At 62.4% G+C, this 43,318-nt stretch carries 33 protein-coding genes and 1 pseudogene; 14 read left to right on the top strand and 20 right to left on the bottom strand.

Annotated features, from left to right (window positions below; translation table 11 throughout):
• The first annotated feature begins 18 nt into the window (after positions 1-18).
• A complete protein-coding gene (locus tag OXG98_01375) occupies positions 19-195 on the top strand; it encodes a hypothetical protein (GenBank protein ID MCY3770664.1) in 177 nt (58 codons plus the stop codon).
• Positions 196-215: 20 nt separating this feature from the next.
• Complete coding sequence (locus OXG98_01370) at positions 216-818, top strand: class I SAM-dependent methyltransferase (GenBank protein MCY3770663.1); 603 nt, start codon at positions 216-218, stop codon at positions 816-818.
• 13 nt (positions 819-831) lie between these two features.
• On the opposite strand, the gene OXG98_01365 is transcribed toward OXG98_01370, so the two are convergent.
• Positions 832-1,755: a phytanoyl-CoA dioxygenase family protein gene (locus OXG98_01365; protein ID MCY3770662.1), complete on the bottom strand. Its 924-nt coding sequence runs from the start codon at positions 1,753-1,755 to the stop codon at positions 832-834.
• 327 nt (positions 1,756-2,082) lie between these two features.
• Here OXG98_01365 and OXG98_01360 point away from each other — a divergent pair, with 327 nt between their 5' ends.
• The gene (locus OXG98_01360) at positions 2,083-4,014 is read left to right on the top strand and encodes a hypothetical protein (GenBank protein MCY3770661.1); all 1,932 of its coding nucleotides are present in this window, start codon (positions 2,083-2,085) and stop codon (positions 4,012-4,014) included.
• A gap of 43 nt (positions 4,015-4,057) precedes the next feature.
• On the opposite strand, the gene OXG98_01355 is transcribed toward OXG98_01360, so the two are convergent.
• From OXG98_01355 to OXG98_01315, 9 genes are all read right to left on the bottom strand, one after another.
• Positions 4,058-5,173 (bottom strand): hypothetical protein, encoded by a 1,116-nt coding sequence (locus OXG98_01355; protein ID MCY3770660.1) that lies wholly within the window; start codon positions 5,171-5,173, stop codon positions 4,058-4,060.
• Between the two features lies 1 nt (position 5,174).
• The gene (locus tag OXG98_01350) at positions 5,175-5,777 is read right to left on the bottom strand and encodes an RNA 2'-phosphotransferase (protein MCY3770659.1); all 603 of its coding nucleotides are present in this window, start codon (positions 5,775-5,777) and stop codon (positions 5,175-5,177) included.
• 219 nt (positions 5,778-5,996) lie between these two features.
• Positions 5,997-6,788, bottom strand: a complete 792-nt coding sequence (locus tag OXG98_01345; protein ID MCY3770658.1) for a glucose 1-dehydrogenase — start codon at positions 6,786-6,788, stop codon at positions 5,997-5,999.
• A 42-nt stretch (positions 6,789-6,830) separates the two neighbouring features.
• A complete protein-coding gene (locus OXG98_01340) occupies positions 6,831-7,814 on the bottom strand; it encodes a Gfo/Idh/MocA family oxidoreductase (GenBank protein ID MCY3770657.1) in 984 nt (327 codons plus the stop codon).
• Between the two features lie 60 nt (positions 7,815-7,874).
• Complete coding sequence (locus tag OXG98_01335) at positions 7,875-8,264, bottom strand: hypothetical protein (GenBank protein ID MCY3770656.1); 390 nt, start codon at positions 8,262-8,264, stop codon at positions 7,875-7,877.
• A 14-nt stretch (positions 8,265-8,278) separates the two neighbouring features.
• Positions 8,279-8,797 (bottom strand): metal-dependent hydrolase, encoded by a 519-nt coding sequence (locus OXG98_01330; GenBank protein ID MCY3770655.1) that lies wholly within the window; start codon positions 8,795-8,797, stop codon positions 8,279-8,281.
• 3 nt (positions 8,798-8,800) lie between these two features.
• Positions 8,801-9,394 carry a Maf family protein gene (locus tag OXG98_01325; protein MCY3770654.1) on the bottom strand — a complete coding sequence of 198 codons (594 nt, stop codon included), beginning with the start codon at positions 9,392-9,394 and terminating at the stop codon, positions 8,801-8,803.
• On the bottom strand, positions 9,391-9,834 hold the full coding sequence (gene dtd, locus OXG98_01320) for a D-aminoacyl-tRNA deacylase (GenBank protein ID MCY3770653.1): 444 nt from the start codon (positions 9,832-9,834) through the stop codon (positions 9,391-9,393). Before dtd ends, OXG98_01325 begins: the two co-directional genes overlap by 4 nt.
• Before the next feature lie 125 nt (positions 9,835-9,959).
• Positions 9,960-11,303 (bottom strand): MATE family efflux transporter, encoded by a 1,344-nt coding sequence (locus tag OXG98_01315; GenBank protein ID MCY3770652.1) that lies wholly within the window; start codon positions 11,301-11,303, stop codon positions 9,960-9,962.
• 332 nt (positions 11,304-11,635) lie between these two features.
• Here OXG98_01315 and OXG98_01310 point away from each other — a divergent pair, with 332 nt between their 5' ends.
• The 7 genes from OXG98_01310 to OXG98_01280 all read left to right on the top strand — a co-directional run bounded on the left by OXG98_01310 (position 11,636) and on the right by OXG98_01280 (position 26,142).
• Positions 11,636-12,883, top strand: a complete 1,248-nt coding sequence (locus tag OXG98_01310; GenBank protein ID MCY3770651.1) for an adenosylhomocysteinase — start codon at positions 11,636-11,638, stop codon at positions 12,881-12,883.
• Positions 12,884-12,998: 115 nt separating this feature from the next.
• A complete protein-coding gene (locus OXG98_01305) occupies positions 12,999-14,465 on the top strand; it encodes an aminotransferase class V-fold PLP-dependent enzyme (protein MCY3770650.1) in 1,467 nt (488 codons plus the stop codon).
• A gap of 74 nt (positions 14,466-14,539) precedes the next feature.
• On the top strand, positions 14,540-15,424 hold the full coding sequence (locus OXG98_01300) for a cache domain-containing protein (protein MCY3770649.1): 885 nt from the start codon (positions 14,540-14,542) through the stop codon (positions 15,422-15,424).
• A gap of 24 nt (positions 15,425-15,448) precedes the next feature.
• Complete coding sequence (locus OXG98_01295) at positions 15,449-16,270, top strand: phytanoyl-CoA dioxygenase family protein (protein MCY3770648.1); 822 nt, start codon at positions 15,449-15,451, stop codon at positions 16,268-16,270.
• A 119-nt stretch (positions 16,271-16,389) separates the two neighbouring features.
• Positions 16,390-20,736 (top strand): cache domain-containing protein, encoded by a 4,347-nt coding sequence (locus OXG98_01290; GenBank protein ID MCY3770647.1) that lies wholly within the window; start codon positions 16,390-16,392, stop codon positions 20,734-20,736.
• Positions 20,737-20,834: 98 nt separating this feature from the next.
• Positions 20,835-23,525, top strand: a complete 2,691-nt coding sequence (locus OXG98_01285) for an Ig-like domain-containing protein (GenBank protein ID MCY3770646.1) — start codon at positions 20,835-20,837, stop codon at positions 23,523-23,525.
• A 79-nt stretch (positions 23,526-23,604) separates the two neighbouring features.
• A complete protein-coding gene (locus OXG98_01280) occupies positions 23,605-26,142 on the top strand; it encodes a CehA/McbA family metallohydrolase (GenBank protein MCY3770645.1) in 2,538 nt (845 codons plus the stop codon).
• A gap of 82 nt (positions 26,143-26,224) precedes the next feature.
• On the opposite strand, the gene OXG98_01275 is transcribed toward OXG98_01280, so the two are convergent.
• Both OXG98_01275 and OXG98_01270 read right to left on the bottom strand, forming a co-directional pair.
• The gene (locus OXG98_01275) at positions 26,225-27,127 is read right to left on the bottom strand and encodes a P1 family peptidase (protein MCY3770644.1); all 903 of its coding nucleotides are present in this window, start codon (positions 27,125-27,127) and stop codon (positions 26,225-26,227) included.
• A 162-nt stretch (positions 27,128-27,289) separates the two neighbouring features.
• Positions 27,290-27,496, bottom strand: a complete 207-nt coding sequence (locus OXG98_01270; protein ID MCY3770643.1) for a cold shock domain-containing protein — start codon at positions 27,494-27,496, stop codon at positions 27,290-27,292.
• A gap of 351 nt (positions 27,497-27,847) precedes the next feature.
• Between OXG98_01270 and OXG98_01265 the strand changes: the two genes are divergently transcribed.
• Entirely contained in the window at positions 27,848-29,269 is a 1,422-nt protein-coding gene (locus tag OXG98_01265) for an aminotransferase class V-fold PLP-dependent enzyme (protein ID MCY3770642.1), read from the top strand.
• A 9-nt stretch (positions 29,270-29,278) separates the two neighbouring features.
• On the opposite strand, the gene OXG98_01260 is transcribed toward OXG98_01265, so the two are convergent.
• From OXG98_01260 to OXG98_01235, 6 genes are all read right to left on the bottom strand, one after another.
• Positions 29,279-30,106: an SDR family oxidoreductase gene (locus tag OXG98_01260; protein ID MCY3770641.1), complete on the bottom strand. Its 828-nt coding sequence runs from the start codon at positions 30,104-30,106 to the stop codon at positions 29,279-29,281.
• Positions 30,107-30,112: 6 nt separating this feature from the next.
• Positions 30,113-31,219, bottom strand: a complete 1,107-nt coding sequence (locus tag OXG98_01255; GenBank protein ID MCY3770640.1) for a Gfo/Idh/MocA family oxidoreductase — start codon at positions 31,217-31,219, stop codon at positions 30,113-30,115.
• Positions 31,220-31,291: 72 nt separating this feature from the next.
• On the bottom strand, positions 31,292-31,636 hold the full coding sequence (locus tag OXG98_01250) for a DUF971 domain-containing protein (protein ID MCY3770639.1): 345 nt from the start codon (positions 31,634-31,636) through the stop codon (positions 31,292-31,294).
• 10 nt (positions 31,637-31,646) lie between these two features.
• On the bottom strand, positions 31,647-32,585 hold the full coding sequence (locus OXG98_01245) for a hypothetical protein (protein MCY3770638.1): 939 nt from the start codon (positions 32,583-32,585) through the stop codon (positions 31,647-31,649).
• Entirely contained in the window at positions 32,585-33,625 is a 1,041-nt protein-coding gene (locus tag OXG98_01240; GenBank protein MCY3770637.1) for a Gfo/Idh/MocA family oxidoreductase, read from the bottom strand. The genes OXG98_01245 and OXG98_01240 overlap by 1 nt, the downstream gene beginning before the upstream one ends.
• A gap of 134 nt (positions 33,626-33,759) precedes the next feature.
• Positions 33,760-34,485 carry a class I SAM-dependent methyltransferase gene (locus tag OXG98_01235; GenBank protein ID MCY3770636.1) on the bottom strand — a complete coding sequence of 242 codons (726 nt, stop codon included), beginning with the start codon at positions 34,483-34,485 and terminating at the stop codon, positions 33,760-33,762.
• A 492-nt stretch (positions 34,486-34,977) separates the two neighbouring features.
• Between OXG98_01235 and OXG98_01230 the strand changes: the two genes are divergently transcribed.
• On the top strand, positions 34,978-35,172 hold the full coding sequence (locus OXG98_01230) for a hypothetical protein (GenBank protein MCY3770635.1): 195 nt from the start codon (positions 34,978-34,980) through the stop codon (positions 35,170-35,172).
• A 62-nt stretch (positions 35,173-35,234) separates the two neighbouring features.
• Positions 35,235-35,648: pseudogene (locus OXG98_01225) on the top strand (transposase).
• Between the two features lie 10 nt (positions 35,649-35,658).
• Here the strand turns inward: OXG98_01225 and OXG98_01220 are convergent.
• On the bottom strand, positions 35,659-36,036 hold the full coding sequence (locus OXG98_01220; protein MCY3770634.1) for a DUF2335 domain-containing protein: 378 nt from the start codon (positions 36,034-36,036) through the stop codon (positions 35,659-35,661).
• A 560-nt stretch (positions 36,037-36,596) separates the two neighbouring features.
• On the bottom strand, positions 36,597-37,220 hold the full coding sequence (locus tag OXG98_01215) for a hypothetical protein (GenBank protein ID MCY3770633.1): 624 nt from the start codon (positions 37,218-37,220) through the stop codon (positions 36,597-36,599).
• Between the two features lie 353 nt (positions 37,221-37,573).
• On the opposite strand from OXG98_01215, the gene uvrA reads away from it, so the two are divergent.
• The coding region (uvrA, locus tag OXG98_01210) for an excinuclease ABC subunit UvrA (protein MCY3770632.1) at positions 37,574-43,318 on the top strand (5,745 nt) is incomplete at its 3' end.

Here is a 43,318-nt window from a genome sequence, read left to right as displayed (position 1 = left end):
CACCACTAAGATGCCCCAATGACGCAACCAGCCGAATCCGAATACGATGCCATCGCCGGGGCCTACAAAGACTCCAAGCAACTGTCGTTTCGTAGTTACATCGAAGAATACACGCTTTTTGAAACGCTCGGGGACATCGGCGGGATGAAGGCGCTCGACTGGCCTGCGGCGAGGGATTCTACACGCGCAAGCTGAAGCTCGCCGGCGCCGGGGAGGTGCTCGGTGTCGACGTCTCGGCCGAAATGATCCGGCTGGCAGAGGCCGAGGAACGCACGCGCCCCACGGGTTGCCGGTATCTGAACCGGGACGCGGCGGCCCTGGTCCTGGACGAGCCCGTCGATCTCGTCGTGGCCATGTACCTGCTGAACTACGCCCGCGACGCGAACGAACTCCTTCGCTTCGTCCGGGCGGCCTACGGCGCGCTGAAACCGGGCGGGCGGTTCGTGGGGTTCAACGACAACGTCCTGAGCGCGCCCGGCGGAACGGTCTCATACGCCCGATACGGATTCGAAAAGGCGTACATCAGGAGGGCCGAGACGCCGACCGAAGGCACGCTAACCGAGAGTACGCAGTCCGGGGCAGCGCCGTCCGAAGGCGACCCTATCGTCTACCGGTTCACGAACGACGACGGCTCGCGGTTCGAGTTCAACAACTACTACCTCTCGCCGGAAACCTATCGCCGCGCCTTCGAAGAAGCCGGCTTTGCCGGTTTTCACTGGGTCGACCCGCAGTTGGATCCGTCCGAGCGGAACAACGGGTTCTGGGACGAATTCATGGCGGCGCCACCCATCATCGGATTCGCGGCGGTCAGGGAGTGAACGCCGCGAGCCCCTAGTGCGCCTCTTCCCTCATCTCATCCGCCGCCTTGCAGTTGCGGATCCAGATCTTGTCCTGCGTGGGTTCGTAGCCCTTCCAGGCGTAGGGGTCGGTGCCGGAAACCGGAACGATCGTGCGCCGGTCGGCCGTGGCGGGACGCTCGCCCTCCTCTATGCCCCACGGCAGGAGGCTCCACGCGTTGCAGTAGTGGTTGACCAGCACGCGGCGAGTCTGTTCGCTCCGGTTCTTGTAGGACCGATGCAGGAGATAGCCGTTGAAGAATACCAGGGCCCCGGCACGCACTTCGACCGGCACTTCCACCGACTCGTCGAAGCCGTGACTCTCGGGGGCGAAATCGAACTCGTCGGGGTTCTCGTGCGCGCGCTGGGGATAGAGGTAGCCATTGCGATGGGAACCGGGTATGACGTACAGGCATCCGTTTTCTATCGTGGCGTCGTCCACGGCGATCCACGCGCCGATCAGCGACCGGTCGCGCGTGGGGATGAAGATCTCGTCCTGGTGCCAGGCCTGGCCCTGGAACCGGGGCGGCTTGATGAAGTACATGGACTGCATGCACTTGACGCTCCCGTCCCAATAGGGCAGGTGGGCCGCGGTGATCTGGCTCAGCACGCCGCAGATCTTCGGATGGCGCACGTATTTCTCGATCACCTGGCTGACGAAGTGCGGCTGGTGTATGCACAGGATGCGCTGCAGCACGTCATCGTCGGTGTCGTCCGGACCAGGTGGATCGAGTCCCCTGCAGGGATACTTGCCCCGCGCCACGTCCACCAGGTCGTCCTTCAATTCCTGGAGCTCCCCGGCGGTCATCAGGTCGGGGACGACGAGATAGCCGTTGTCCACGTAGAACTGGATCTGTTCATCGTCCACGATCCGGGGGACTTCGATCGCGGGTTCGGTCTGCTGGGAAAGGTCGGTCATCGATGGCCTCGGCTACGCAGGGTTCGGGGTGGTGAATTCGAGGAGGGATGGAGTTGTTCCTGGAGTTATTCTAATTGAAAAGCGGGGGTTTTGTCAACCGCCATTGTCCCGCCGGGATTATTGCTGTTTTCGCGCGTGCATTCCTGTATATTATACGGGACCGTACCATGGTGTTCGCGCTTTCGATTGTGGATTGTGCCTGTAGATTGCGCCGAACATGCGCACGCGGTCCCGTTCCAACGGACCGCAGGGCTAATCCGGCGCCCCGTCTGATTCCAAAACGATTACACTGGTAACAATTGCCCGTAAAACAGCGAGGGGGAGATCGTGCTGAAGCCAGCGAACGGCACGCCGGGAGACGTGACCGATTTTTGCTATACGCGGATCGAATACGACGTCTCAGGTGGCCGCGAAGTCCGTAACGAAGAACTGAAGGTTCGGGACGACATGGACTTTCTGGGGGGAATAGGCCGGTCGTTCAAGATACTCGCCGAATACGAGGTGAGCGATCCCTTCGCCCCGGATGCCCCCCTGGTCATCAATTCAGGCTGCTTCACCGGTACGCAGTTCATGACCGGACTGCGGGCGTATTTCTCGGGATATTCCCCGTTGAAGCGCACCCGTGCGGGCATGCCCATGCCCGTGTGGTCGGCCATGAGCGGCAGTTTCGGACGCAAGTTCTCCTACACCGGCATCGGCGACCTGATTCTTACCGGGCGCGCCGCCGTTCCGAGCATACTCGAGATCAAACAGACCGAAAACGGTCCCCGCATATCCCTTATCGACGCTCCCGCACACCTGGTCGGCGCGCGGGTCCGGGACAAGATGGTCTACCTGAACGATCGCTACAACGACGACGCCAACAAGCAGTTCCCGGCCCATTTCGCCGTCCTCGGTCCGGCCGGGGAGCACTGGGAGACGGTCTGGTACGCCGCCGTGGTGGGCACGACGCAGGAACAGTTGATGAGCGGCGAGGACAAGTGGCGTTTCGCCGGGCGGCTCGGCATGGGATCGGTCCTGGGCTCCAAGAACATCATCGGCATCGTCGCCGAGGCGCCAAAGGATTACTACCGGAAGGGCGACGCCCGGCTGAAGGCCATCAACAACGAGATCGGCCGGGGCGAACAGAGCCGGGGGTACCGCCATCCGCACAACCGCGAAGGTCTGGGCGGCACGGGCAAGAACAGCAAGATCCTCGACGGATTCGGCGTACTGCCCTTCAGGAACTTCACGCCGCCGGGCGAAAACGTGGCCGTACCCGTGCACCTGGAGACCATGCGGGAGTCGGAGGATTTCATCGTCATCGACAAACAGTGCTTCGGCTGCCAGATCTCCTGCCACCAGGATTTCTACGACGTGCCGGAAGGCGGCAAGGACCCCGACTGGCGCCAGGCCCGGAAGAACCACGGGGACTATCTGGGCCGGTTCGAGTTCGAACCCATGGAGCTTTCCGGCGCCAATCTCGGCATCCTGGACCCCCACGCCAACCTGGAACTGGCCCGGCTCGACGACGACCTGGGGTTCGATACCATTTCGGTCAACGTGGTGCTGTCCTTCCTGATGGATTACAATGCCCGGGGCAACGGCACCGTCGCGGGCGGCGTCACCTTCGGGGACGCGGAGGGCGCGCGCCGTCTCAAGGAAGAGATCGCCTACGGCCGCGAGCCCCTCTTCGGGAAAGGCGTCCGGATGATCGCCGACGAGATCGGCGGCGAGGCCTTCGCCATGCATGCCAAGGGGGTCGAGTTCTCCGCTTACCTGGGACAGACCAATCCGGGCTACCCCTTCGCCGTCGCGGGCGGCCACATGTCCATGCGCACCTTCCTGCTGTACGTGATGGATCCGGACTGCAAGCCCGAGTCGGCGGACTACTGGGTCCATAACATCACCGAGGAAGGCTGGAAGATGGTGAACAAGGACCTGCACGGGGGATGCCTGTTCACCATGGCCCCACCGGACCAGGTCAGCGAAGGCATAGAGTCCGTTTTCGGGGTTGCCTTCTCGGCCGAGCGGGTGCTGGCCGCCACCTACCGGGCCCACATCCTGGGTTTCGCCCTCGAGCAGAAACAGGGAATCACCCCGGACGAATACGATATGCCGTCCGACGTCTTCGTCGGTCAGCCCAAGGGCGACCTGCCCGGCGTGCATTTCCTGACCCGGGAGATGTTCGAAGAGGTGCGGTCCAGGGTGCTGGAACGCCTGCACCGGGACGTGGAAATCCTCGGCTACGGTGGTCACGCGGCGCCCGTGTCCGGTTAGCAGGTCCGGCGGCGTCCCGACGCTCCAGCGCGGCGCGTCTGGCTTACAACCCCTGCCGCAGGGATCGCAGAAAGCGTTCCATGCCGTTAACGGCGTAATCCAGGACGTTCGCATTGTCGGGAAGACTGTGGTACCAATCGCGGACGACCCCTTCCGCGGGCTTGCCCGCGAAATTGTAACCCCGGTCCTCCCTTCCCCGTTTGTCCGGTTCCCATATCCACAGATACAGGCCCGCGAACCGGTCTTCGCCTTCCCAGGCCAGTCGCAAGGCCTCGTAGCACCTCCGCTGCGCCTCCAGGTCCAGGGGCTCCGTCGACACGTAGTTCCAGGGATGACCCGCGACGCCATCCTGGCTCATGTAGCCGATTTCCGTGAACAGCAGGGGTTTGTTCCACCGGGCCTGCCAGCGCAGCAACCCTGCCTTGACCGGCCTCCAGGCGGAGACCAGTTCTTCCACGGCGGGATCCTCCGAGTCCGATAGCTCATAGTAAGCCGAGATGCCCATGTAGTCGAGATCATCCCAGAAAGCGACCTGATCATACCGGTCCCAGTTCGCCGAATAGGTGAGTTGCCCGGGGTAGATTCCCCGCACTTCGGCGATGATCTCGCGCCAATGCCCGGTAAACCCTTCGGACGATACGAGCTCGGTGCCCACGCTCAGGTACTCCACGTCCATTTCCGCGGCCAGCCGGGCGTAACGCCGGACGAATCCGCGGTAACTATCGAACCACGCGTCCCAGTCGAGGGGGGCTATGACCCCGCGCCATTCCTTCTTCCGGGGGCGGTCTATGTTGACGATGGGCGTCAGCATGACTTTCAGTCCCAGCCGGTGCCCGTAGTCGATGACCTCCCGCACCACGCGATCGTGCTGTTCAGGCGTGGCGCCGTCCGACGGCCGGGAGAAATGGGTGACGGAATGTACGGAATCCTGCAGGAAGAAGACGGGAACGGAGAGGTGGGATGCGCCCAGGGCGGCGATTTCGTCCAAGGAGGACTTGTAGTAGGACATCCCCTCCGAGGCCTTGAAAATCCCCACGGCGACCCCTTTCTGCATCACGGGGCGGATAGCCGTGCGTCCCGACCAGAGTATGGTCAGGTCGAACAACAGCAGGCTGATGGCGAGCAGCAGACCCAGGAAGGGCAGGACGAGGCGGCGCATGCTATCTGCGCGGCGGGGCCTTCCGCTTCCGTCGGCCAAAGGCGGCGGGCGGAGGCGGGGCCTCCTTCAGTACGTCGATAAACTCGGAGGGAACACCCGTCGTCAGCATGACCGGCGAGCGATCGTAGAAGCTCACGCCGACCTCGGTGGCCTCCCAGGCCTTGATGCGAAAGACGACGGGCGTCTCCGTCTGGTTCCTGGCCACCTGCTCGGCGGTCTCTTCGGAGAGGGACAGGTGGACGTACTGCCGGTCGCTTGGCTGCAGGCCGCCGTTGGCAATGACCGAAGCGCGCGCGGGCACCGTCGCGTAGTAGAGAAACTCCGGGGGATCCGCGGGAGAAAGGCCAAGGTCGACGGGAAAACTGTGTCCGTAGCGGGCGCGGATGCGTTCCTCGTCCACCTCAAACCTTCGCTTCTCGGCGCCGTCGGCGATCTCCAGGATTTCATCCCGTGTCAGATCGTCGAACTTCTCCTGGACGGCCTCGACGATTTCGTCGATCAGCGCGTATCCCCGTTCATCGAGGACGATGGAGAATCTTTCGGGCTTGTGTCGGAGTATCAGGGAGAGGAGCTTGGACAGTCTTTCGTGTCGTCTTGGATCCATTGCGGGGTATCTTTCCTATGCTTTCCGTGAGGAGTATGCTTGTTCGAACTGTGGATTTGGAATCTATCGAGTATATGCCGGGCTTTCCGTCCTGTCAAGATCAATCCCGGCCGGCCGCGCCACGCGGAATTCGAGTTCGCCCCGGCCGGCGGGGTCGCGCAGTATTCGGGTTCGCCCCGCTGACCGCGCTTCGCCGAAACCAGGTTCGCCCCGGCCCGTTCAGTTCATTTCCATGCCGCCGTCGACGTTGATCGCCTGGCCGGTGATCAACGTGTTTTCATCGGAGGCGATGAAGACCGCCGCGGCGGCGATCTCTTCGGGCTCGGAGACCCGCTTGAGGGGTATTTTCTCTACGAGCCGGGCCCGTGCCGTTCCCCGCTCGTAGCCGAACAGGCGGGCACGGTCCTCGTCGATATGGTTCCACATGGGCGTGGCCACGACCCCCGGACACAGCGCGTTGACCAGGATCCCGTGGTCGGCGAGCGCAAGCGCCGCGGATTGCGTGATGCTGATGATGGCCATCTTGCTGGCGGCGTAGGCGCTGGAGTCTGCCCTTCCGTGACGGCCCGAGATGGAGGACATGTTGATGATGCGGCCGCCGCCGCCCTGGTGGATCATCTGGCGCGCGCCCGCCTGCATGCAGAAATAGGTCCCCTTCAGATTGAGATCCATGGTCTGGTCCCATTCCGTTTCGGTGAGATCGAGAAAGGGCTTGATCTCCACCCGGCCCGCGTTGTTGACCAGGATGTCCAGCCTTCCGAGGAACGATACGGCCTCATCGATCATGGGTTCTATCAGGTCGATGCGGACCAGGTCGACCGTCAACGCCGCGGCGGTGCCGCCGTTGTCGCGGATCAGGCCTGCCGTGGCTTCGGCGCTTTCCAGGTCGATGTCCACGGCGGCGACATGGGCGCCCTCCCGGGCCAGTCTCACCGCGATGGCCTGGCCGATCCCGCGGCCCGCACCGGTAACGATCGCTCTTTTGTCCGCCAGACGCCCTGTCCCACTCATGTTCGGTCTCCTGGTTCTCCTGATCCGGAGCGAGCCGGAGGACTACCCGGCAACCTTAACCGGTTTTCCTGCTTCGACCGACTGGTAGGCCGCCTCGCTGACCTGGGATACGGCGAGGGCGAAATGCGGGGGATCGTACCCCTTCCCCCCGTTCCGAATCAGGCGAAAGAACGCGGCGTCCGGCGTGTCCTCCCGGATCCTTCCCGGGATCTTCAGCGGTTCGTCGTTCAACAGGACCGATTTGACCTGCCACTGGTGCAAATGGAACACCAGGCTGCCCTCGCTGCCGTGGATCGCGATACGTTCGTCATGACGGGAAGCGTTTCCGAAAGTGTTCAGCGTGCCGTACGCGCCGCCGGCGAACCGCACGGCCACCACCATGTTGATATCCACCGCCTTGTCCAAGTTGTCCAGAAAGGCGCTCACCTCGAGGGGCTTCAGATCCGTAATCCACAGCGTGGAGGCCACGAGATGACTGCCCGTGTCCAGGAACATGCCGCCGCCGGAGAGCGCCGGGTCGAGCCTCCACCCGTGCGCGCCGCCCCAGTTCTGCGTGACGTAGGCCACCACGCCGCGGACTTCGCCGATGGCACCCTTTCGAATCAGCTCCCGGGCGTAGACATGCGGAGCCATGAAATTCCGCTGGTAGCTGACCATGAGAACCCGGTTTCGCGCTGCCGCCTTGTCGATCAGCGCGCGCGTATGGCCGGATGATATGGTGAGGGGCTTCTCGACGAGTACGTGCAGGTCGCGATCGAGCACGTAGTCCACCTGCTCGTAGTGCAGGGCGTGGGGCGAACTGACCATCACCGCGTCCAGCTTATGATGTCGAATCATGTCCCGGTAATCGGCATGGAAGGGCACCTGCCCACCCCAGCGTTCCATCAACGCCGTAGCCGCATCCTCTGAAGTATCCGCGACCGCGGCGAGATCCACGGCCCCGTCGGCCTTGATGCGCGGCACATGGGCCCCGCGCATGTTGCCGCCGCAGCCGATCAGTGCGATGCGCAACCGCTTCTTAGCCATGACGAGAACTCCAATCCGGGCTCGGCGTCTGACGGGGGAATGGTCGGAAGCTGTCTCACGTTATGGCGCCTGGTCCCGGACCGCCTGTACTTTCGCTCTCTTCTCCTCTTCCAGCCGTTCCCGTTCCTGAACCAGTTGCTCCCGCAGGGCGTGTACCTGCTGCTGGAACTCGGGACCCTCCGCCCGGGCCGCGAGCGCTTTGATCTTCGATTCGGTCATGATCTCCTGTTCCGCGATCTTGGCCTGGTATTCCTTTTCCAGGTCGCCGATCGCCCCTCGCTGCTCGTCTGTCAAACCGCCGCCCTCCTGCGCGCCGGCGGTCTTTTCCATGGCGATTTCCAGTGCGCTTTTCATGATACCTCCGATTTGATCGTTCCAGCCGTTCAGGCCGTTCAGGCCATTCAGGCCGTTCAGGCCGTTCAGGCCGTTCAAGCCGTTCAGGCCGTTCAAGCCGTTCAGGCCGCCTACTTCACGCCGAGGAGCCGGCGGAAGCGCCTGGTGGTTTCCTCGATGTAGCCGTCCAGTATCAGGTGACTTGCGTAGGCCGATACCGAAACGACGTAGCAGACGATCGGAAAGGACTCGACGGTCTGTTTCAGATACATGGGGACGAGCAGGAAGAGCGCCGGCACCAGCAGCATGGCGAGCCAGGTGTGGGTCCACCCCCTGTGCTTGCCGAGCAGCGGAAGCATCGCGCCAAGGCCCAGCAAAGCCGCGGTCCTGTAATCCCCGATCAAGATAAACCATATGTCGAGCAGAATCAACAGGCGGTAGAACAGACGCTGGGATTTGCTCTCGGTATCCACGTCCGGGAAACAGGCGGACAGCATCCCGATGGCGAGCAGCAACAGGACCCTGGGCCAGACGTCGAGCGTCCTGTAGGGATCGAGATTTTCGGTCCACCACAGGCCGACAACGCAGAGTACGCCTGCAAACAGCGTGGCGGCGAAACCGCCCCATAGATGTCCGCGGAAATCGGCCATGAGTCAGTTTCGGACCACCGCGTCGGCTTCAAAGGTCCTGAGCGATTCCAGCAGCCGGGCGAGGGGAAGGCCGATCACGTTGTAGAAGCAACCCTCGACACGGGTGATCAGGCCGGCTCCCAGGGCATGGGCGCCATAGGACCCCGCCTTGTCAAGGGGCTCGCCCGTGTCCACGTACGCCCGGATTTCATCGGCGCTGAAACTGCGCATGTAGACCGTCGTCCATTCGTGGACCGTCACCGCCCGATTCGTTCCGGCCTCCAGCAGGGCGAAGGCCGTAAGCACCCGATGAGTGCGACCGGTCAGCCTTCTCAGCATGGCGCAGGCGTCATCCGCGTCTCGTGGTTTTCCGAGTATCTGGCCTTCGAAGAGGACCACCGTGTCGGCTCCCAAAACCAGGCTGCCCGGGGCATCGATCCTTCCTGCCGCACTGCGCGCCTTGTCCAGGGCCAGCCGTTCGGCCGTACCGGCCGGATCGGCTTCAAACGAATACCGGGACTCATCGACATCGGGAGCTACGACTTCGAAGGGTATTCCAATCTGACCAAGCAGGGCCGACCGGCGCGGCGAAGTGGAGGCCAGGACGATACGCTTCATCGGCGGGACTCTACGGTAAGCGTCACGGGACCGTCGTTGACCAGGGATACTTCCATGAAGGCGCCGAACCGGCCGGTGGCGACCCGTATTCCCTTTTCTCTGAGGCGCTCGACCGCCAGCTCGTACAGGGGTTCGGCGAGGTCCGGCGGAGCCGCGCCTTCGAAACTGGGCCTGCGGCCCTTGCGGGTATCGCCGAAAAGCGTGAACTGGGATATCATCAACACCTCACCCCCCACATCCATCAGGGACCGGTTCATCTTTCCGTTCTCGTCGCCGAAGATCCGCAGGCCCGCGCACTTGTCGACGACATATTCCACGTCCCGCCGCGTATCTTCCTTCGCAATCCCGAGGAGCAGGACGAGACCCGGACCGATTTCACCGGTTGCCGCGCCGTCAATCGCGACCGAAGCGCTCGAGACGCGCTGCAGCACTACCCGCATTGATTCATACTCCTGGATTGATTAACGCTGAAACTCGCAACCTTACGATGACATGCAATCAGGATTGTACATGGTAGTCGCCGACTTACCCGCTGTCAAACCGGATAAGGCGGAAATCCCGCATCCTAGATCGCGATCCGTTTCCAGCGTCCCCTCCGGAACAGGAAGTACGCGATCACCAGGCGGATGCCCCAGTCCAGCGCCGTGCCGTACCATACGCCCGGCAATCCCCACCCCAGCTCGATCACCAGCACGTACATCATGCCGATCCGCAGGAAGATCGCGCCGAAGATGCTGATCAGCATGGGACTCAGCGTATCTCCGGCTCCCCGCATGGCGCCGGTGTAGATCATCAGCAGGGCCGACGTCGGCAGTTCGAGGGCGGCGATCCGCACGCAGAGCACGGCCAGACTGTATACCTCGGGCGACGGGCTGTATATGCCGACGAGCAGGCCGGGTACCGCGACGAATACGAGGCCCAGCGCGGTCATGGCGAGCAGCCCGATTCGCACGGCTTTCTTGACGGCCAGCTCGGCGATTTCGGGACGTTCCGCGCCGAGACTCTGACCGACGACGGTGGCCACGGCCATGGAAAGTCCGAATACGGGCATGAAGGATACCATTTCCACCCGGATAGTCATGAAATGCGCGGTGAGGGCGGTCGTGCCCAGGCTGGTCACGATCCACATGAACGAGAAATAGGCGCTCTGCATGACCGTCTGTTCTCCGAGATTCGGCACGGCGATCCGTATGATGGTCCGCAGGTGACCCGATCTGATATTCCCCAGGTCGCTGCCGCACAGCCTGAATTTCGCGTGGCGGCGAAACAGTCTGTGCACAAGAAGGGATGCGCCCAGGACATAGGCCGTTCCGGTAGCGAGGGCCGCCCCCGTTATGCCCAGTTCCGGGAAGGGTCCGATTCCGAAGATCAGCACCCAGTCGGCGAAGATGTTGTAGACGTTCATGATGCCCGTGATCCACATGGGCGTCTTGGTGTCGCCGGCCGCGCGCAGAATCCCGCTGCTGGTGTAGATGAAAAGACGCAGCACGCTGAATGCGAATACGATGGGCATGTACTCCTGGGCCCGTGCGACGACATCCGGCTCCGTCCCCAGGAATACCATGAGATCCTCGCCGAACATCAGGCCCAGCGCGGCCACCATCAGACCGATGGACGTTCCGAGTATGATCCCCTGGCCGGCGGCCTCGCAGGCAGTCTTCTGGTCGCCCCGGCCCAGGTTCCTCGCCACGACGGCGCCGGTCGCCACCCCGATGCCATAGAACACGAACACCACGGTAAAGAGGATCATGGAGCTCTGGCCAACGGCGGCGAAGGCCAGCGTACCCAGGGATCCGATGAAGATGCTGTCGACGATATAGACCGACGTGTGCATCAGGTTTTCGAGGATGGCAGGCCAGGCAAGACCGAGGATGGTGCGGTTGAGATGTTTTCGGGAGAGGTCGAGCATGGAGCGTCCGAACGATCGGAGGATTCGAAGAGCGGTCAGTGTAAGACCCGAAAAACCGGTCACTTACCGGGAATAGAAATCTCACCATGTTAGTTGTTGAAGTCCCTGGATGTCAAGGGCATATGGGGTCTCCGCGGAAGCGTGCACGTCTTTGTCTTTCAACGTAACTGAGGCAGTTGTACGACTTGTGCATTACCCTTGACGCGTTACACATCGAAAGCCATAATGACAGTTAGCCATCCCGCAACGGCTGCATCGTGTGGACGGGATCCGTCATGGTGTTCAGCCGGAGATTGCCGAAGCAACTCGTCGCCGACCTACATAGTCAAGCCATGGAATCTGACATCCGGGATCCCGATCTCGCCGAATCCGGCGCGGCACGCATGGCATGGGATGCCCGCCAGATGCCGGTATTGCGTTCGATAAAAGACCGGTTCGCTCGAGAACAGCCCTTTCGCAACCTGCGTGTCGGCGTGTGTCTGCACATTTCGACCAAGACGGCCAACCTGGTTGCGGCGATCAAATCGGGCGGGGCGGCGCCCATCGTCTGCGCTTCCAATCCCCTCAGCACGCAGGACGACGTGGCCGCCAGCCTGGTCGTGCATCACGGGATTCCCGTGTTCGCGAAAAGAGGGGAAGACTCCGGCACCTTCAGCCGGCACCTGCACGCCGTGCTGAATGCGCAGCCGGATATCCTGCTGGACGACGGGGCCGACCTGGTTACCACCGCGCATCGCGATCACCGAGAGCAACTGGATCGAATCATCGGCGGAACGGAAGAGACGACCACGGGAGTAAACCGGCTCAGAAGCATGGTCCGACACGGCGACCTGACCTTTCCGGTCATCGCGGTCAACGATTCGAAGACCAAGCACCTCTTCGACAACCGGTTCGGCACGGGGCAAAGCGCGCTCGACGGCATCCTCCGGGCTACCAACACGCTGATAGCTGGCAAAACCGTGGTGGTGTGCGGCTACGGCTGGTGTGGCCGAGGCGTGGCGTCCCGGGCGAGGGGCCTGGGCGGTCAGGTCATCGTAACGGAAGTGGACCCCGTCGCGGCCCTGGAAGCCGCCATGGAAGGATTCCGGGTACTGCCCATGGCCGAGGCGACCGCGCTCGGAGACCTTTTCATCACAGTGACCGGAAACCGCGGGGTCATACGCCGCGATCATCTGGAAAGCATGAAAGACGGCGCCATGCTGGCCAACGCCGGCCACTTCGACGTGGAAATCGACATGCGTGCCCTGGACGCCCTCGCGGTCGAGAGAAGATCCCTGCGGCCCTGCGTGGAGGAGTATGCCCTGGCGCCCGGCCGCAGGCTGTATCTCATCGGTGAGGGCCGGCTGGTCAACCTGGTCGCCGGCGAGGGGCATCCCGCCGCGGTCATGGACCTTTCCTTCGCCAACCAGGCCCTGGCCGTGGAGCACCTGGCAGCCAGCCACGAGGGAATGAAACCCGGAGTACACACGCTGCCGGACGAAATCGACCGGGAGATCGCCGGCCTCAAGCTCGAAAGCATGGGCATGACCATTGACGAGTTGTCGCCGGAGCAGAGGGATTACCTGGATTCGTGGCACTGAGCCGTAGCGGGATCGAGTGATCGCACTCCCGGAGCTACGCGGCCGGCTTCAGCCGTCGCGAAGCGAAAACGAAAAACGTCCGTAAGACTGACGTGAAAATAAGGAGAGACTAAGAGTGTCGCGGGAGAAACGGGAAAAGCAGAACGACAGATCGGATGCGGAGGCGCTCAACGGCCTTCAGATGCCCCCGGACGTCATGCTCGAGCTCGCGAACAGGACGGCGGAACTCATCGTAGAACGTATCAGGAATCTTCCGGAGCAACACGCTTGGGACGGCGAGTTCAAGAAGGAACTGGAAGATCAGCTCATGGAGGATCCGCCCGAACGCGGCAGTCCCGCGCTGGAGGTCCTGGCAAGGGCGGCGAAGGACATACTCCCCCTGGGAGCCCGCCTTGATCACCCCCGATCCTTCGCGTTCATCCCTTCGGCGCCGACGTGGCCCGGAGTATTGGCTGACTTCATGGTCTCCGCATACCAGGTCAACCAGTGTACCTGGCTCACATCCAGTGGGGCAAGCCAGATGGAACTGGTCGTCATGGACTGGATCCGACGCTGGCTGGGGTATCCGGATACCGCCGGAGGCCTGATGACTTCCGGAGGCTCCGCGGCCAGCCTGGAAGCCCTGGTCGCGGCACGGGAGTCTGCAGGCACTCCCGAACGCGCCACGGTCTATACGAGCGACCAGAGCCATAGCGCACTGGTCCGGGCAGCCCGGATCATGGGCATACGATCCGAAAACGTGCGTTTGATACCTACCGACGCGCTCTTCCGGATGGATCCGGAGGCGTTGAGGCGTACGGTGGCGAAGGACCGGGCCGTGGGATTCAATCCGGTGGCGATCTGCGCCAACGCCGGGGCGGCCAGTACGGGCGCGATCGATCCGCTCGAAACGATGGCGGATTTCTGCGAGGCGGAGGGCATCTGGCTTCACGTCGATGCCGCCTATGGCGGTTTTACGGTAATCACCGGACAGGGAAAGGACCTCCTGCGCGGCATAGAACGCGCGGACTCCATCGGTCTGGACGCGCACAAGTTGTTCTTTCAACCCTACGAAGCCGGCTGCCTGATGGTGAAGGACTTAGGCCACCTCGAGCGCGCATTCGCCGTAAGACACGATATCCTCCAGGACACGGTATGGGGCGCGAATCATCCCAACTTCTCGGACCGGGGACTGCAACTGAGCCGGTCGGTACGGGCCCTGAAAATCTGGGTGTCCGTGAAGACCTTTGGAATGGCTGCATTCCGAAACGCCGTATCCAAAGGCATGGAACTGGCCGGGCGGGCTGAGGAGCATATCCGGAACAGCGGGACCATGGAACTGTTGTTGCCGTCTTCGCTAGGTATTGTATGCTTCCGCGTGAATCCCGACAATGGAGACCTCGATGAGGAAGCGCTCGAGAAGATCAACCGGAAAGTGCTCGTCCGCGTCTTCTGGGAGGACCGCGCCCTCATGTCATCGACCCTGTTGGCGGGCAAGTTTACACTCAGGCTCTGTATTGTCAACCATACCACGACCTGGGACGATGTGCGCGAAACCCTGGAAGCCATCGAACGTTTCGGAAACGAGGCGTTATCCGAGTAATCCACCGGGGAGACGCAAATCATGACTTCCTCTACTGTTTCCAGATCGATGGCCTCTATGCTGGTTTGGGGGTAATGACAGGACTCTTTGGTTTACTTCTAGAGGGTTTACTGCTCGAGGCGAAGCCCGTTCGTGCCCAGGGCGCGCCAATTACGGCGAACGAAGTGGTGGATCGGGAAACGCTCAAGACCTTCGTGGAAAGCGCGAAAGCCCATATCGAAATGATATTCGCGGAAGATAGCGCGCTGGCGCCGTTTCTGGACAGCACCAGGATGGAGGGAGACTGGAAGCACGAGAACGTGTTTCTCATGCTCCTGAGCCTGGACGGCACTGTGTTGTTTCACGCGGACGACGAGTCCGCGGCAGGCAAGAACCTGTTCAATCTCCGGGACGGTCGCGGAGACGAAGTGGTCAGGGCGCTCATCGAGGCGGGGTTGATGGACGGCGGACACGTCGAATACCATTGGGACGATCCCGATGACGACGAGGACGATCCCGTAAAGGTGGCTTATGCCACGAGTTTTTTCGGCAAGACCTACAACAACAGGGTCGTGCTGGCCGGCGGGTTCTATCAGGACGTATCCTGTGTCGTGCCTCCCATGGTCGATGCGTCGCTCATAGCGGAGCCCGAGGTGACCGCGGCCGACGTGATGGACCGCGAATCCCTCAAGGCCTTTGTCATCGGCGCAGCCAGAGGCTACGCTGCCGCACTGCGAGAACATGGGACCCCTCGCTACAACGATATCCTGGACGTCTTCAGGATCGCGGACGGTCCCTGGCGCCACGGAGCCATCTACCTGTTCATCCTGAACGACGATGGATACGTGATCTTTCACGGCGCCGACCGGACACTGGAAGCGCGGAACCAGTCGCACCTGGAGCTTTCCGGCATGCGGATCGACCGGCATGGCACCGCGTCCGTCCATCGAATCTGCCTGCTGGGCCGCATGCGTTTCTGACCCCTGTAAGAAAGGCGTAGAAAGATGGTACTCACCGACAAAGAAGTCACTCATTTCAGAAACCACGGTTACGTGGCAAAACCCGGATTCTTCTCGGACCGCGAGACCCGGGCCTTCCAGTCCGAGATCGACCGTCTCATGAAAGACGGCGCGTTGCGGAACGTCGCCACGGCAGGCGACGGGAAGACGGCGTCCTCCACGCAGCGGAACCTGCAACTCTGCCCGATGTACCGGCAAAGCGACCTGTTCAGGGCCCTCCCGTTCCAGCCCGACGTGGTCGCCGCCATCTCCCTGTTGATCGGGGATCCCTTTATCCTCCACCTGGATCAGGTCTTTCTCAAGCCGGGCGGCGACGGCATGGGCACCCACTGGCATCAGGACAACGCCTATTTCAAGATCCGCGATCCGCTCAAGGGAACGGCCGTCTGGATCGCCGTGCACGACGCCACGGTCGAAAACGGCACCATGCAGGTGATTCCCGGCAGCTACAGAACGCCCTACGAACACAGCCGGGACCCCTACAGCGACCACCACATCCGCTGCTATCCCCCGGAGGAGCAGGCGGATACCATCGAACTGAAGGCGGGCGGCGCCCTGTTCTTCTGCTACGGCACCGCGCACTGCACCGGCCACAACCGAACGAAAAACTCCCGCGCCGGCATCGCCTTCCACTTTCTCCGCGCGGACTTCGCGCCCGATCGGCTCATCGAGGACGACCGGGATTACCGGCCCTATGTCACCGGACCGCGGGCGACGGGTGGGGTGGCGGAGTACGGCGTTCGCGTGGACGGCACGTGGGAATCCGAAGTGGAGAAGGCGCTGGAACGCAGCCACGCCGCGGCATAGCATCCGCCTCGCCGTATCCGGGCCTCGCCGTATCCGGGTCTCTGTTTTGCGAAAGGGTTGCTTCCGTCTGTACGGGCTGATATCGCGAAATGCATATTAAACCAGACAGGAGAGATTCGATGTCTTCCATAGCTGCTCACGTTTCGAGGCGATCAGTCCTGGTCTTCGGGCTGCTTGTCGGTCTGGCCGGCCTGTTCGTTCACGCTAAGCCAGCCCTGGCCCAGGGCGCGACGATTACGGCCAGCCAGGTAACGGACCGCGAGACGTTGAAGGCCTTCGTCGTCTCGGTGGCGGATTCCCTGGAACGAATCGACGACCTCAACGACGTGCCCGGAATGCAAAGATCCCTGCGGAACGAAGGCGACTGGAAACAGGGCGACCTGTACCTGGTGATTCTCAGTCTCGAGGGCGTGGTGATCGAGCATGGGGGGGATCCCTATATCGTCGAAACCGATATCAGTGGGCTGGAAGACGACACCGGCAAGAAAGTCGTGCAGGAAATCATTGCGGTGGACGCCGACGGCTCGTTCATAGAATACACCTGGGATGATCTCAGGGATCCGGACGACGCACCCGACCGCGTGGCCTTCGCGATCCGGTATACCTCCGGGTTCGGCGTGGGCGATTACATCCTGGCGGGCGGTTTCCACATGAGTATCAACGATCCGGAAGAGCGCACGCTTCCCGATCCGCCCGCGGTGCGCGCCGCGGACGTGGTGGACCGGGAAACGCTCAAGGCTTTCGTGAAAGGCTCGATCCAGTGGTACCTCGACGCCGTTGAGGAGCACGATGCGGACGCCGGGGCGATCACGATCGCCTTGAGAGAAGAGGGCGGACCGTTCAGAGAAGGCGCGATCTACCTCTTCATCGTCACCACGGAAGGATACGTGTTCTTCCACGGCGCGGACAAGACGCAGGAAGGCGAGATCCGGATTGATCTCGAAGACCTCAACGGCGTCCGATTCATCGAGGAACTCATCGAGACCGCGGCGACGGGCGGCGGTTTCGTCGAGTACCACTTCGACGACCCGTCGATCACGGGCGATGAAGAACTCGGTTCGCTCAAGGTGAGCTACGCCGAATTGATGGAAGTCGCGCGGTACCCGGGGCAGCATTTCGTCGTAGGCGCCGGTTTCTACCGCAGGCCCGTGGATAACGTGCCGGAGATCACCCTGGCGGTGAATCGCGCGGCCATATCCGAAGGCGGCGACGTCCAGGAGGTGGTGGTAACGGCCGCGCTGCGCGAGGATCCGGTACCGGTGGCGACAATCATCGACCTTTCCCTGGCGGGTACGGCCACGTCCGATGATTACGATCTGGAAGGAACGCTTGAGATCATCATTCCCCGGCACGCCGACTCGGCTTCCACGACACTGACTTTCAAGGCATTCGACGACGGAACGGCGGAAGGCGTCGAGACCATCGTGATCCGAGCCGGTTATGAAGGCAACGACCTGACGTCCGCCACCATCGCGTTGACAGACACGAAAAACGTCGTAACGGCGGCCGACGTGGTGGATCGTGAGACGCTTCGATCCTTCGTAGCTGGTTTCAGGGATTACCTAGATACCATAGACACCGCGGAGGAAGCCGTCAGACTCGGGACGGATATCCGGTCGGCGGGAATCTGGAGAATGCCCGGCAAGATGTATTTCGTCTTGTTCCAACCCGACGGCACGGTGTTCCTGCACGCGGACGACCCGACCCGGGACGGTATCGACGCGAGCAACCTGGAAGACGACAACGGGGTATTGGTCGTCCGGATGATCCTGGAAACGGCGGCGGCCGGCGGCGGTTACGTCGATTATACGTGGGACGACCCAGAAGTGGAAGGCGTCGATCCGTTCCAGATCGCCTCGACGTCTCCTCCAGCCCGGGTGGCCTACGCGATCCCCTATACGCTTGCGCAGACCGGCCAGACCTGGGTGGTGGCGGCCGGTTTCAATCAGCACGTAACGAACGACGAAGAATTGGAATTGCCGGACCCGCCCGGGGTATGGGCGCGGGACGTGACGAACCGGGAAACGCTGAAGGCTTTCGTGCAGGGCGCGGCAAACTGGTCGAAGGAGGCTTTTGCGCGGGCGGGCTCCGGTCCGGAAGCGCTGCCGGCGCAGATAGATCGGGCGCTCAGAGAAGAAGGCGGCCCCTGGAAGCAGGGGGCTGTTTACCTGTTTGTCTTTCGGGACGACGGCGTGTTGGTGTTTCACGGCGCCAATCCATCGCTGGAAACCATGAACCTCTATGATCACCAGGACCTCAACGGGGTCTTTTACACCCGTGAAATCATCGAGGCCGCGCAGGCCGGAGGCGGTTTCGTCGAGTATCACTTCGACAATCCGGACGTGGACGGAGACGAAGAATCCGGCTCGCCGAAGGTGAGTTACGCGGAAATCATGACCTACGACGGGACGGCATTCATCATCGGATCGGGGTTGTATGTCGACTTGGACGAACACGCGCCCGACATCACGCTTACCGTGAGTCCGGCTGCCGTGTCGGAGGACGCCGGCGCGCAGTCCGTGACCGTGACGGCGACGCGGACCGGCATGGCCATACCGGTCGCGACCGTGATCCCGCTTTCGCTTTCCGGCACGGCTACCGGCGACGACTACAGTGTGAGCGGAAACTTTAGCATCTCGATTCCCGGCGGACAGACGGAGGGATTGACGCAGCTTACCGTCACGCCCGTCGGTGACGACGTATATGAACCAGGGGGCGAAACGATCGTCTTCACGGCGCGTTTCAATGGCCGGGACCTCGGCGCCGCGACGCTCAGGATAAGCGATGCCTTCGATGCTCCGGCGGTTGTCGGCGCATCACCGTCGGTAACGCTGGAAGCGGGGCGCTCCGAGACGATCGACGCGGGCGCGCTCTTCAGCGGCGCCGCGCTGGCCTATTCGGCGAGTTCGTCGGACAACGGCGTGGCCTTAGCGGTCCTCTCCGGCGCCACGTTGAGCGTAACGGGCGTGCGCAAAGGATCGGCCGCGGTGACCCTCTCCGCCAGGAACGCGGCCGGAGAGGCCAGCCTCGTCGTCGGCGTAACCGTCACGGCCGTCCTGGCGGAACGCGAGACCTATACCGATATCTTAGCCGCCATGGGCCGCGGCATGCTCTCGAGCGCTTCCGCCACCATCGGCGGACGTTTCGCCGGCAGCGGCGATCAGGGCGTGGTCGTGGGCGGACGCAGGATCGACGGTCCCGCGGCCGCCGTGTCGGCGCTGGCCGGCGCGACCGGACACTGGAGACGGGAATCGTCCAGGGAATTGGCGCTGATGGACGATGGTCGGCGCCGGAACGGCGTTCGCGGCAATGACCTGCTCAGGACCAGCGCCTTCTCCTACGCCTTCGACGACCAGACCGCCGGCGGCGGTCTTCGATGGGGCGTATGGGGGGCCGGCGACTGGCAGCGTTTCGAGGGCGAACCCGCGGCCGGCGCCTTCTACGACGGCAACACGAGGACGGCCTATCTCGGCGTGGACCTGGCCGCGCGGCGGCGCTGGATGGCCGGCATCGCCCTCTCCTACGCCATGGGGCGGTCCGATTACGACGTCGCCGTGGCCAGCGGTAGCCTGGAGGCCAGCCTCGCCAGCGTACTGCCCTACGCGCGTTGGTCCGAGGAGGGATGCTGCACCGAAGTGTGGTCGATCCTGGGTCTCGGTTCCGGCAACGTCGACAACGGTACGGACGCCAGCGATCTGGGCATGCGCATGGGCATGGTGGGGCTGCGTTCCCGGCTGGCCTCCTCGGGAAGCATGGGGATCGACTTGGTGGGGGACGCGGGACTGCTGCGCGTTTCCACCTCCGACGACGGATCGGCCGCGTTGCGCGGCATCGCCGCCAGCGTGCGGCGTATACGTATCGGATTGGAAGGTTCGCGATCGGCGGCCCTGGGCGGCGGCGTCACGGCAACCCCCTATGCCCAGGTGGCCGGACGCTATGACGGCGGCGACGGACGAACCGGACAGGGCCTTGAGGTCTCGGGCGGCCTGCGGCTGGCCGGAAACCGGGTCGGCGTGAACGCGCGGGGCAGGTTCCTGGCCGTCCATACCGAGCAGAATTACAGCGAGCACGGGTTCTCCATGGTTGCCTACCTGAATCCGGATGCGGACGGGCAGGGCCTTTCGATGTCCGTGGCCCCGCGCGCGGGCGTCGGCACCGGCGACTCCGGCATGATATGGCGCGACCGGCCCCTTGCCGGATCTGCCATGGGCGGAGGCGGAGATGCCCGTTCCCTTCGGGCCGAGGTGGGGTATGGCCTGACTTCTCCCACCGGCCTGCTGTTCACCTCTTTTGGCGAAATGTATCTCTACGGCGATGAACGGCGCCAGGTGCGGATCGGAACCCGCGTCGGCGGCCAGGGCCGGAGCCCGCGTTCCGGATCCCTGGAGCTTTCGGGCGCGCGCGTCGATCGCCGGGGCGGATCTGTCCATCACCGCATAGGTCTCATCGGACGCATGAGCTTCTGATGTCCTGCCGGACGCGGGAGACTTCTCCGACGAAGAGGCATTGGTCTCACGGCGAACGCGACACCTGTCGCAGTCCGTCTCATCAGGAGGTGCGTTACATGTGTTTCCAACGCCGGTCCAATCATGAATCGGTTTCATCTGGCGGTAGATTACGAACACCGCGGGCGACTTCCCTGAAAACTCGAATCCCCGTCTTTTTCCTGCTCGCCCTGTTTGCAGCGGTTTCATGCGGGAAGGACGGCCCCACCCGTCCGACCGGTCCGGCTAAAGTCGTCGTAACTCCGAGCGCCGTTACCATGACGGCGATCAATCAGTCCGTGCAGCTTACGGCGCAGGTGCAGGACGAGAACGGCAACGTGTTGACGGGCCACGAGGTGGTCTGGTCGAGCCGGAATCCGTCGGTAGCCTCCGTAAGCGACGGAGGGCTCGTCACCGCCTATGGTAACGGTACGGCCGACATCGCGGCCACCGCGGGACAGAAGCAGACGGTTGCTTCGGTTACCGTGTCCCAGTCGGCAGCGACGATCACCGTCGAACCGGCGTCTGTGTCGCTGACTGCGGCCGGCGAGACCGCCGGACTGAATGCCACGGTCCTGGACGAAAACGGCCAGATCGTCGAAGACGCGCCGGTGAAATGGGTAACTGCCGATGAAACAGTGGCGACGGTAAACGACGCGGGAACGGTCACCGCCGTGAGCAGCGGCAGCACGGTCGTCATGGCCACGTCCGGCGAGGTTTCGGCCAGCGTGCCCGTAACCGTGGCCATCGTGATCAGCGATCGCACCACGCTGGTTGATTTCTACCACGCATTGAAGGGTCCCGACTGGAGTGACAAAGAACACTGGCTGAATGAAGAGGTGCCCCTGAGCGAGTGGCACGGCGTAACTACCGACGCGAACGGCAGAGTGATCCGGCTGGAGTTGAGAAGGAACGGCCTGTCGGGCAGGTTGCCTGCAAGCCTCGTCGATCTCGCCCTGCTGAGGGAACTGGACCTGGCATTCAACCAGGTATCCGGCGGCATCCCGGTCGAATTTGCCCAGCTCGCGGAACTGAGGATCCTTGATCTCGGCTGGAACGGAATCTCGGGGCCCGTTCCCGCCGAACTTGCCCTGCTGCCCAACCTGGAAGTACTGGACCTCGAAAACAACAATCTGTCGGGTCCGGTCCCCCCGGCGCTGGGGCGGATAACCGGCCTGAAGCGAATGGACCTTGGCAGGAATCGCCTGACCGGTACCGTCCCTGCGGAATTGGGTCAACTCGCCAATCTCGAGTCGCTTGCTTTGGACAGCAACGAACTACTCGGACCCATACCCGCCGAACTGGGACTACTGCAGAACCTGGAAGTACTGTACCTCTACAGGAACAAACTGAGCGGTACGATCCCGCCGGAACTGGGTGATCTGGCCAATCTGAAGAGCGTGATATTCTGGAAGAACGAACTGTCCGGCACCATTCCGATTGAATTAAGTCACCTGACCCGCCTGGAACGTCTGGACCTCGATGAAAACAGATTGTCGGGACCGATCCCCGTGGAGCTGGGACAGCTGACGAATCTCGAGCTGCTGTTCCTCAACAGCAATGGTCTCTCCGGCGAAATCCCCGCCGTCCTGGGCGAACTTTCCCGGTTGCGTCTGCTGAGCCTCTATGGAAACAAACTTTCGGGACCGTTGCCGGTCGAACTGAGCAGACTGGACAATCTCGAATACCTGTTGCTGCACAACAACCGGATTTCCGGACCTGTCCCGTCCGAGTTGGGACGGCTCGAGGATCTCGAAGGGCTGTACCTGTTCAACAACGAACTGTCCGGACCCCTTCCATCCGAGTTGGGACGGCTTGACGACCTCGAAGGCATGTATCTCCATGGAAACCAGTTCACCGGGGAAGTACCCGGGTCTTTTGCAGGCCTTACAGACCTTTTGACGTTCTTCTTCTATGACAATGACGGTCTGTGTCTACCGGGCGCGCCGGCGCTGCTTACCTGGTTCGAGGCCCTTGACAACCCTGAGGGTCCACGCTGCGACGAAGCCGGCTTTTCGGAGGGACTGTTCATGGTTGGCGACGGAACCGACCGGCTGTACAGGTTGAATCCGAATACGGGAGAAGCCAAACCCGTGGGAGACGCCGTGCGATTCGACGCCGGCGAGTACGAGCCCCACGGTCTGACCGCGCATCATGGCATGTTGTACATGACGGGCGGATGGAACGCGGCGCTGTACACGCTGGACCCGGAAACCGGCGCGGCCGTTCAGGTCGGCGACGCGGTGGAATTCGGGATCGCCGAATCCCAGCCAACGGGACTGGCGTCCCACGACGGAACGCTGTACATGGCCGGTAGGGCGAATGCCAGGCTCTACTCGCTCAATACCGTGACGGGAGAAGCGACGCCGGTCGGCAACGCCGACCGGTTCGGTGTCGATGAACGCCACCCCTTCGGCCTGGCTTCCCACGAAGGAAGCCTGTACATGGTCGGGTACGGTTCAGGGAAACTTTACGTATTGAATCCTTCCACGGGGACGGCGACGCCTGTCGGCGAGGCATCCGATTTCGGCGTGGGAGAAGATCTGCCGACCGGACTGACTTCACACCGAGGCGCGTTGTACATGGCCGGCGGGTGGACGGCGAAACTGTACGCGGTGGACGCGGAGACGGGGATGGCGTCGCCCGTCGGGGACGTCGACGAGGATGTCCATCAGTTCGAGGTCTATGAAGACTCGCCGACAGGTCTGGCTTCGCTGATGCGAATCGCTCCGCGGAGGGTTGTGCCCGACCTGAATCTACCGAAACCGTAGGATGGAACTTTCCGACGCAAAACCCGGGGGAAGGCTCCTGGGCGTCAGAGGTGGACAAGGCACTGGAAGGAGGAACAACATGATCCAGAGGATTCCCGCGTCCCTGCGCCTGGTCCTGGCCGCATGCCTCATCGCGGCGGCCGGAAGCACGGCAGCCCAGCAGCCTCCTCCCACGGCCTACCAGGCCGCCCGTACCGGCGGCAACTACATGCACAACTTCTATTTGCCGCCGCCCTCCACGACCACGCCGCGCCGGCCGGCATGGTCCCCCGACGGCGAGACGCTGGCCTTCGCCCTGCACGGGTCCATCTGGCAGATACGGTTGGACGAATACTCGGCCCGCGAGCTCACGGACAACGAAACCTACGACTCCTCTCCGGCCTGGTCGCCCGACGGCGCATGGATCGCCTACACGGCGGAAACCGACAACCGGACCATCGATCTCATGGTCCTGAACGTCGAAACCGGGGTATCCCGGCCGCTGAAGACGGGGGATCACCTTTATCTCGATCCCACGTGGTCGCCCGACGGTTCCAGGCTGGCCTATGTGTCCACGGAACCCAACGGCTACTTCAACATCTTCGTACAGGACATGGCGGACGGCGGCGCGGCCGGAGACCCGATTCAGCTGACCCGTGACAATGACTATGGAAAGAGCCGCCTGTACTTCGGTGCTTACGACCTCCACATCGAACCGAGCTGGTCGCCCGACGGCAGCGAATTGATGTTCGTCGGCAACCGCGGCATTCCCCTCGGATCGGGGGCGGTACGGCGGATGCCCGTCGAGCCGTTCGGTATCGACAAAGCCAGCATCGTACTCGAAGAACAGACGCTGTACCGGACCCGGCCGCACTGGTCGCCGGACGGGTCGCGTTTCGTGTACGCTTCCCATCGCGGCGGCCAGTACACGAAACTCTACCTGCTGCCCGCGGACGGGGGCCATCCCTACAAGATCACCTTCGGCGACTGGGACGATTTCTATCCCCGCTGGTCGCCGGACGGATCGAAAATCGCTTACATTACCAATGAGTACGGCCTGCCGGGTCTGCGGATCATGGAAACCGTGGGCGGCAGGCAAACCGACGTCGTGATCGAGGAAAAACGCTGGCGCGGTCCTCACGGCCGGGCGGCGGTCACCGTCCTGGACGGCGACACGGGAAAACCGGCCACGGTCCGCGTCTATGCCCGGGCATCCGACGGCAAGTCCTATGCCGCGGAAGGTGCCTACCACCGCGTCGGCCGGCTCCGCGAACACTTCTTTCACGCGCCCGGATCTTTCATCCTGGACGTCCCGGCCGGACCGCTGACCGTGGAAGCCATGAAGGGCTTCGAATACCACCCTGTCAGCAAGACGGTCGAGATCGAGGACGGGAAGACCACTGCCGTGGCCCTGACGCTGCGGCGCATGACGGACATGCGCGAGCAGGGATGGTACAGCGGCAGCACGCACGTGCATATGAACTACGCGGGGGACCTGCACAACACGTTGGAGAACCTGATGCACATGTCGGAGGCGGAGGACCAGTCCGTGGTCAATGAACTCGTGGCCAACAAGGACAACCGGATGCTGGACTACCAGTTCTTCACGGGTAAGCCTGACGCCCTTTCCACGCCGGAGCACATCCTGCACGTGGGCGAGGAATACCGTCCCGCCTTTCACGGGCACGTTTACTTCATCGACCTGTCGGACTTCCTCCTGTCGCCCTTCGCGTCCGGGTACGAGGGCACCGCGATATACAGTCTGTACCCGTCAAACACGGATATGCTGCGGCTTGCCGGCGAGCAGGGGGCTTTCAGGGCTTATGTCCACCCCTATTTCGGCGAAGCGGATCCGCTGGGCGGCGATAACCCGACGCTGGGCAGCGCCAAGGCCTTTCCCGTCGACGCGGCCCTGGGCACCGTCGAAGCCCTCGAGATCTCCGGGGCGGGGCATGCCGTCCTCAACGTGTGGCATCACCTGCTCAATAACGACATCAACATCGTTCTGACCGGCGGGGAGGACTCCATCAGCAGCATGTACCGGACCGCCATCGTCGGCCAGGTGCGGTCCTACGTCTACCTCGGCGACGAACCCCTGTCCTGGGGCGCCTGGCTGTCGGCGCTGCGGGCCGGACGGACGTTCGCCACCAATGGGCCCCTTCTCGATTTTACCATCGACGGTGCGGGTCCCGGCGAAATCATCCGACTTCCCGCAGCGGGCGGTGCAATTACGCTACGGGGAGCGGTCCGGAGCATCGTACCCCTCGACAGGGTCATGGTTTACCACAACGGCCGGATACTGAAGGAGATTCCGCTTTCCGGGGAAGGCACCGAGGCGGTTTTCGAGGAACAGATGACCGTTCGCGAAAGCGGATGGTACACCCTCCAAGCGGAGGGCAGCCCCTGGACGCACCCCATCGACGACCGCTACCCGCTGGCCACCACGCAATCCATTCGGGTTTACGTGGGAGAGGATACGATCCGCAACCGGGATTCCGCCCAATACTTCGTCCGGTGGATCGACCGGCTCATCGAAATGGCCGGGGAGCATCCGGGCTGGCGTTCTCAGGAGGAAATCGATCACGTGCTCGGCCAGTTTCGCGAAGCCCGTGCGGTCTACGAGAACCTGGCGCGCTGACCGGGCAGTATTTCGGTGTCGCCGCACGGCGCGGGCGTGCCTGCCGGCCGCCGGGTTTGGAATATCTGCCCTCGGCATTCCTTCAGGCCGATTCCCCCAGGCTGTTCAGCACGGCGTCCCATGCCAGCTCCGAGGCGATCAACCCGAAATCGGTCGTACTCTTGAGACGCCTGTTCTCCACCTCGCCCGTCGTCGCGGTAAACAGCACGTCCCCGTCCCGTGCCGTGTGAAAAGGCTGGATCGCCCGGGCCATGGACGCATGGACCTGCCTGCCGATCTGGTTCAGGTCACCCTGGGTCCACTTCTGGTTGGTCACGACAAGCGTCAGCGTGGTGTGCCTGCCCACCTGGTCGGGCCTGGACTTCGATCCCCTCGCAAGACGGGCTTCCAGCTTGTCGCAGGGATGGCGATGGTCCCGCGTTCGGACCCGGCCCTCGCGGTCGACGATATCGCCCAGGGCGTTCACCACGGTGAATACGGCGATCTTCGTCGCTCCGATTTCCCTGCAGGCCCCGCCCTGGCCCACGCCGGCCCAGCGTCCCGCGCCGCGCCGGCCATAGTAGAAACGACCCGGGGAAGCCGTTTCCGCGGCCGCGCTGCCGAGCGCTTTGTCCGGATAGACGAAATCCTTCCGGTTGAACCAGTCGAAAATGATCGCGCCGGCGACCAGGGGCAGGGGAGGGGGATTGCTCGGCGGCGCCGCAGCGGTCAGGCCGGCCCGCACGCCGGATACGGCTTCCAGGCCGTGCAACGAACCGCCCGCGAAACAAATGGCATGGTGGAACTGGTACTCGGATTCGACCACGCCGGGCATGCCGCCGCGCACGTCGACAGCCGTGACGGCGCCTCCGTCAAAAAGGAAGACCGTACATCCGGTCGGACCTTCGTCGTACTCGGCGAATCCGATACGCAGGCGGGGAAAGTCGAACTCGAGACATGATGAAGTGAAGCCGGTAACCGGAACGGGCACTTCGCTGGCGGACATGTTCCCATCTCCTTCGCGCCCGGCGTTCAGGGCGGTTGCGATCCTGGCTGCCGCGCGAATCACGCATCGAGACGGCATCGGCCAATAAACAAATAGCCCGTGAAACTGTGCTGCTCAGTCCACGGGCTATCTTGAAACGTTCTGTACAATATGAAAGTGTCTCTAACCGGACACCTTGGTTACATTCGCGGCCTGAAGACCCTTGGGTCCTTCTGTAATGTCGAAGGTGACTTCATCGCCTTCGTTCAGCGTCTTGAACCCCTGTGCGACGATCGCCGAATAGTGGACGAACACGTCGTCCCCGTCTTCGCGGGCGATGAATCCGAATCCCTTGCGTTCATTAAACCACTTTACCGTGCCACGTTCCATACCGACACTCCTACCTTCTAGGAAGAAATGGTTTCCCTGACAACCGTTTCTCAATTGCCTGAAAATAAGGAACTACTCGAAAACACGGGCAGTTCTCGGCGGTTGTGATCTGGTTGTCGGGGAGGGGGTTTAAGTGTTTTGCACCTTCGGGCAAATATACGGAGCGGGGTTGATTTGTCAAGTTATTTCTTCGCCTCGCCGGCAAAAACAGGTTGCCTGTTATCGCCTTATGGTACATATAATAAGTAACCATTCCCCCTCGCATCTCAGCTACTGCACCGGATGCAGTCAAACGGCCTGTCACCGCCGCACGCATACCCGGCGTCAGGCTGCCGAACCGGAGGTACTCCCATGTATTCCTCGCCCGACCTCAACTTCGATCCAAGGTTTGAAGATCCGAAGGAGCTGGCGGCACTCAGCCGCCGCGGTTTCCTGGGCCGCTTTCTCGGCGGCACGCTGGCCGGTACCGCCTTGCTGTCGCTGGGCGCGAAAACCGCCCGCGCCGCGGAAGACATGAACGATCTGGGCGCGGCCGCCGCGCCCGATGACGAACAGTTCTGGAAACTGGTCACCAAACAGTTCCTGATCCGCCCGGACATCGCGTACATGAACACCGGGACGCGGGGGCCGTCTCCCCGCAGCGTCCACATGGCGCAGATCGATGCGCTGAACCGCATAAACAACGACTACGTGAGTTTCAGAAGGGATTTCTGGACCGAGGAATACAGCGACGCGTTCATGGCCAAGTTCGCAGATTACGTCGGCTGCAAGCCCAACGAACTCGCCCTGGCCAACAACACGACGGACGGGATGATCACGGGCACTTTCGGTCCCGTCCTCGAACCCGGCGACGAGATCCTCTACACCAATCACGACCACGGCGCCGGGACGAATCCCGTGCTGAACCGGGCGCACCGGGACAAGTTGAAGGTAGGCGTCATCGACCTTTCCGACCCGAAGCTTCACCCGCCCAAGTCGCCGGACGACCTCCTGAAGGCCTTCGAGGCCGCCATCACGCCGAAGACCAAGCTGCTCAGCTTCTGCCACACGAACTATACGGACGGGTTGTTCATGCCGGTCAAGGAGATCTGCGAGATGGCGAGGTCGAAGGGGGTCATCACGCTGGTCGACGGCGCACAGCCGCCGGGCATGGTCAAGCTCGACATGCACGACCTGGCATGCGACATGTACGCCGGTCCGTCGCACAAGTGGATGCTGGCCTCCATGCAGTCCGGTTTCTTCTATGTGAAAGAGGACATGTTCGACCGGATCCAGCCCGTCACCTCGACCACGCCCTTCGCGGGGAAGAATATGTACGGCGAGGACCTCTCCACGAACGAGCGCTGGCTCGAACGGATGAGCTCGGCCGGCCAGTACACGCGCCGGGGTTCCAGCAGCTATCCGAAGTGGGTGGCCGTCAACGCGGCGATCGACTTCCACAACCATCTGACCCGTGAAGGGATCGAGGCCCGCATCCGCTACCTGGCCACCAGGCTGGCCAACGGCCTCCGCAATATCGACGGCGTGGAGGTGTTCGCATCCGAGGATCCACGGCTCCACGCGGGACTCGTCCCCTTCAAGGTCAGTGGCGTGCCGACCCGGGAACTCAACACGATGCTCTGGGAGAAGTACAATATCTACATCCGGAGCGTGACCCACATGCAGGTCGGCTGGGACGCCAACCGCGCCTCCATGCACATCATGGTCACGGCCGCCGAAGTGGACAAGATCCTCGGCGCCATCGAAGAGATCTCGAAATCGGCGAAGGGGTAAGGTTAAAGATCAGGACGGGCGCTCCGGATCCGGCCTGTCCGCCTTCCTGTCGGCCAGCCGCGTCCAGAGGCGTTTCATGATCCAGTCCAGCAGGCGGGGCGACAGCCAGTGGAAGAAGACGAAGAACTTCCCGTAGAAGGAAACCACGACTTCCCGGGTGCCCTTGCGGGCCACCCGGACGATCTCAACCGCCACGGATTCGGCAGAGATCGAGGGCGCGCTCATCCGGTGCCCTTTCTGTCTCATCAGGGGCGTGTCGTGGAACGTCGTATCCACCCGGGGCGGGCAGACGACGGATACGGCGATGCCGTGTTCGGCCGCTTCCATGCGGAGACTGTCCGAGAAGGCCTGCACGGCGAACTTGCTGGCACAGTAAGCGGAGATATGGGGCAGCGCCCTTTTTCCGGCGACGGATGAGACGTTGATGATCCTGCCGCCTTTCTGCCTGATCATGTAGGGCAACACCGCCTGGGTACACCAGATCAGGCCGAAGAAATTCACCTCGAAGACCCGTTTCAACTCCTCCGGATCCATATCATCCACGGGACTCAGCAGGCCGATTCCCGCATTGTTCACCAGTACGTCGATACGTCCCTGGGCTTCCGCGACCTCTTTCATCCTTTCGAACACGGCGGACCGGTCCGTCACGTCCACGGCCATGGGAACCGCCCGCCCGCCCGCTTGCTCGATGTCTCCGGCGATCCGCACCAGCCTTCCCTCGGAACGGGCCGCCAGGACGACCGTGGCGCCTTCGCGGGCAAAAGCTTCGGCCGTGGCCTGGCCGATACCGGTCGACGCGCCGGTGACCACCACTACGTTGCCGCTCATTGAAGCCATAGGCGCTTAACCTTCCTTAGTCCGGTCCCGGTCCAGCGACACCATGCGCCCCGTTTCGCTGGACTGGTAGGCGGCTTCTATGATCCGCAGCACGCGCAGGGCGTTTTCTCCATCACCGGTCGGACCGGCCAAGCCGGCCGGGGGATCCCCACGCATGGCCGAAGCGATGAACCGGCCGACGAAATCCTGGCCGTACTGGCCGCCGTAGGCGTCGGTTTCCGCAACGACGTACTTCAACTCGCGCCGTGGCGTCGAACGCCAGGTCTGCGAAGTACTCTCGACGACTACGGGCCGATCCTCCTCCGTCGGATACCAGGTGATGTTCCCCTCCAGCCCACGGAAACTCAGATAGGTGTCGTAGCTTCCCGAAAGGTACCCGGCCGGACTGATGGGCAGGAGGTACCCCGCGTGGAGCGTGGCGATCGCGCCGCTTCCCATGCGCATGATCATCCCGGCCGTGTCTTCCACGTCGATGGGCTGTCCGTTCAGCGTGTCGACCATGGCGGAGACGGCCGTCACCTCGTCCTTCGTGATATACCGGATCGCGTCAATCCAGTGACAGGCAAGCCAGCTCAGGATGCCGCCGCCGGAAACCCGCTTCTGAAACAGCCAGTGCGTGGGATCGCGAAAGCGGACCTGGGACGTGACCATCCGGCCTTCCACGGACAGCAGTTTTCCGATTGCCCCCGCTTCGATCAGCGCCCGCAGGTCGTTGACGATGGGGTTGGACCGCCAGGTGTAATAAACGCCCAGGTGGACGCCCGCGCCGCGAACCGCGTCGAGCAGGCGCTCCATGTCCCGGCTTGCCGCCGCGACGGGTTTCTCGGTCAGGACGTGCTTGCCCGCCTTCGCCGCCCGGATCACCCAGTCGGGGTTCCGGTCGTTGGTCGCCAGCGACACGACGATGGGGATATCCTCCCGCTCCATGATCTGCTCGAATGACACCCGGCCGGACTCCAGTTTGGGATGGCCTCCGCCTTTCAACCGTTCCACCGCGCTTTCGTCCTCGTCCCAGGGGACTACGGCGGCGACCTCATCCAGCAACTCGAGCGTGCGCAAATGGGGACCGGAATGGGGATGGGTAACCCCCAGGAACCCTACCTTGACCTTCATGCCATCCATCCTTCCACGCGGAAGCGCCCGATCGCGTTCATTGAAGATACAATCACATCGCTTCCCAGCGCGCTAACCCGCCGTATCAAGATCCTGGCCAGCGTCGTAAAGATACTCGTAAGTGTATATACCGGTATTGTGGCCGTCTTTCCAGGTGAACTGGAGGGCGTACCGGCCGACGGTACTCATGTCGACCACCTCCACGCTCGGATCCAGGGACTCGTTGGCGAGCAGGGTCAACCCGCCGGCGGAGGAAATCTGATCGCGGAGATCGCGGCAGGTGGCGCAGGGACAGGCTTTTCGAAGCTCGGCAAGCGCATACTTTCTCGCGCGGCCGTCATTCCAGAAGACGGTCAGTTCGCCTTTTTCCGGGTGGTCCAGGGCCAGGTGTTCGGGCGCGGGCGGGGCAGCGGGCATGACGGCTCCATCACTCTGGCCGGTCGGCGGGTTGGGTGTCGGCAGAGCGTGTGTCGGAGGGTTCGCCTGAGGTATCCGGGACTTCGGATGTACCCGGACCGCCCGGACCGCCCGGACCGCCCGGATCGGCACGCTCCTGCATCATCGCGGGAGAGACCGGCGCCGGGGACGTAAACACCAGGTCGTCCAGGTGTTCGAACACCGCCACGTCTTCATGGGACCGCTTCTGGCCATCCATCCTTTCCCGTTCCGCGGAAAGCAGGATATCGCCGTACTGACGCCAGTCGTTCCACTTCCATTCGCCCCGGCTTCTCTCGTCCTGGCCCTCGCGCAACTGAAGGAGATAGACCCATTTGTCCATCAGGCGGGTTTCCCGGTTGATATAGGCCCAGTATTCATCGCCCGGCGTGTTCCCCACGTCGTTGAAACTGAGATGCAGCTTGTCGTAGACGATACCGTCGACGATTTCTTCGCCCGCGTAGGCCAGATCGACGCCCGGATCCTGCAGCTTGTAGGGCATCAGCAGCCAGTACGTGTCGTTTATCCACGCGCCCCGGGCACGCTCCAGGAACCGGTTCCGCGCCTCGGCGTCCGTGATTTCCGTCCCGTCCGTGAACGCCCTCCCCTCCCCGGTGTCCAGGTTCATCAGGACGACGTGGGACTGCCCGCTCTCCCGGTCGGTCCAGGAGACGCGGTATCGACCGCTGTGCTTGTCCCAGTAATGCGTGCGGAATCCGAAGAACGAAAACCGTATATACCTGGTGGCATTCCAGCTTTCCCGGCCGCCCATGGCTTCCATCACCTCTTCCGCAATGGCCCGGGCCTGATCGCGACTGGCGTCCGCGAAGCCTTCATCTGAATCCGGGCCGGCGCATCCGGGGATCCATAAGAGGAAAAGGGGAACCAGCAGCAACGTCAGATGCCGCGGCACGAACCGCCGTGATGCCATTAGAGGGCAACCCATGTCTGTTTCTCCTCCGAAGCCGTTATGGCGTCGGCAACCTGCTGCACGCAGAACCCTTCGTGAAAACTCGGATCGGCTTCTCCGCCGGACCGGATCGCGTCGACGAAGTGTCTCTGCGGGGACAGCGTATCCTGGCGGGTCGGCACGGGCAGAGGCTGCAGGCTGCTTCGCAGTCCCTGTCCGCCTTTCAAACTGGCCTGCATGGTTTCGCGGACGAACTGGAACTGCAGCGAGCCGTTACTGCCGTGGATGTCGATGTGTATGTAGTCCGTGCACAGTGCGCAACGGCTCACGTGGAACACGGCCTGGATCCCGTCCTGCATCTGGGAGATAAAGGCGCAGGCGTCTTCAAGCTCGGATTCCCGCATGGCGGAAGAATCGGGGGCGGGGCGTTCCGGGATGAGCGTGTGCATCAGCGCACAGACCCGCTCGAATTCCCCGACCCACCACCGCGTCATGTCGATCAGGTGCACGCCGAGGTCGCCCATGGCGCCGAGCCCCGCCTCCACGCGCCGCTCCCGCCAACTGTGTTCTTTCCGGGGGCTCGCCCGGTAACCCATCATGTAGCGTGCGTTCAGATGGTAGATCCTGCCGATGTATCCCTCGTCGAGCAGGGATTTCATGCGAAAGGCCGGACCGTTGAACCGCCAGCCGAAATTGGTCATGTGCACCATGCCGCTCCGGCGGGCGCTCTCGAGCATGTCCCCGGCTTCTTCGGTGTTCAGTCCCAGGGGTTTCTCGCACAGCACGTGTTTCCCGGCTTCCAGGGCCTCGACGGCCATCTGCTTGTGCAGGTTCACGGGCGTGCAGATGCTGACGGCGTCGATGTCCTTGCGGTCCAGGACCGCACGGTAGTCCGTGTGCGTTTCGGCGATCCCGTAATCCGTGGCCACGCGCTGCGCGGTTGCCGCGGTCCTGCTGCAAATGGTCTCGACCACCACGCCGGGACAGGCCTGGTAGCCGCGGACGTGGTATTGACCGAAACCCAGGCCGATAACGGCCACGCGCAACAGGTCTGACGCCATGTATGCTTCCTTTGCGTTCTAAGCTGACATAAATGCTTTTCAACTGTGCCCGGATGCGTCGAAACGACATTGAATCCTACGGCCAGACCGGTTTCTTGTCAAGCACATTGGGGGCCGGACCAGACCCGGATTCCCTACTGTTCGGTCCTTTCGGCGACTACCACCAACTGGTTCGTATCCCAGTCATAGGGCCTGAAATCGAGTCCGCCGTGCACCTCCCTGATCGTCATGCCCGCGGCGGCCAGGAGCAGGTCCAGTTCGGTCACCGTGTAGACCCTGATGGAAGATGTGTATTCCCGCTTTTCGGCGCCGTCGAATACGGTCGTCCTGGTATGAACCCGGTTTGCGACCGGATCGAAGTCGCGTTCTTCGAGTATGATACGGTCATCCCGGCGATGGACTTCCCGGGCGGCGAACCGCCGGACCAGGTAGTCCCGGTTGACCAGTTGACACACGAACCGGCCGCCGGGGCGCAGTGCCTCCGAGACCGATCTCAGCACCCGGAAATTCTCGTCTTCGCCCTCGAAATAGCCCATCGTATTGAACAGGCTGATAACCCAATCGAATGCCGCGGCAAAGGGTAGTTCGCGCATATCGCCCCTGACCCAGGCCCCCGCGGGTTCCCCTTCGCGGGCGCGCTTCAGCAGCGACGGGGACAGGTCGTACCCGACGACGCGGTAACCACGCTTTCTCAGCGGCGCGCCGACGCGTCCATAGCCGCAGCCGAGGTCCAGTATCCCGCTCCCGTCCGGAGGCCCGATCAGGCGCGCGAGGCCATCCACCTCCAGGTCCGTATCCTCGTGGTGGTCAAAATGGTAGTAGTCTTCGCCGAAATAGTCGACGTACCAGGGATTTGTCATGATGGTTGTCCCGCCGCCCGGGCGCCGCCGAAAGAAGCAGAGCCGTCCGGGCCGTACTCAGTGGTTTTCGCCGTGTCGCCGGCCGTTGCCGCATCGATGGTCGCATGGCCGGTGTCCAAAGCCGACCGCCTCAGGTTAACCCCCGCCGCCACGTATTACAAGCGTCTTTTCCGGGATTCCGAAATAACAAGTTTTAGGCTTGAAGGTAGGAATAAACGGTGTACAATGAAGGGTAGATAGAGAGATAAACCTTTTACCATATTGGAAATACACTGTGAACTTCGTCGGAGTTTTCCGCCGGTTCCCCGATCAACAAGCCTGTATCGACCATCTTGAAGCCATACGATTCCGAAACGGGTCTTACTGCCCACTTTGCGGATCGGTCGAAAACGCCCACCGTAAGAAGCAAAACAACCTCGTTGGCAGGTGGAACTGTCACGACTGCAGAAGTCGTTTAACGTGCTTTCCGGGACGGTCATGCAGGGTACGCACATGCCCATGCAAAAATGGTTCCTCGCCATCGCCCTGATAGTCAACGCAAAGAAAAACCTGTCCAGTTACCAATTGGCCCGAGATCTCGAATTGACGCAACCGACCGTGTGGTACATGCAACAGCGGATCCAGGCGGCTATGGCCTCGGATCAGGCCCCCATGCTGACTGGAGTCATCGAAGCGGACGAGACGTAGCTGGGCGATAAGCCTCGGAAGAAAAACAAGCGCGGGTACGAGCTGTCGAAGCGCAAGGGAAAGGTGGTCCGGGCGGGACTGATAAAACTCCCATCGTAGACGCGGTCGAACGAGACGGCACCGTGGTCGCCCAGGTTGCCGACGATCTGACCGGCAAGGGCCTGCTCAACTTCATCCGGTCGGTCACCGGCCCAAAAACACAGATACTCGTTGCCGACGAGTTCAAGCCGTGGTGCGCCGTCCGAGAAATCCTGCCTCACTCAGTTATCAATCACTATCGCGAGTACGTGAACGGCCCGATCCATACGAACACAATAGAGGGCTTTTCGAGTCTCTTAAAACGGACGTGGTTCGGAAGCCAGCACCATTACGCGCTGGGGTATACGCCGTTGTACGTCGCCGAGGCCACGTGGAAGTACAAACACCTCAGAGACAGGCGACCGTGGGACGGGTTTAGGGAAAGCGTGTTTGCTTAACGAGGGTTTTTCAATCCGACGGCGGTGATGATGGCTTTTTGTCTCGTCTCAAAGCGCTTCTGATTTGAGATAGTAAATGCGGGACAGAAAACAATAGAAAAAACCACCAGTTACGTTGGGGAGGATCCTCGAAGGCAAGAAGATAAAAGGACATCATGATTCCGAGGCCCATCAAACTGAAGGCGCCTCGCATAATGGTGTTGAACTGCGATTGTCCCCTTTTGTTTTCAGTAAATCTCTCCTCTTGTTCCTTCTCGGCCATTGTAACGATTCGGTCGGCTAGCCCCGGGAGAATGGATTCATAACGCTTGAGGTCTTCAGGGTCGGGGATCGGCCCTATGTGAAGTGATGCTTCAACAACCAATGACTTGATTCGTTGTTCAACCACCCCTTAGACTGTCTCTAATATCTGGGGCGGTACCACGATTTCATCCTTCGGTTTATTCCGTGGCATAGATCTCCTCTTCAAGATCCTCCAGATATTCCGTCCACCGTTTCCGGTGATTCTCACCATAGAGGTTGAGTTCCTCTATCGTTTCTTTTGTGGCCGTTAGAGGTCCCTCCAAGGGACTATAGTTGGATAGGGCTTTGTTCATGTCGATCCCGATCTTTATGTGGTCGACAATCCGCCAGTTAAATGGCCGTTTTCTCCCACCAGATTCCAACAATTCGGACTCTGATTGAGAAATGCGTGGCAACGTATTTAAATACGTTACTATGACGGCATACATAATTGCATCTCCCTCGTAGAGGTACGTTAAACGGCGAGGAGCCTCTTGCTCCGTCCTTCTATTCGGAGAATATAAGCCGATACGGTACCGGTGTAAAGATTTTTCTAACCTATTGAAACACAAGCGGTTGTGCTTATCTGATGTAGAGCGCGAGATGTTGTAATGGTTGCCGAACTGCCTCGACCCTGGCACGACGACATGCGACGGTAGGCTTCGCTTACCCCTCGTCGAACACCTGAACGATCCGTCCGGTCTCGCCCGTTACTTCGACGAGTACAAACTTGCGTACGCGTCCCCCAAAGGCGTTTTTGGCCGTGTACTCCATACGGACCACGAACGTCTCCGGCCAGCCCGTTCCCCGCATGGTTTTCGTTTCCAAATGCTCGAAACTCCCCGGATCGTTCAGCGTCTTTTTGACAGCCTCCACCAGCACCCTGTGGCTACCGTCCCACGGACTGAACTGCGCGTCAACCCTCTCTTGAAGTGCGGCCTCTCGCTCCGCCTTTTGCCGTTGTGACCGTTCATGGTCCTGGAGCATGGCTTTTGACTTGGCATTTATCAGAAGTTCCACACGTCCGTCTTTCGCCTCGAATGACGCGTCTATTTCCTCGTTCATCATCTCTCCCGCCCGTTCCCGTCCATGCTCGACGATCCAAGCCGCATATCTGTCAGTCGTGATTTCTTCTTCGGTCTCGACTGGTTCGATCTTCGGAGGGGTTTCCGTCTCCGCCGACTTTTCGGGTTCGGGGTCGGCACAAAGGGCAATCAGAACGGATAACGCAATCAATCCTCCGAAACCGATAGCCGAGTATTTGAGCGTTTTCTTGAGGATGCGGAGCATAACGGTCCCCTTTCGGGAGTCGTCTGCCGGCAGCCTAAATTGGCCCCGGGCAGTGTCAACTCTCCATGCAGAGGGTCCTCGCCTATTTGCCATTTGGCTGTTGTATTCAGCGAGCCACCCGGGTTGGGTGGTCGCCGGGTTGGGTGGTCGCTTGGGTGGTCGCTTGGAGAAGTTGACAACAATCAAAATACGGGATCTCATTCAGGTGTAAAGCCTAAAACTTGTTAGTGCGCGGGATTCCCCGGCCACCGTGAAAATACCTTGATTTCTAAACACGCGTATAGCAACTTCCGGTTGCTGTACCGACGCGCGACAGACCGATCCGCCGACCCGCGAAATCCAGTCGTCTTCCCATGGCCAGAACGACCATCCAGATCAAAGGGGCCCGCGTTCACAACCTGAAGAACGTCAGCCTCGACCTGCCCAAAGACGCGTTGATCTGCTTCACCGGGGTATCCGGTTCCGGCAAGTCCTCGCTGGCCTTCGATACCCTCTACGCGGAGGGTCAGCGGCGCTACGTGGAATCACTTTCCGCCTACGCCAGGCAGTTCCTCGGCCAGATGCAGAAACCCGACGTGGACCGGATCACCGGGCTGGCGCCCGCCATTTCCATCGAACAGAAGGCCTCCGGACTGAACCCGAGGTCCACGGTCGGGACGATTACCGAAATCTACGACTTCCTGCGCGTGCTCTACGCCCGGGTGGGAACGCCCCATTGTACGAAATGCGGAGACGAGATCGGGGCGCAGACCCTCGAACAGATCGTCGCGCGTATCCTGGCGCTGCCTTCGGGAACCCGGCTGCACGTCCTGGCGCCGGTCGTCCAGGGCCGGCGCGGGGAATACCGGGACCTCTTCGAGGACCTGCGCCGGCAGGGCTATCTGCGTGCGCGGGTGAACGGCGAGGTCGTCAACCTCTCCGAAGATCCCGATCTCGACCGCAACATGCGGCATACGATCGAGGTGGTGACGGACCGGCTCGTCCTGCGGGACGATATACGCACCCGGCTGGTCGAAGCCGTGGAAGGCGCGCTGCATCTGGGCCAGGGTACCATGATGATCCAGCTGGAGGAGGACGGCCGGACTTCCGACCAGCTCTTCAGCACGCGGTACGCCTGCAACAAGTGCGACCTGAGCTACGAGGAGCCCGCGCCGCAGCTGTTCTCCTTCAACAGTCCCCAGGGCATGTGCCCGAACTGCCACGGACTGGGCACCATGATGCGGATCGAGCCGCGGCTCATCATACCCGATCCGGCGAAATCCATCAACGAAGGGGCGATCGAACCCCTCGGGCGAATCACCAATCTCTGGAAACGGCACTTCTTCGAGGGTATAGCCGGATACGTGGGGTTCAGCCTGGACACCCCCTGGGAGAAACTGACCGAGGAAGCTCGGCGCGTCCTGCTGTATGGCCTGGGGTACAAGCGCATTACCTTCACTTTCCGCAACGGGAAGGGCGGCGAATGGTCGCACAAGGACCGGTTCAACGGGGTCGTGCCCGACCTGGAAAAACGTTATCACCAACTCAAGTCCCCGCGGCACAAGGCCGAGCTCGAAAGATACATGGCCATCGGGGAGTGCGACCACTGTCAGGGCGAGCGCCTCAGGCCGGAAGCGCTTTCCGTCACCCTCGGCGGCGTCTCCATCGCCGCGCTGTGCCGGATGTCGATCACGGATATCCGAGCGTTCTTCCGCAAGCTGTCCCTGTCGGACGCCGAACGCCAGATCGGCGACGAAGCGCTCAAGGAGATCGTCGCCCGGCTGGACTTCCTGCTCAATGTGGGACTCGACTACCTGACGCTCGAACGCACGGCGCCGACGCTCTCAGGCGGCGAGGCGCAGCGCATACGTCTCGCGAGCCAGATCGGCCGCGGCCTCGTCGGAGTCATGTACGTGCTCGACGAACCGAGTATCGGCCTGCATCCACGAGACAACCGGCGGCTGCTGGATACCCTGGGCCAGCTGCGGGACCAGGGTAATACCGTCATCATCGTGGAGCATGACGAAGAAACCATGTGGGCGTCCGATCACATGGTGGATTTCGGCCCCGGCGCCGGCATCAACGGCGGGGAGATCGTGGCCCAGGGCAGCCCCGGCGTCGTGGCCGCCACAAACGGTTCATTGACCGGGCAGTACCTGAACGGGAAGAAGGCGATCCCCGTTCCGGCCTCCCGCCGCGGGGTTAACGACAAGTGGCTGACGATTTATGGCGCCCGGCAGAACAACCTCAAGAACCTGGATGTCCGCATCCCTGTCGGTCTCTTCACCTGCGTCACCGGCGTGTCCGGTTCCGGGAAGAGTTCGCTGATCAACGACATCCTGTACGCGGCTCTGGCCCGGTCATTGAACAGGGCCGGCACGGACCCGGGCGCGTATGACAGCCTCAAGGGCGCGGGACACCTGGACAAGGTCATCAGCATCGATCAGGCGCCCATCGGCCGTACGCCGAGATCCAATCCGGCGACCTATACGAAGGTCTTCGACGCGATCCGGTCCCTTTTCGCCGAGACGCCCGAGGCCAGGGTGCGCGGCTACAAGCCGGGACGGTTCAGCTTCAACGTCCGGGGCGGTCGGTGCGAAGCCTGCGAGGGCAACGGGGCCACGCGGGTGGAAATGGACTTCCTGGCGGACATGTGGGTCTCCTGTTCGATCTGCGAGGGGAAACGGTTCGACCGGGAAACCCTGGAGGTGAAGTACAAGGGACATTCCATCTCGGACGTCCTCGACCTGGACGTGCAGGAAGCGCTGGAGCTGTTCGAACACGTCCCGTCCATCGCCCGGGTGCTGAGGACCCTCTACGAGGTGGGCCTGGGGTACATCAAGCTGGGGCAGCCCGCCCCCACGCTGTCGGGCGGCGAGGCGCAGCGCATCAAGCTGGGGCGCGAGCTCTGCAAGCGCAGCACGGGGCGGACCCTGTACGTGCTGGACGAGCCCACGACGGGCCTGCATTTCGAAGACATCACCCACCTGCTCGCCGTGCTGAACGCGTTCGTGGACAAGGGCAACACCGTCGTCGTCATCGAGCACAACATCGACGTGATCAAGACGGCCGACTGGATCATCGACCTGGGGCCGGAGGGCGGTGAAGCGGGCGGGCGCATCATCGCTGAGGGCGCGCCGGAGACGGTAGCAGGCGTCGAAGCATCGTCCACGGGGCAGATCCTGGGGAAGGCGCTGCGGCCCCGGGCGCCCCAGACTCCTCCGGAGCCGGTGGAAAAAGTGGCTTCGGAAGACGGGCACATCCGGGAGATCACCGTGCGCGGAGCCCGGGAACACAACCTGAATGATCTCTCCGTGGCCATCCCCCGGGACCGGATGACCGTGTTCACGGGTGTATCCGGCTCCGGCAAGACCTCCCTGGCCCTCGACACGATCTACGCGGAAGGCCAGCGGCGGTACGTGGAATCGCTTTCCGCGTACGCGCGCCAGTTCCTCCAGCAGATGCAGAAGCCGAAGGTGGACCACATCGTCGGCCTGTCCCCGGCCATTTCCATCGAACAGAAGTCCCCGGGCCGGAACCCCCGCTCCACGGTGGGCACCATAACGGAAATCTACGAGTATCTGCGCGCGCTCTACGCCCTGGCCGGCGTCCCCCACTGCCCGGCCTGCCGGGTACCCATCGGCGCGCAGACGCCCAGCCAGATCGTGGACCGCATCATGACCCTGCCGGAGCAGACCCGCGCCACGCTGCACGCGCCGCTGGAGCCCGACGGCGCCGAGGGGTACGAGGCCCTCCTGGACCGGGCCCGCCGGAACGGGTTCATCCGGGTGCGCATCGACGGCGTCCTCCACCGGCTTGAAGAGGATATACAGATCGACCGGCGCCGGCGCCACGAACTGTGCGTCGTGGTGGACCGGATCGTCATGCGGGGGGACGTGCGGCAGCGCCTGGCCGATTCGGTGGAGACGACCCTGGAGCTGTCGGGGGGACTGCTGATCGCCGAGGTGCAGGAACCGGATTCCGACGACGCCCGCGATATTCGATTCAGCCGGTACTATTCGTGCCCGTCCTGCGGCGTCAGCTACGAAGAACCGTCCCCCCAGAGCTTCTCCTTCAACCACCGGTCGGGCATGTGTCCCGAGTGCGAGGGACTCGGGACCCAGCCCGGCATCGACCTCGACCTGTTGATTCCCAATCGTTCGAAGTCCATTCGCGAGGCCGCAGCGGCGATCTGGGGGGACGACGCCATGGGCGACCGGTCCATGTTCGATCTGCTGGAGCAGGTCGCGTCCGCAAAGGGGTTTAACCTGGAGACACCGGTTGAAGCGCTGTCGCCGGAGCAGCTCCAGGCGTTTCTCCACGGAAGCGAACAGTGGATCGACGACCCCCGGGTACCCGGCCTGTCCTTCCAGTTCCGGGGCATATTCCCGACGGTTGAACTGGTCGCCCGGTACGCGAACCGGTTCCCCGAACTGGCCCGCCTGCTGCAGCCGACGCCCTGTTCGGCCTGCGACGGGGGACGGCTCCGGCCCGATAGCCTGTCCGTGCTGATCGACGGCGTATCCATTGCCGGGCTCTGCGCCATGTCCATCGACCGCGCCACGGCTTTTATCGACGCAGTAGAACTATCCGCATCCCAGCGGGAGGTCGTAGGCGAAGTGATGACGGAGATTCGCAACCGCATGCGCTTCCTCCTGGACGTGGGCCTGGAATACCTGACCCTCGACCGCCGCGCGCCCACGCTTTCGGGCGGCGAGGCGCAGCGGATCCGTCTGGCCAGCCAGATCGGATCGGGACTGACCGGCGTGCTCTACGTGCTGGACGAACCCACGATCGGGCTCCATCCGAGGGACAACCTCAGGCTGATCGAGGCCCTGGAGAACCTGCGCGACCTCGGCAACACCCTCATCATGGTCGAACACGACCGCGATACGCTGGAGCATGCCGACAACCTGGTGGATTTCGGTCCGGGGGCGGGCACGTACGGGGGCCGGATCGTGGGCGAAGGGTCGCCGGCCGCGCTCAAGGAGCACCCGGCTTCGCTGACCGGACGCTACCTCGGCAACCGGGTTCGCATCGAAGTGCCGCGGAACCGCCGCAAGCCCGGCCGGAACAAGCTGCACGTCGTGGGGGCCCGCCAGAACAACCTCAAGAACATCGACGTGACGCTGCCCCTCGGGCTCCTCATCTGCGTTACGGGGGTGTCCGGATCGGGGAAGAGCTCCCTCGTCAACGACATCCTGTATCCCGTGCTGGCCTCCACCCTGCACCGTGCCCAGGTAAACCCCGGACCCCACGACGAGATCAGGGGACTGCGGTTCGTGGACAAGGTCATCAACATCGACCAGACGCCCATCGGCCATTCCCCCCGGTCGGACCCTTCCACCTACGTCGGGCTCTTCGCGCCGATCCGCTCGCTCTTCGCCCAGACCGTGGAGGCCCGGATGCGGGGCTACGAACCCCGCCGGTTCAGCTTCAACGTGCCCGCGGGCCGCTGCGAGGCCTGCCAGGGACTCGGGGTGCGCAAGATCGAAATGCATTTCCTGGCGGACGTGTGGATGACCTGCGAAGTCTGCGACGGGAAGCGCTATATGAAGGAAACGCTGGAGGTGACCTACAAGGGCAAGACCATCGCCGATACCCTGGAGATGACCGTGGCCGAGGCCCTCGAGCACTTCGAGAACGTGCCCCGCATCCGGCGCATGCTCCAGACGCTGTACGACGTGGGACTCGACTACATCAAGCTCGGTCAGTCGGCCGTCACGCTGTCGGGGGGCGAGGCGCAGCGCGTCAAGCTGGCGAAGGAACTCTCCCGGCCGGGCACCGGCAAGACCGTCTACCTGCTGGACGAGCCGACCACGGGGCTCCACTTCGACGATATCCGCAAGTTGCTGAAGGTCCTCAACAGGCTGGTGGACAGGGGCAACACGGTGCTGGTCATCGAGCACAACCTCGACATCATCAAGACAGCCGACTGGATCGTCGACCTCGGTCCCGAAGGCGGCGACCAGGGCGGCCACGTGGTCGCGACGGGTACGCCCGAGAAAATCGCCGCGTCCCTTTCCCACACCGGGCAGATCCTCGCGAGGGAACTGGCGGCGGGAGCTCTCGTCCATCTTGTGGAAGATGACGTCACGCAGAATGCCGGCGTTGTTGAC

It is taken from the genome of Gemmatimonadota bacterium, assembly GCA_026706345.1.
In the GTDB taxonomy this organism is placed as follows: domain Bacteria; phylum JAAXHH01; class JAAXHH01; order JAAXHH01; family JAAXHH01; genus JAAXHH01.
This window is presented reverse-complemented; position numbering and strand designations above follow the sequence as displayed.

Bases quoted from the DNA above. Each gene is read 5' to 3' on its own strand.
- OXG98_01310 (MCY3770651.1), top strand. From the start codon at position 11,636: ATGGAATCTGACATCCGGGATCCCGATCTCGCCGAATCCGGCGCGGCA.
- OXG98_01300 (MCY3770649.1), top strand. From the start codon at position 14,540: ATGACAGGACTCTTTGGTTTACTTCTAGAGGGTTTACTGCTCGAGGCG.
- OXG98_01290 (MCY3770647.1), top strand. From the start codon at position 16,390: ATGTCTTCCATAGCTGCTCACGTTTCGAGGCGATCAGTCCTGGTCTTC.
- OXG98_01350 (MCY3770659.1), bottom strand. From the start codon at position 5,777: ATGGATCCAAGACGACACGAAAGACTGTCCAAGCTCCTCTCCCTGATA.
- OXG98_01340 (MCY3770657.1), bottom strand. From the start codon at position 7,814: ATGGCTAAGAAGCGGTTGCGCATCGCACTGATCGGCTGCGGCGGCAAC.
- dtd (MCY3770653.1), bottom strand. From the start codon at position 9,834: ATGCGGGTAGTGCTGCAGCGCGTCTCGAGCGCTTCGGTCGCGATTGAC.
- OXG98_01265 (MCY3770642.1), top strand. From the start codon at position 27,848: ATGTATTCCTCGCCCGACCTCAACTTCGATCCAAGGTTTGAAGATCCG.
- OXG98_01375 (MCY3770664.1), top strand. From the start codon at position 19: ATGACGCAACCAGCCGAATCCGAATACGATGCCATCGCCGGGGCCTAC.
- OXG98_01325 (MCY3770654.1), bottom strand. From the start codon at position 9,394: ATGAAGCGTATCGTCCTGGCCTCCACTTCGCCGCGCCGGTCGGCCCTG.
- OXG98_01245 (MCY3770638.1), bottom strand. From the start codon at position 32,585: ATGGCATCACGGCGGTTCGTGCCGCGGCATCTGACGTTGCTGCTGGTT.
- OXG98_01230 (MCY3770635.1), top strand. From the start codon at position 34,978: ATGCCCATGCAAAAATGGTTCCTCGCCATCGCCCTGATAGTCAACGCA.
- OXG98_01285 (MCY3770646.1), top strand. From the start codon at position 20,835: ATGTGTTTCCAACGCCGGTCCAATCATGAATCGGTTTCATCTGGCGGT.
- OXG98_01215 (MCY3770633.1), bottom strand. From the start codon at position 37,220: ATGCTCCGCATCCTCAAGAAAACGCTCAAATACTCGGCTATCGGTTTC.
- OXG98_01270 (MCY3770643.1), bottom strand. From the start codon at position 27,496: ATGGAACGTGGCACGGTAAAGTGGTTTAATGAACGCAAGGGATTCGGA.
- OXG98_01250 (MCY3770639.1), bottom strand. From the start codon at position 31,636: ATGCCCGCTGCCCCGCCCGCGCCCGAACACCTGGCCCTGGACCACCCG.
- OXG98_01275 (MCY3770644.1), bottom strand. From the start codon at position 27,127: ATGTCCGCCAGCGAAGTGCCCGTTCCGGTTACCGGCTTCACTTCATCA.
- OXG98_01235 (MCY3770636.1), bottom strand. From the start codon at position 34,485: ATGACAAATCCCTGGTACGTCGACTATTTCGGCGAAGACTACTACCAT.
- OXG98_01295 (MCY3770648.1), top strand. From the start codon at position 15,449: ATGGTACTCACCGACAAAGAAGTCACTCATTTCAGAAACCACGGTTAC.
- OXG98_01315 (MCY3770652.1), bottom strand. From the start codon at position 11,303: ATGCTCGACCTCTCCCGAAAACATCTCAACCGCACCATCCTCGGTCTT.
- OXG98_01330 (MCY3770655.1), bottom strand. From the start codon at position 8,797: ATGGCCGATTTCCGCGGACATCTATGGGGCGGTTTCGCCGCCACGCTG.
- OXG98_01355 (MCY3770660.1), bottom strand. From the start codon at position 5,173: ATGCGCCGCCTCGTCCTGCCCTTCCTGGGTCTGCTGCTCGCCATCAGC.
- OXG98_01240 (MCY3770637.1), bottom strand. From the start codon at position 33,625: ATGGCGTCAGACCTGTTGCGCGTGGCCGTTATCGGCCTGGGTTTCGGT.
- OXG98_01255 (MCY3770640.1), bottom strand. From the start codon at position 31,219: ATGAAGGTCAAGGTAGGGTTCCTGGGGGTTACCCATCCCCATTCCGGT.
- OXG98_01280 (MCY3770645.1), top strand. From the start codon at position 23,605: ATGATCCAGAGGATTCCCGCGTCCCTGCGCCTGGTCCTGGCCGCATGC.
- OXG98_01260 (MCY3770641.1), bottom strand. From the start codon at position 30,106: ATGGCTTCAATGAGCGGCAACGTAGTGGTGGTCACCGGCGCGTCGACC.
- OXG98_01365 (MCY3770662.1), bottom strand. From the start codon at position 1,755: ATGACCGACCTTTCCCAGCAGACCGAACCCGCGATCGAAGTCCCCCGG.
- OXG98_01345 (MCY3770658.1), bottom strand. From the start codon at position 6,788: ATGAGTGGGACAGGGCGTCTGGCGGACAAAAGAGCGATCGTTACCGGT.